Below are 57,671 nucleotides of genomic sequence, written 5' to 3' on the forward strand. Positions count from 1 at the left end.
CGTTTAGAGAAGTGTGTACAAACGACATCTGTAGACAATCTGCACTTTTTAGCTTGTGGCCCAATCCCACCAAATCCGGCCGAATTGTTAGGTTCGAAATCAATGAAAGAGCTTCTTGGACAAGCATACAGCATGTATGATCTAGTTATTTTTGATATGCCACCAATTTTAGCTGTTACCGACGCACAAATTATGGCAAATGTATGTGATGCTTCTATTCTTGTTGTTCGTAGTGAATCAACAGAGAAAGAAACAGCGGTAAAAGCAAAAGGATTATTGGAGTCTGCAAAAGGTAAATTGTTAGGCGTCGTTCTAAACGACCGTGAACGTGAACAAGGCCTATACTACTACTACGGTGCAAACTAATTTTAAAGTGAGATATGGTAAAAACATATCTCCTTTTTTCCTTTGAATATGAGATATATCTCATATTCAAAGGAAAAAAGATCTTTATAGGAGAGAGGGAGGATGAAACAAATGATAGATTTACATTGTCACATTTTACCTGGTATTGATGACGGTGCACAGACAGTAACAGATAGTTTAGCGATGGCACAAAAAGCTGTTTCAGAAGGAATACATACAATTGTCGCAACGCCGCACCATCAAAATGGAAAATATGTAAATGAACGTACCTCAATTATTCATCACGTAAAACAATTAAATGATGAACTACAACAACATAATATTCCACTTACTATTTTACCTGGGCAAGAGGTCAGGTTATATGGCGATTTATTAGAAGACTATGAAGCTGGTAAAATCGTTACTTTAAATGAAACAAATAAATATATATTCATTGAATTTCCATCGAATCATGTACCTCGTTATGCCGAACAATTATTATACGAATTACGTGTAAAGGGAATGATTCCAATTATTGTTCATCCAGAACGTAATGCCGAGTTAATCGAGCGGCCAGATAAGCTATATAACCTTGTAAATAAAGGTGTATTAACACAAGTGACAGCAGGTAGTTTGCTTGGGAAATTTGGCAAGAAAATTAAAAAATTCTCACTACAGCTTGTAGAACATAATTTAACACATATGGTCGCTTCAGATGCACATAACACAACGTCAAGAGGATTTCATTTAGCGGAAAGCTATGAACTAATTGAGAAAGAATTCGGAATGAATGTTATGAGTGATTTGAAAGAAAATCCGTACTTATTAATTAGCGGGAAGGCAATTTACAAAGAAGATCCAGAACACATTCGTCGTAAAAAATTGTTCGGTATTTTTTAAATAAAAATTGGTGATGTCTCCTAACCGTTATCAATGGGGGCACTCGGTCGTGCTGTGGGTAGAAATTTTTATTTCGAACCTACCTTAGACGCTTGTCGTCGGGAGTATGACGTGAGGGTGGGTTAGATGCCCATAATTTATTTGTAATAGAAACTCTACCTATGGAGTTATAACTATGACTTTATAGGTAGGGTTTTTGTTATTGTTACATATAGATATAATAATTTATTTTTGGGGGTACTAGATTTGAAAAAAGTAAGGAAAGCAATTATTCCAGCTGCTGGACTGGGGACAAGGTTTTTACCAGCAACGAAAGCAATGCCGAAAGAAATGTTACCTATCGTTGATAAACCGACAATTCAATACATAGTAGAAGAAGCGATAGAATCAGGAATTGAAGATATTATTATTGTTACTGGAAAAGGTAAACGTGCTATTGAAGATCATTTTGATCATTCCTTTGAATTAGAGCAAAGCTTACTAGAAAAAGGGAAGTATGAGATGCTAGAAAAAGTACAAGCTTCTTCAAAAATTAATATTCATTACATAAGACAAAAGGAACCAAAAGGACTGGGACACGCAGTATGGTGTGCACGTAAGTTTATTGGAAATGAACCATTTGCAGTATTACTTGGTGATGATATTGTTCAAGCAGAAACGCCATGTTTGCGTCAATTAATGGATCAATATGAAGGTATACAGTCGTCGGTTATTGGTGTACAAACAGTGCCAGAAAAAGAAACACATCGTTATGGTATTATCGATCCGATTGAACAAAGCGATCGCCGTTATCAAGTACGTCAATTTGTAGAGAAGCCAACTCAAGGAACTGCACCGTCAAATTTAGCGATTATGGGACGTTACGTATTAACGCCAGAAATCTTTATGTTTCTTGAAAATCAACAGACAGGTGCTGGTGGGGAAATTCAGTTAACAGATGCAATTCAACGATTAAATGAAGTTCAACGTGTATTTGCTTATGACTTTGAGGGTACGCGTTACGATGTTGGGGAGAAGTTTGGATTTATTAAGACGACGATTGAAATGGCACTAAAAAATGAAGAATTAAAAATAGAATTAATTAAATATATGCATGAAATTATAAAGAAAGAGAATGTACATATATAAGGGCGAGGTGAAGAGACTTGGATTCGGCAAAAATATATAATGGAAATCTGGTGGAAGAAAAATTTCAAGAAATCAATCCAGATCAAGTAAATTCTAAAAGAGGATATTTAATAATTAAAAGATTTATGGATATTATTGGTTCACTTATAGGATTGATAATATTAGCTCCAATTTTTTGTATTGTAGCAATAATCATGAAGATTGAGGATCCTAAAGGCCCTATAATATTTAAACAGGTTAGAGTAGGTAAAGACGGGCAAGAATTCCAGATGTATAAATTTAGATCTATGGTAGTTAATGCAGAAGAAAAATTAAAAGACTTATTAAGTCAAAATGAAGTCTCTGGTGCAATGTTTAAAATGAAAGAAGATCCAAGAATTACAAAAATAGGTGGATTTATAAGAAAAACCAGTATAGATGAGCTTCCGCAACTTATTAATGTATTAAAGGGAGAGATGAGCCTTGTTGGCCCAAGACCACCTTTATTACGAGAGGTTAAAGAATACACTGTTTATGATAAACAACGACTTATGGTAACACCTGGATGTACAGGTTTATGGCAGGTAAGTGGAAGAAGTAATTTAAGTTTTAAACAAATGGTTGAACTAGACTTATATTATATTATAAACAGAAATTTTATTTTTGATGTTAAGATTTTGTTAAGAACTGTAAAGGTTTTATTAGGTTCAAAAGATGCATTTTAAAAGATTGCTATTTTAGTAAGAACAAGTTTTTAAAATTATGGAATAAAGGAGTTTTGTTTAAAAGATGAAAAGAAAAGTGATTACCTATGGTACCTTTGATTTATTGCACTATGGGCATATAAATATACTTAGAAGAGCAAAAGCGCTAGGGGATTACCTAATTGTAGCGATATCTACAGATCAGTTTAATGAGTTAAAAGGTAAGAAATCTTATTTCTCATATGATAAAAGAAGATTAATGCTGGAATCAATTAAATATGTAGATGAAGTAATACCAGAAGAGAATTGGGAGCAGAAAAAAATAGATGTAATGAATCATAATATAGATACATTTGTTATGGGTGATGATTGGAAGGGCGAATTTGATTTTTTAAAAGAATACTGTGAAGTTGTGTATTTACCAAGGACTGAAGGGGTATCGACTACAAAAATCAAAGTAGAATTACAATCTATAAATTAATAATGCGAGAGTATGGTAAAATATGAAAAATAAATTAACTAAGAATTTTATTTTCTTATTCTTAATGCAAATGGCTAATTTACTTTTGCCATTAATTAGTCTTCCTTACTTAAGTAGAGTACTACAACCAGAGGGTTTTGGCCTAATTGTATTTGCTCAGTCTCTTATACAATATTTTGTTATTCTTACGGATTTTGGTTTTAATTTATCCGCAACAAGACAGGTATCTATAAACAGAGAAAATCCAGAGAAGTTAAAGCAAATATTTAATTCGGTTTTAATTATAAAGCTAATATTGGTTATAATTTCTTTTGTTATATTGGTCAGCATAGTAATGTTAAACCATAGTTTTAGTGAATACTGGTATGTTTATCTATATAACTTTGGTATTGTAATTGGTAATGCACTATTTCCGCTATGGTTATTCCAAGGTTTAGAGGTAATGCAGTACTCTACTTTATTAAATGTTATTTCAAAATTAATTTTTACTTTGTGTACTTTTATCCTTGTTAAGGATTCAGAGGATTTATATATTGTTCCAATTCTAAATTCAATAGGCTTTATAATTTCGGGGGTATTAGGTATATCTGTGGCACTAAGGAAGTTTAATATGCGTCTTCAATTACCCCAAAAAGATGAATTGATATTGGCATTGAAAGATAGTGCTCAATTCTTTGTATCAAGGGCATCAGTAAGTCTTTATACGACAACAAATACATTTTTGATAGGGATCTTTTTAGGGAAAACAGCTGCTGGTTATTATGCAATTGCAGAAAAATTAATTAATGTTATTTCTATTATCATATCGACAGTAGTGGATGCTATTTATCCTTTTATGGCAAAAACTAGGGATTTAAAATTATTTAATAAAATATTTAAAATTGTAATGATTCTAGGTATTGTAGGATGCTTAGTGGCCTTCATAATTAGTGAGCAAGCTATTGGTGTTATTTTCGGAGCAAATTATCAGGTTAGTGTAACATTATTTAATATTATGTTAGTAAGTTGTTTTATTTCTATTCCTAGCATGCTGATTGGTTATCCATTATTGGCGGCATTTGGGAATTCTACATACCCCAATTATAGTGTATTAGCCGGATCAATAGTTCATATTGTATTACTATTATTATTAATACAGTTAGGAAATATTTATGTAGTTGCAAGCATTTTAATAGTAACACAGCTAGTTATATTATCAATTAGGTATTATGGAGTTAGAAAAATAATACTTAAAAATCACAAAAGTAAAAGAATTGGGGTATAACATGCAAACTAAACTACTGACGTTAGTATATATATTACTATCTCCTATATATTTATTATCAATGATTTTTCCAAAAAAGAAGGATTTAGTTGTAATAGGCGGATCCCTAGGGAAGCATTTTGCAGATAATCCTAAATATCTATTCTTGTACCTTGACCAAAATAAACCTAAATTTCAATATTATTGGTTGACTAAAAACAAGGAATTATGCAAGGAAAAGAATGCTAATAATTTTTTGTATCTGTATACGTTTAAGGGGCTATATATTTTATTACGAGCTAAATATTTAATTTTATCACATCAAATTAATGATATGTTCCCACCATTACATGGTGGAAAAGAAATAATTCAGTTATGGCATGGAACACCATTGAAAAAATTAGGGTTTGATAGAGATGCAGAATTGAATTCGCCTCTGAAAAATGGATTAAAATCAATATTTTATTTCATTTTTCCATATTTATTTTATATGCGAACGGATTATATAGTCGTATCTGCGGAATGTTTAATTAATAATTTTAGTACGGCATTTAAGTTAGAAAAGAGTAAGGTTATACCTTTAGGACAACCTAGAAATGATATATTATTACATCCAGAGTTACTTAACGAGAAGTATACAAATAATAAAGTTTTTTTACATGAATTATCCAATTATGAAAAAGTGATTAGTTGGTTGCCTACACATAGACATGGAACTAACAAAAATATAGTCAATTTATTGGATGATTATGGGTTTGATGCATTTAAGGTTAATCAACGATTGCGGCAGGAGAATAGCATATTAATTATCAAACCACATTTTATAGAACTGGGTATTATAAAAGATAAATTAATAGGATATGATAATATAGTTGTCTACGAAGAGGCTGATCCATATCCACTATTAACATTTACTGATATTTTAATAACGGATTATTCGAGTGTATTCTTTGATTTTTATTTAACAAAAAGGGATATAATTTTTGCGCCTTTTGATTATCATGAATATAAAAGAAACTTTAAAGATTTTTATTATGATTACGATGATTTACTTTCTGAATATCCAAAAGTTAATAATTGGGATGAACTATTAAAACTTGCTTTGAGTCAAGAATATTTTAATAGGAATAACGAATATAAAAAATTACAAGATTTTAATAAATACACTGATGAAAATTGTAAGAGGGTCACTGAATTCATTGAGAAGTTGTGTAAATAAGTTCTATTTAAAAGGCTGGGATTATGTTGATCTTAAGATTTTTTAGTTTTATATATCTAACATTACTATTATTTTTAGTAACGTATCAGGATTTTTTCTTAGTTAATAAGATAGGGGAGATAGGTCGCTCCCCTATCTTTTTATTATTGCCTTTCTTTATTATAGGAGAAATATTAAATATTAAGTGTAAGAAAATAAATATAACTAAACTGCAAAAATATTTGTTTATGTATATTATCTATGTATTTTGTGTTGGGCTTATATATGTTTTTATATACTCTTTAAAAGGGGTATATGTATACTTAAATGAAGACATTTTCTTGAAATTTGTAAAAGGGCAAATGTATTTCATAATAATATTTCTTTTTTATAGGCATTGTTATTTGTTGTTTTCGATAATTAAGACTAAGGTTATTTTTAGAGCATTTTTTGTTAATTTAATGATATTAAATATTATTATGGCCTTAGAGTATTTTAGTATGCCAAGTGCGTGGATGTGGCTTCATTCATCAGATGAGCCATACTATAGAATTAGATTATTAACAGTGGAGAGTAGTTGGACTGGAACAATTTATCTTATATATAGTATTCTTACTTTATATTTAGCGAAAAAACTTTTTAATAATTTTAAAGTTAGATTGTATACGATAACTATAATAATTTCATTACTTGCTTATGTATTCCTCACTGGTTCAAAAGGCTTTTTTATCGTTTTTGTAGTAAGTCTAATCTTTTTTGCATTTAACTTTATTAATATATTTAGAATTAGTGTAAAAAATATTATTTTCAGCTTCTTGTTACTATGCTGTACCGCTTTAGTTTTTATGATTTTAAAGGATGATTTTTATTCTTCTCTTATGAGTGATATTGAGAAATATACATCAGTTTCTACAAGACTAGGTTTATTTATGGTAGCAATAAAAGTATTTGTTACAAACCCTTTTGGTGTGGGTACAGGTGTTTATATTGTTTTATTAGTAGAGAGTATTCAGGGGATAATTGAATTATTAAGAGAGATATTTGTTACACTATTTAATGTTTCACCTAATTTAGATGAATTGCAAAGATTAACGGGTACAACCAAAGGATTAGCTATTAAATCTAGCTTTTTTAACTGGTTAGTACAGGGGGGAATAGGAGCTTTACTGTACTTCTTCTATTCTTCTAAAGTGGCTAATCAAATAACAAAAAATGATAAAATGCTGAGATTTTGCTTAATTTTTGTTCTTATATCAGTATTTAGTTTTATAAATTTAGAAATTAAGTATGAGATTTGGTTATTCTTTGCTTTTATAGATTGGAATTACCAAAATAACAAACCTCATTTAAATGGTATGCCTTAGTATAGTTTCAAAAGGAGTGGAATATCTTAAATGTTATCTGTAAGTATTGTGATACCGGTTTTTAATTCTGAGAGTATAATTGGACAAGTGCTTAATTCTTTAATTGAGCAAGATTATGATAAAAATAAGTATGAGATTATTTTAGTTGACGATGCATCTACTGATGAAAGTGTTAGTGTAATTCAGGGGTTTGTTGATAACTACGAAAATATAAAATTATTTGTCAATAATAAAAATAGCGGTCGAAGTAAGACTAGAAATAAGGCAATTGAGAATAGTTCAAATGAATTAGTTATAATGTTGGATTCAGATTGTGTACCTATTACCAATCAATTTATTAATAGACATGTTGAATTTCATATGAGTAATAAGAAGGGATTAGGAATAGGGGCAATTTATTTCCCTAGTAAATCTAATAATTCATTTGATCAATTTAGAGAACAAAGAGAAAATATTAGATTAAGATATGGAGAAAATACAACAAAGTTGGAATTTGTATATGTAACTACGGCTAATTTAAGTATCCGTATGGAAAATTTAAGAGAATCGCAAGGATTTGATGAAGATTTTAAGTATTGGGGATCGGAAGATATCGAGTTTGGTTATAGATTATTTAAAAATGATTATGAGATTAGTTTAATAGAGCAGGATGGGGATGTACATCACTTTGATGAGAGGATAAGTTTAAAAGTATATTGTAAACGAATAAAAAATTTAGCCCAATATAATATGCCTATATTATTAGAAAAACATCCCGAAATAATTAACTTCTTTGGCAACTTTAAATATTTAGAGCCATTAAAAGCTAGAGATACTGTTCCAAAGTATAAAAAATATTGTATACAATTTTTAGTTAAAAATTGTAATTTTGTTTTTAAGCGTATTATAAAGAATGAAGCTAAGTTTAGTTTGAAACTACTATTCTTTGTATATAAATTATATATTGCTAACTTTTATATGGAGGGTGTACAAGAAAGGGTTTTAAAGTAGCTTCTAGATTTAATAATTTTAGGAGTGGATTAAATGAAAGTTTTACATATAGCTGAATATGTAAAGGGAGGAATTGCTACATATCTTCAGGAGGTAATAGAATATCAAGAACAGTGTGAAAACATTGATGACGTTTTTTTACTCTATGGGGATTTACACTCGGGGGAATTGAAGAATATTAATTCTGAGAATATATACGGCTATTCTTATAAAAGGAGCCCAAAATATATAATAAAAGCTATAAAGGAAATTAATGCGTATATAAATTTGATAAAACCAGATATTATTCACGTGCATAGTTCATTTGCGGGCCTATATGTTAGATTACTTTATTTTATTAAGAGAAAAAATGTGAAAATTGTTTATTGTTCGCATGGCTGGTCATTTTTAATGGACACCTCTCAGCTAAAAAAAAGAGTATACTCCTTAATAGAGAGAGTGTTAGCTCTTAAAACCGATACTATAGTTAATATTTCTCTAGATGAGTACACAAACTCACTTAAATATCATTTGCCTAAAAATAAATCTACAATTATATATAATGGGATTTCTGATAGGAGTAATGATAAAAGGGTATCATTAGAAATAGAAAAAGATTGTATAAATTTACTCTTTGTTGGAAGATTCGATAAGCAAAAAGGTCTAGATATTTTAATAGATATTTTTAAAAATAATAATTTACCAAAGATTAAATTATATATTATTGGTGAACCTGTTGTAAGTCAGGCTGAATTTCAATTTCCTCAAAATGTTATAAATTTAGGCTGGATCGACAATAAATTATTAGATAGTTATTATTCTGATATGGATGCGGTTATAATGCCTTCACGTTGGGAGGGTTTTGGTTTGGTTGCGATTGAAGCAATGAAAAATAGAAAACCTGTTATAGTAAGTAATAGGGGGGCATTACCGGAATTGATTAACCAAGAAGTTAATGGATACATATTTGATTTAGAAAAACCCAATGATTTAGTAGATATATTATTAAACCTTGATAAAATAGAATTGAAAGAAATGGGAAAACGGGGCAGGAATATATATGAAGAAAAGTTTACTAGTAATATTATGAATAGAAAAATTATTGAAGAATATCAAAAACTAGTGGATGGTTTAACTCATTAAGTACTATATTAAATAGGAAATACATTTAAAGGAAGAGGCGAATATCTTGAAGAAAAAAATATTTCTTTGGGCTTTAAGTATTATAGGCGTTATCCTAGTTGGCACAGGGATCTATGCATATACTGTTTATTCAAATGTATCTAATACATTAAATGCAGTGCATAAACCATTGGACCGTGAAAAATCAGATAAAAGGGATGGAAAGGTAGATATTGCTGATAGAAAACCTATTTCAATTTTATTAATGGGTGTCGATCAACGTGGGGAAGATCAAGGTCGCTCAGATTCTCTAATGTTATTTACATTAAATCCTAAATCTAATTCAATGAAAATTATTAGTATTCCGCGTGATTCTTATACAGAAATTGTTGGAAAGGGCAAGAAAGATAAAATAAATCATGCCTATGCATTCGGCGGAATCGATATGGCAGTGAAAACAGTCGAGAATTTCCTCGATATTCCAGTTGATCATTATATTGAGGTAAATATGGAAGGATTCAGGGATATTGTAGATGCTGTTGGTGGTGTGGATATTAATAACGATATGAGCTTTAAAATGGACGGTTTTGATTATCCAAAAGGGGATTTACATTTAGATGGGAAAAAAGCTTTAGTATATTCTCGTATGCGTTATGCGGATCCACGCGGTGACTTTGGCCGTCAAATGCGCCAACGTCAAGTTATTCAGGCTGTAATTAAGAAGGGTGCAAGCGTATCTTCTCTGGCAAGTTACGGTGATGTATTAAAAGCAATTGAGAAAAACGTTAAAACAAGTTTAACACAAGACCAAATGTTTGATATTCAAAAGAACTATAAAGATTGTATGCAAAACAGTGAAGAAATCCAAATCCCAGGCGACGGCCACAAAGCCGCTGATGGTATTTGGTATTACTATGTTCCGGATGCAGCGAAACAAGATATAACGAATAAGTTAAGAGCACATCTTGAAGTGACTAAATAATATGTAATAACCCAACTCCTTTGGAAGGAGTTGGGTTTATTTTTGCTTGGATTTATATTAGTATTATATATTGTGAGATTAATAGATGAGGTGAATCGATGAATAAGAAAGCAGTACTTGTCCTTGTTGTTTTTGTATTGTTTGTTGCTTCGATTGTGAGCGGTAAATTGTACTGGAATAAGAAGATTGCAAATGCAACAGGACAAACGAGTGAAGTAACGAAAACAAAGGCTGAAGTGAAAGATAGCGGAGCAAAGAAAGAAGAGAAAAAAGAAGAGAAAAAACAAGATGCGAAGTCATCTTTTAACGAAGCATATGCGAAGAACTTGCCAGATGCAGTGAAAGAGAAGTTAAAGAAAGCTGCCCAGGATAAAAAGGCAGTAAACCTTATTATTGTTGGTGATGAAGCTTCTTCATCTGAAAAAGGTGCTTGGGCAGCTAAGTTAACGGCTAATTTAGAAAATGCTTACGGTAAAGGTTTATGGAATGTGACTGTAAAGGAATATAAGGGTGAAAGCACAGAAGAGTTAATCGCGAATAAGCGTGATAAAGAGATTGCGAAAGAGAATCCAGATGTGATTTTATTTGAGCCACCATTTATTACTGATAACGGTAAAACTGGTAATGGAAACTCTGTAGTAAATACACAGAAGTTCGTTCAAGCACTTTCTACTAGTGCAAAGGGTGCTACAATTATGATTCAACCATCAAATCCAGTGTATGGTGCGAAAAATTATCCGAAAGCGATTGAAGCATTAAAACAATTTGCAACGCAAAATAATTATACATATATTGATCATTGGGGAGCATGGCCTGATGCATCAACAAAGGCTATCCTACCATATTTAAAAGAAGAGTTTGGTTTCCCAACTGCTAAAGGTCATGAAGTTTGGGCACAATATGTAACGGATTATTTTGTAGCTAAATAATAAAAGGGGAGAGGGTATCGTCGACAAAATATGTTCGACAATACCCTCTCTTTTTTTATAGGATTTTTGCTATACTAAACTGTACTATAATACGTGGTGGAAGGAGGAGAATGATGAAAATACTTGTGGTTGATGATGAATCGAGTATTCGTAATTTGATTCGGATGCAGTTGGAGATGGAAGGTTATGAAGTGTTGGCAGCGGCTGATGGGAGAGAAGCTTTAGAGAGATGGAATGAAGGGCCGGATGTATTGATTTTGGATGTTATGCTTCCGGATACGGATGGGTATGAGTTGCTTCGTTTGTTCCGTGAGAGGGATAGGGATATTCCGGTGCTTATGTTAACGGCAAAGAGTCAGATGAATGATAAGTTGCTTGGCTTGCAGCTTGGTGCTGATGATTATGTGACGAAGCCATTTAATTATGCGGAGCTTATTCTTCGGGTTAAGAATATGGCGCGGCGTGTAAAGAAGACGGAGGTCGCTGTAAGTCATGAAGTAATTGAGGCTGGAGAGATAGTGATTTGTCCTAAGGAAAGAAAGGTACATGTGAGTGGACAAGAGATTCAGTTAACGTACCGAGAGTTTAATTTATGTCAGTTGTTTGTTTCAAATCCGCAGCGTGTGTTTATGAGGGATGAGTTGCTTGAGAAAGTATGGGGGTTTGAGTATATCGGAAATACGAGAGCAGTTGATATTATGGTGCAGAGACTTCGCAAGAAGCTTGGGACGAGCGGAGAATATATTAAGACAATTTATGGCGTTGGCTATAAACTGGATTGTTAAGTGGTGATGGTATGTCTTTAAAGCGAAATATGGTGTTCGGAATAGTTGGGCTGTTAATTCCGATTTTTGTTCTTTTATATGCAGTTGTTTATATTACGTTAGAAAAGAATATGTATCATAATGCAGCAGATTCTTTAGAAAAGTTAAGTGTAGAAGCACAAATTTATACGATGAATTATTTAGAGATGGAAGCAGAAGTGGATACGCTTGGTCCGAATTCACTTTTAATTGCGTCGTATTTAGCGAAGCGTATGGATGTCCGTGTGCAGATGATCGGGAAGAATGGCGATGTTGTTGCAGATACACAAAAAGGAGCATTGCTTCACCGTAACATCGACATTGAGAGTTCCTTGAAGGGGAAGAAGTCTTATGTTTTCGAGGAGGCGGATCCCGCTCCCATTCTTTTGTTTTCAAGCCCGGTTTATTATGGAAACGATGTCATTGGAAGTATTCGTTTTATAAATGAGTTAACGGGTGAGAAGGAAGTTTTAACAAATGTGAGCTGGACTTTCTTAATGACGTCTCTTTGTTTAGTAGCTACCGGTATTTTCTTTGCGATTCGTTTGGCGAAGTCTCTTCATAAACCAATTGATCAGTTGAGACAAATGGCACAGAGGCTCGCGAATGGTGATTATAAGAGTAAGATTGAGTTAAATGAGTACGTGGAAATCGCTCAGCTTTCAGCATCTTTTAACGCGATGGCCGATGGAATTGAGCTGCATATTAAGCAATTGCAGGAGGAGAAAGAGAAGCAGAAAGATTTCCTAGACCGCATTACGCATGAGCTAAAAACACCGCTAACGGCAATTATCGGTTATGTTGATTTAATTCCGAAGTTACAATCGAAAGAAGATGTACAGGAAAGTCTCCGTTATGTGGCTGTGGAAAGTGAGCGTTTATTATCACTTGTAGAGGAATTGCTTAAGTCCTCGAAATATGGAACGAGTACGTTTGAAGTGTCACCTACAGTTGTGAACATAAAGGAATTGGCAGAGGAAGCAGTTTCAATTGTGAAACCTCGCCTAAATCAGTTTGAAATTGAAGTGATAAATGAGTTAACGGATGTACATGTTGTTGCGGATTTTGATAAGACGAAGCAAATTTTCTTAAATGTGCTTGATAATGCAATTAAGTATAGTGATGCTTCGCACATTCGTATGAATGTAATTGTAAATGAGCATGAGGCGAAGGTCTTTGTTCATGATGATGGGATCGGTATAGATGAAGTGGTGCTTGCGGAGTGGAATGAGTCTCCGAAAGGAAAGGCACTTCCTTCTAGTTACGGGAATGGTTATGGTTTGTATATTTGTCAGGAGATTATGAGTAAGCAGGGCGGAAGCATGCGGATTGAGAGTAGTGAAGAAATAGGTACTATAATATTCATTACATTTTTGCTTCCGAGAAGGATGGAAGACATAAAAAACTTGAAAGCGGTTAAATGATACATTTATGAAACAATTATGCGGTATTTTCGAAACAACGTTTTTTTATCTTGGAGGTAGGCAGAAATGAAAAGGCTATCATTTCAAATTCTTATGTTTGTCATTTGTATGATTGTTTCTCTTGTTTTGTTTTATGTTATGGAGAAGCAAATCTATAATCGAATCAACATTGTAAATGATAAACAAGCCGTTTTACAAAGGGTGAATGAATCTCTTCCAATTGAAGTGAAAGTAAGACATGAAAAGTGGGGAGAAATTGTTGTAACGGATGAAGTTCGTTTGCATACGATTGTTTCATTCTTTGACCGAATTCGAATAGAGCCTGAGGGCGTTAAGAGCCAAGAACAAGTATTTACTGGAGAAGTAACGTACTTGAATGGACATAAGCGTACTTTTGCAGTAGGTGACTTGTTCCAGTATGGGGAAAATGTATACGGAAAGAATGGCATGGATCCGATGATTTCAGCACTTCAAACGTATTTATTAAGCCTGTATTACACGCCAGAGCGTATTAGTGATTTCTTTGCTTCAGCAAAGGATGTCGTAGTACGTCAAGGTGATGTGGTACGTACTATCAATCTTACGCACATACTTGATTCTATTCGGTACGCAAAGCAAATTACAGATTACGGAGAAATTCAGAAGTTATTACAATCGCAGAATGAACCGATTGCTTATATTACAGCTTATAAAACAGGTAAGCGTGTAAAGAATGATCGTGAAGATATTCTTACGATTTCTGTGTATCCATCGTACTTTGTTGTGCAATATCTCGGTGATAATAACGGAAATGTCATGTATATGAAAAGCTCTCTAGCAGAGTTATTCGTAAAGGAGAATGCGTCATGAGAAAGATAGCCTTTTTCTTCTTTTTGCTAGTAATTGGAGGAGCGATGTCTAGTTGCTCTCGAGATACAACCTCTATTAAATATAGTAAAAATGGTCTCCCTATTTTGGATGATCGTCATATTGTTGCGTATGTAGCGGCTCGTGAGGAAGTTGGTGAAGCGTTACTTTCATCATTTTGTAAGCCGCTCGGATGTACGTATGAATTTATTCGTCTTTCAACAGAAGAACTTCTTCGTAGAGTGGAAGAAGAAGCTGGAAATCCGAAGGCGGATATTATTATTGGCGGTACAGTAGATGCGCATCAAATGATGAAGCAAAAAAATCTTTCTATTCCTGTGATAAGCCAACATGCAAATCGTATTTCAAAAACTGTTAAAGATAAAGATGGTTATTGGTACGGTTATGAAGTGGAGAAGCTGGCAATTGCGATTAATAAAGAGCGGTGGAACGAGGAAATAGCGCCGCTCGGTCTCTCGTATCCGTTAAGATGGAAAGATTTATTGAATCCAGTATATAAGGGAAAGATTGTCATGCCCGATCCAAATGTTTCAGGTACAGCATATACGTTTTTCCAGTCACTTATTGATACGTTAGGTGAAGAGGAAGCGAAGGAATATGTGAAGAGTCTGGCAGAACAAGTTGGAGAAGTAACAGTGAATGGTTACATTCCAGCAGAACTTGTTGCGAGCGGTGAATATATGATAGGCATCAACTTTATGGGAGATCAGAGAATGCTTCAAAAACAAGGTTTTCCGATTTTAAGTAACGAACCTGAGCAAACAGGGTTATCTGTTAATGCGATTTCTAAACTAAAACGTGCACCGAGTGGTATTATTGCGGATTTATTTATTGATTATTGTTTATCAGAAGAAGCGGGGCATATTTTAGAAAAAGTGTCGTTTGGCGTACCAACGATGTTTGCGAAGAATGAGAAAGAAATAGAAGGACAGCCGGTTAGAAGGACGAACCAAAATATATCAAATAGCGGAATAATCGAGATATGGAATAGACAGCGTCTCTCTCTGAAGTGAGAAAAGGAGACGGAAATATATGTTTAAATGGCTCAAGCCAGCACCTGCAATTGAAAGATTGCCAGCGGATATGATCGACCGTGTATATCGATTACTACGTATTCGTGTGTTAATCGGGATTTCAGTTGGATATGCTGCTTATTATTTAGTTCGTAGTAACTTTAATTTATCTACTACGTATTTAGTAGACGAGTTCGGATTTAGCACTACACAAATCGGATTATTAGGTGCAGTAATGGCTGTTGTTTACGGACTTAGTAAATTCTTTATGGGTAATTTATCGGATAAGGCATTTGCTCAACGATTTATTGCAGTAGGTTTATTTTTATCTGGGCTTGTTAATATTTGTTTCGGTTATGCATCTTCCTTTGGGATGATTTTAACATTACTTGTTCTAAACGGTATTGTACAAGGTATGGGAGCACCACCTTGTAGTATTGTTATGACGAAATGGTTTTCAAAGAAAGAACGTGGTACGAAAACAGGTCTTTGGAATATTTCACATAACGTTGGTGCACTACTTGTTCCACCATTCATTGGGATTGGGGTAGGGATTTTCGGTGAAAGCCATTGGCAAGGCGGCGTGTTTATTTTCCCAGCGATTATCGCAATGGTAATTGCAGTACTTGTTTGGATCAATGCGAAGGATACACCAGAATCTGAAGGTCTTCCACCAATTGATGAATATCGTAATGACTATGAAGAACTTGAAAAAGTAGATAATGCTAACAAAATGTCACCAAAAGAAATTTTAATGAAATATGTAGTGAAAAATAAATTTGTATGGTTCTTATGTATTGCGAATGCTTTTGTTTATTTAATTCGTTTCGGTGTTATTAACTGGGTACCAATTTACTTAACAACAGTGAAAGGTTTTACAAAAACAGAAGCGCATTTTGCGTATTCAATATTTGAAACGGCAGCGATTCCAAGTTCTTTAATTGTCGGCCTTTTAAGCGATAAATTATTCAAAGGAAAACGTATGCCATTATGTGTTATGAGTATGGCTGGGGTTGTTGTTGGAACAATCGTCTATTGGCAAGCAACTAATATTATTGTTGTGAGTGTTGCAGTTTCTATTATCGGTTGTTTAATTTATGTACCACAGTTCTTAATCGGTTTAAGTGCAATGGAATTAGTACCGAAATTTGCAGTAGGTACGACAGTTGGTATGTGTGGTCTGTTCGGTTATGTTGGAGGAAGTTTCATAGCAAACGCAGCAATTGGTATCATTGTTGATCGTTCTGGCTGGGATGGTTGCTTCATGTTACTGTTAGCGGGTGGCATATTAGCAACGATATTCTTACTGATTGTTCAAATGGGACATGAGAGAAAAGCTTCTAAAGTAGTATAATATTTTATTTGAAAAAGCTATCCAATTGTTATATTGGATAGCTTTTATATTTTTATTTAGAAAAAACAAATAGTATGTAAAATTGGAGTTTAATGTGTAAAAGGTTTTTGTTACTTAATATAATTTTTTTAGATTTAATAAACCAATCACGTACATAGTTAGACCGAAAAATCCACCGCCACAGATGAAAATTACAACCTTAAATAAAGAAATAGAGATTTCTTCTGAACCTACATAGGGAAGGATATAATTCATAAAAACAAACATTTGAAAGCCCCAAAGCACACCTGCTTTTAAGCCAGCTTTTCTTAATTTTTTCTTGTGTTGTAAATATTCTTCTTTTGTTGCACATTCAGTATCACTTAAACCTTTTTTCTTGAATTTAAAGGCTAAGTAATTAGCATAAATCATATTAGATAGAAAAATGAATATTGTCCCTATAGATATTGTGTGGTTCATAGTATCAACAAGTAACATAATAAGCATTACCAACATATTTAGCCACCATAAACCAATTCCAGCTACAGATAATTCTTTATTGATTTCTTGTTTTTGATATTCATCTCTCTCACTCAGTGTTCCAACAAAACTATTATAAACTCTTTCTTTCCATTCAATTTTCATCATTTAATCTCCCTCCCAAAATAGACTGTTTAAATCTGTTTTTAGTGCTTTTGCTAATTCGATACATAAGGCTAAAGAAGGGTTATATTTATTATTTTCAATTAAATTTATTGTCTGTCTCGCCACGTTAACTTTTTTAGCTAACTCTAGCTGCGATAGCCCTTCAGATTTTCGATATTGTTTGACGTTATTCAAATATAACCCTCCCATTTATGGTTGTAGACCTCGTGTACCGAAATGTCATTTATATGTGACATTTTATAATTGAATAAATGAAATGTCAAATATATATGACAAAAATGATAGTAGTACAATTAGGAAAATGATTTTAATAATTTATCTTGGTAAGAAGTTTATTAATAAAAGATGGCTTATATTCATATAAAAAGTACTTGAAAATTCAATTTAAATTATCCTTTTTCCTTTCCTTAAATCTATCTTAAAAGATATAATGTCATATTTCTAATCATTGGAATTTTTGTTACAATATAAATGGATGTGTAAAACTTTGTAAAAATAATGTAATAATATGTAATATATTTTCAGAAAGTTTTATACAATTTTTATATTAAACTATTAAGTTATAAAAAAGGAGCGGTAATATGTTACCAAATACGGTTCGTACTCCAAACAAGAAGAAGAAATGGATTATTATTGGGGTTATTGCACTAATTGTTATTGTAGCGGCAATTAATATTTTTGTTATGCAAGGTAAGAAGAAGGGCGCATCAACAAATGCTGATGCTGTAAGTTTTGAGAAAGTGACAGAGCGTAAGCTGAATAATACGAAGTTAATTTCTGGTCAGGTGAAGCCTGGTAATATTGAAAGCTTCTATGCAGATCCGGCCAAAGGGAAAGTGAAAGATATTGAGGTAAAAGAAGGGCAAGAGGTAGAGAAAGGCACGAAGTTATTCTCTTATGATAATGAAGAGATTAACCTTCAAATGAAGCAAGCTGAGCTTGATCAGAAGATGGCGGATATGCGTTATGATCAAGGAAAAAAGAAGATTGATTCGTTGAAGAAAGAAATTAAGAAGGCGAAAGATAGCGGAGCTGGGAAAGAAGTAACAGATCCGATGGACGAGCAAGTAAACGAGTTAGAGATAGGACAAAAAACAATTGACCTTGAGAAAGAAAAAGGAAAGTTGCAGAAAGAAGAGTTAAGTAAGAAGCAGAAAGAACTTACGATTTATAGCAATTTTGCTGGTGTTGTTCAAAAGTTAGATAAAGATGCGGCACAAAGTTCATCTCAAGCGTTAGGTGGTCAAGGAAAAGCGTTTTTACAAGTAGCTTCTAAAGATCCATTCCAAGTTCAAGGTACGTTAACTGAGCTTCAAAAGTCACAAATTCAAAAAGATCAAACATTCACTGTAACTGCGAAAGCAAATAATAAGAAGAAGTGGACAGGTAAGATTACAGAGGTAAGCGAATTCCCAACGAGCGCAGAGATGGCGCAAGCTGGCGGCGTGGGTGAAGCAACTCAAAATATGTCTCAGTATACATATAAAGCAAGTCTTGATAGTCAAGATGGTTTATCTCCAGGTTATCATGTTTCATTGCAAGTAAACTTAGAGAATAAGAAGATGATTGCTGTCCCAAGTAAGAGCATTGTAGCAAAAGGCGATGATGCATTTGTTTATGTTGAGGATAAAGGGAAGCTTCGTAAACAAAATGTGAAAAAAGGTTCTACTGATGGAGATTGGACAGAGGTTGTAGAAGGCGTAACAGTGGGGCAAAAGGTGGTTAAAAATCCTTCCGACGATGTGTATGACGGAATGGAAGTGAAAGAGAAATGATTACGTTAAATAATATTGCTAAAACGTATTATCAAGGAAAATTGGCGGTGCCGATTTTGCATGGTATTAGTTTAACAATTCAGAGCGGTGAGTTCGTTTCGATTATGGGACCGTCTGGTTCTGGTAAGTCGACGCTTATGAATATTATCGGTTGTTTAGATCGTCCAACAGAAGGCGAATATATGCTGAATGACGTGAATATCTTAACAGCAGACGAGTCAAAGCTTGCTTTAATTCGTAATGAATATATTGGCTTTGTATTCCAGCATTTTAATTTACTACCTCGTCTTTCCGCAGTGGAAAATGTTGAGCTTCCGCTCGTATATGGTGGCGTGAAGAAAGCGGAGCGTCGCAAGCGTGCTTTGGAGGCGTTAGGTAAAGTTGGATTGGCAGATCGCGTGCATCATTTACCAAATGAGTTATCAGGTGGACAGAAGCAGCGTGTAGCGATTGCAAGAGCGATTGCGAATAATCCAACGTTCATTATGGCCGATGAACCGACTGGTGCACTTGATACGAAGTCTGGTGAGCAAGTTATGAATATTTTCACGAAGCTTAATGCAGAAGGTACGACAATTGTTATGGTTACGCATGAAGAGGAAGTAGCAGCGTATTCTTCCCGCCGAATTGTACTGCGAGACGGGAAAGTTACAGAAGATAGAAGGTGTGCGGTATGAGTTTACTAGATAGTATAAAAATTGCCCTGTCTTCTATTTTAGCTCATAAACTGCGTTCAGCTCTTACGATGCTCGGTATTATTATTGGGGTAGGTTCGATTATTACTGTCGTTGCAATTGGGCAAGGCGGGGAAGCGATGCTGAAGTCGAAATTCGCGGGTTCTGGTGGTAATAACCTTATGCCAATTCAATTTAAAGCAGATATTAATGATGAATTTGCTATAGGTGGATTTGAGATACCGAAGTTAACGGAAGAGGATATTTTGGAAGTAAAACAAGTGAAAGATGTTTCACACGTTATTACAACAAATTCGACGACAGAGACACTTGATGTAAATGATAAAAAAGCAAGGCTGAATGTTATTGGTCTTGATAATGAATATTTTGCGGTTAATAAAGTAAAGGTCGTAAAGGGACGTACTTTAAACGAATCAGATATTTCTCATGCAAATAACGTTGTGATGATTAGTACAAAAACAGAGGAGACGTTATTTAAGGATGTAAACCCAGTTGGACAAATTATTGAGATGAAGGGACAGCCAATGCAAATTATTGGTGTGTATACATCTGATAATGAGTTTATGGGATTTGAAATGGAAGAAGCGTTAATCCCTCTTACATTATGGCCTGTTTTATACGGAACAGATGATATTCAAAATATCGCCATTCAAGCTAAAAATGTAGACAATTTAGAAGCAGCAGGGAAACGAGCTGTTGATGTATTAAATAGTCGTAAGCCAAGTGAAATCCCAGGTAAATATGAACTGGTGAATTTAAAAGAACTCCAAGAAAATGTTTCTAAAGTAACTAGCATCATGACGATGATTATCGGTGGTATCGCTGGTATTTCATTAGTCGTTGGTGGTATTGGTGTTATGAATATCATGCTTGTATCTGTAACGGAGCGTACGCGCGAAATTGGGATACGTAAAGCGCTTGGAGCAACGCGTAGTAAAATTTTATTACAGTTTTTAATTGAAGCCGTTATGTTAACACTTCTAGGTGGTTTAATCGGAATTGGTCTTGGGTATGGCGGAGCATATATCGTTTCTACATTCGCAAAATGGCCACCACTCGTTTCATGGGAAGTTGTCGTTGGAGGCGTACTGTTCTCGATGACACTCGGTATTATTTTCGGATTAATTCCAGCAAATAAAGCTGCGAAATTAGATCCAATTGAAGCATTACGTTATGAGTAATTAATAGTGTAGTAGAACTACACATTACCGTTCTAGTGGGCGGTTCGTAGCCTCTATATGAGGAAGTGAACCGCCCGTTAGAACGGGTTATATAAATAGAAGGAGGCGTTATAATGGAAGCTAATATTAATACGCAAGATGTAGGTGCGAAGAAGCCATCATTATTAGGAATGATTACTTCTCCAGGTGAGCAGTTTGAGAGAATGAAGACGAAAAGTCCGGTATGGGGGGCATTTTTCCTTTTCATTATATTAACAGCTGTAATTGCAGGGATTAGCATGTATCAAGTAATGAATCATCCTGATGTCATGAGTGAGGTGCCTGATGCTGAAACGGCTAAAGTTGTTGGTTACTTCGGAATAGGAGCAGGTATTGTTGGAGGGCTATTTGGTACTGCGATTTGGTTCTTCATTGCGGCAGCTATTTATAAAGTGATTATGATGTTTATGAGTAATGATACTTCATACATGAAATTATTATCTATTTATGTCTACACATATACGATTTCAATTTTAGGTGCAATTGTGAACTTTATTATTAGAATGATTCTTGGTGGAGATATTGAAACTTCTTATACAAGTTTAGCAACTTTATTTGAGCCAGGTACAGTTGCTCATGGTGCTGCTTCATCATTCGAAGTTTTCAATATTTGGACATTAGTTGTAATGGGATTAGGATTACATATTACGGCTGGATTAAGTAAAAAACAAGCAACGATTTTAATTGTTATTTTCTTTATTCTTTCAGTTGGATTTACTAGTTTAAGTGGTCTAGCTCCAAAATTTGGTGCATAATTTATTCTTTTAGAAAAAGGTGGCTCTTCCAAGAGTCACCTTTTTTATTTTTACCCCTATTTCAAATACCACCAACAAAATTTCAAATACTATCTAGTGTAATTTCAAATTCCGTCGGTAGTATTTGAAATTACTCACAGTGAAATCTTTTCTTTATTTTTATATTGTGAAGGTACCGCGGAATACTAGAAAGGTATACCTTTTAGAAACGGGTACTGTGTGAAGCCAGCGACTTTTAAAGAGGCAGTTGTTTTGTATGAAGGGATGATTGTAAATCAAATAAAGAAATTAGGTATTCGTAAAGATTATGAAGAGTATTATCAATGTGGTTTAATCGGTCTTTGGCATGCGTATGAAAGATTTAATGAAAAGAAGGGGTATTTCCCTGCATATGCAGTTGTCACGGTGCGAGGTTATATATTAGAGAGATTGAAGAAAGAGTTCGCAGTGCAGGAGAGATGTGTATGTGTAGGAGAGTATGAGGATATCTTTCATTTTGAGGATGTTGAAATAAGAGTGAAGGATTTTATGAGCGTGTTAGATGAGAAGGAGAAGTATATTATTTTTGAACGTTTTTTTGTAGGGAAGACGATGGGAGAAATCGCTTTAGAGGCGGAAATGACATATTATCAAGTAAGATGGATGTATCGGCAAGCACTCGAGAAAATGCGAGATAGTGTAAAAGGATAAAAATAGAAAATAGAATGGAAGGTAAGGAAATACTACCTTCCATTCCATTTGTTATTAAGGTGATGAATCTTGCATGTTCATTTGGGATAATACATATCCAGCTTTCCATAATTGCTGGCTTAACTTATGGGGACTAATTTGTATCGTTACGGTAGCTCCATTTGAAAAATGAATTTTAGCTCGTTTAGCTTTTTTGAAAAACTCTATTGTATGAACATGTTTGAAGAAAAGCCAAATGCAATTTGGAGAAGCAGGAGATTCTGTTGGGAAAGCACAAATATATTCTCTATGATTGATTGGAATTGGAACGTTTTGTTTGAATTTAAATTTTGTTTTTACGGCATTACGTCTCCCTTGATAAGTAGAATGAATATTTGTTAGACAAGATTTCTGTATAAGTTGGAGAGCAGTTTGACAGGAGTAAAGATGGTTTCCGCTACTGTCGATAATTTTTGTACGGTAATAAGGGTGTTTACATGGTTCAAGCATCATTGTAGAACTAGAAATAAAAATGTTGTTTTCATTATCCATAATTCTATATCCTCCCTTATAATTTTCATTCCGAATATAATTATATATAAATTAAGTAAATTCACTGTTAATATTCTATTTCATATTGTAAATTTTGGCTATTCGTTTACAATCAATAGGTGATAGTCTTTCTAATTTGCATCGCTTGTACATATATATGAAAATAGAAAAGAGTAGGCGGTGATATAGTATGAAGAAAAAGTATATTATTATGGCTTTAGTTGTCGTTCTCCTAGTATATTTAGCAAACAGTAATCCGAGTAAGGGCGAATATACAGAATGGGCAGCGAAGCAGTTTATGAAGCGTAATGATGTGAGTAAGAAGCTAGATGAAGTTCAAAAAGAGAATGAAGAGGGTCTCCTTGGCGACTTGGCATCGGCCGGTAAAAAGTTAGCGAAAAAGTATGTTGAGCCACAAGTTGGGTTATTAATTGATCATTATACGAAGCGAAATGATTATATATTCTTCTCAACATATACGACTGAGTTTGATATAGGTGAAGAACATTATAAGTACGTATGCGTCGGTTTCTCAAAGATTTTTATTCCGATTGAAATGCCGAAGAAAAAAGACGAATCTGCAAAATGATGCAGATTCGCCTTTTTCATTTTATAGAGTAATTGGAACTTCAGATACATTTTTTTCTAAAAGGCGAGCTCCCTTTTTTCGTGTATTTTCATCAATGGATGAAAATACAGATGAGGCGAGGATTGTATCCATTACTTGATTTACGACTTGTGCATCGATTGGTGTGATGGGCGTATCGATAGAAAAAACGACTGTTTTTCCATCTTCTTTTGCGAAAATCAACTCTAGTACTTGCATGTGTTATTCCCTCCTTTGTATTTATCAAGCTATTTATGGGATTCGGGTCTGCCGGTTAAATTGCGGTCTAATAATCAGCGGGGATGAATAAAATCCCCACTGATCCGAGTTTTACTTTATAGTTTAGAAAGATCTGATGTGCTTACAAGTTGTACAGCGTGAAGTGGTGATGCTTGTAAGGAAGCTAGAGCATGAGCTACATTGTGTACTTGATCTAAGCTCGCATTTGTTTTAACACGTTTAAATTGTTTGCTCTTGAAAACTGTTTTTCCGTTCTTATCTAATCCGTTGTTTAAGACAAGACGTAAAGTTAAATCCATTACGATTGTTTCAATTGCCATGTGTATCACCTCCTTTCACTTTATAAATAGGGTACAAATGTCATGTTTTGGCGTGAAATTTTTTCTTTTTTTTGGTACCCTTAAAAGATTAAGAGAGGAGAATTCTGGATAATGAATCGTAAATGGTTATTTTGGATTCCTGTATTACTATGGATGGGGCTGATTTTCTATTCTTCGGCACAACCATATAAAAAGCAGGATATGCGTTCAGATATTGAACAATATGTAAATGTTGAATTTGTGAAAGAGCATTTTTCATGGGTATCTATCGATTATGGTGGAGGAACCCCTGTTAGTATTGCGAATAAAGGTGTAGGCGGATTTATTGAGTTTTTCCTTCGTAAAGGTGCTCATTTTATGGTGTTCTTTATGCTAGGTTCATTGATTTATTACGCTTTTCATCGATCAGGTTATTCGAGGAAAAGATGTTTTATATATGCCCTTCTTTTCGTTGCGGGTTATGCAACATTTGATGAAATTCACCAATGGTATACGGGAGACCGCACACCAATGTGGCAAGATTCATTGCTTGATACGTGCGGCGGATTAACGGGAATTATAATAAGTAATTGGTTTTGGAATAGAAAAAAGCGCTAATCTCAAATGAGATTAGCGCTTTTTTTGCGGGGAGTAAAACCTCCACTGATTAAAGTTTCACTTTATACACCAAGTAATTCTTTTAGTTCGTCTGTTGATAGTTCAGTCATCCAGCTATCGCTTGTGATGACCGCATTGTTTAGAGATTGTTTTCTTTCTAGCATTTCATCAATTTTTTCTTCTAATGTTCCTGTTGTAATAAGTTTGTGAACATGAACAAATCGTTTTTGACCAATGCGATATGCGCGGTCTGTTGCTTGATTTTCCACAGCTGGATTCCACCAACGGTCGTAGTGAATGACATGGTTGGCAGCGGTTAAGTTTAATCCTGTTCCGCCAGCTTTTAAGGATAAGATGAAAATGTCATACGTTCCGTTTTGGAACTCCTCAATCATCTTGTCGCGATCTTTTTTCGGCACACTACCGTTTAAGAAGAGGACACGCTGGCCGAATTTTTCTTCTAGCACACGTTTTAGCATGTTCCCCATGCCGATGTATTGAGTGAAGATGAGGCAACTTTCATTTTGATCTTTTATATTTTCGATGAGCTCCATTAACGTTTTTGTTTTCATAGAGCGTTCAACGACATTTTGTGGCTCTTCTTCTTTTAAATAAAGAGCTGGATGATTACAAATTTGTTTTAGCTTGTTCAGCATAAGTAATATAAAGCCGCGTCTTTCAATTCCACTTAATCCTTCGACATTTTGCAGTGTATCTTGAACAAGTTGTTCATATAAGGAAGCTTGTTCACCAGTAAGAGGACAGTAAGCTTTTTGTTCTTGTTTATCTGGTAAATTTAATGCGACCGTTTGATCTTTCTTCGTTCGGCGCAGTAAAAATGGTGAGATAAACCGTTGAACTTGCTGGATTTTTCCTTCATCACGATCTTTTTCAATCGGTGTGACGAAGCGACGTTGGAATTGCCCTAAGCTTCCGAGATATCCATGATTAATAAAGTCGAAAATGGACCAAAGTTCAGCAAGGCGATTTTCCATCGGCGTACCAGTTAAAGCGATTTTGTGATTTGCTTGTAAGTTTCGTACTGCTTTCGACTGTTTCGTATGTGGGTTCTTAATATTTTGTGCTTCATCCAAAATAACAGCATCCCAGCATAATGAAGTTAGTTCTTCCTCATCGAGTTGAGCCAATGCATAAGATGTTAATACAACATCTGCTGATTGAAGGAAATCTTCAAAAGAATTGCCCTTATCTCTATTACTTCCGTAATGTAATTGAACACGTAAATTCGGTGCGAAACGCTCAAATTCTTTTTGCCAATTTCCAAGAACAGATGTCGGCGCTACGATTAATGCAGGGCCTGTTTTGAGATTGTTTTCTTTTATATATAGTAAGTAAGAGATTGTTTGAATACTTTTCCCGAGTCCCATATCGTCAGCTAGCAATGCTCCAAATCCAAGCTTTCGTAAATATAATAACCATTCAATGCCGTGTTGTTGATATGGACGAAGTGTTGCGTTTAGTGAAGTAGGGACATCTACTTTTGGAATATCTCCAATATGAAGCAGCTTTTGGAATAGTTCCTCATAATATCCATCTAGTTCAATTTCAATATCAGTAAACGGACTATCATCTTCTACAATTTCTGTTTCAGCCGTATTTGATAAATGTTGCTGCAGGACATCTTTCATCTCTAGTCCGTATTTATCGGCACGGTTCATGAGTTTCCTTACTTCTTCGATAAAGGCTGGATCTAGTCGCATCCATTGACCGTTTATATTAAATAGACGTTTGTTTTGTTCAACGAGTTCAAAAAATTCGCTTTCTGATAAATCAATGCCGTTCGTCGAAATTCGCCAGTCAAAATTAACGAGCGTATTCATACCGAAGAACGATTGTGTTTGTACTGTATTTTGCTTCAGCTGGACACGTAATTTCGGTTTTGTTGCTTTTAAATTTTGCCACCATGATGGTAGTAAAATTGTAATGCCGGCTGCAAGTAATTCATTGCTTGCTTCTGTTAAGAAGTTCCAAGCTTCTGTTTCAAAGAGCTCATTTCGGAACGTATCTCCTTCTTTTAACCACGGTATGAGCTTACTAAAACCTTCTTGTGTTTCTGTAATCCGTTCTTCGTAATCGTGCCATCTTTTCGGTAAGGAATCGATGTTTTCATATACATATATGCGATGCGCCCCGCGCTTTGGTGTCACGATTGTTTCAAGTTTCCACATTTCAAATTCTTCTTGTGGTTCTTGCAGTCTTAGTCCGATTGTAAACGGAAGATCATCTTCAATATAACCAATTTTTCGAAGCCAATCTTCTTCATGTAGTGCTGTTTCCAATTGTCTTTTCGTAAAGTCGTAATGTTCATATAGTCTTTTAGCATCTTCCCAGCCGTCATTTGAGCGATTGTCTTGTAATATGCTTTCATTAACTGCTGCTGAGAAAAGAGATGCTAATGTGTCATCTTCAATTGGCGTATTTTGAACTTTCCAAGATGGTTGCTTGGGCCAGTGCTCCATATCTGGTACGAAGCTACCGCTCGTAAAGGCATCCCATAATTCATTTGCATCTTTTGTAAGTGCTGTAATAGGGCCGTTCAGTTGAATATGTGCAAAGGAATTCATCGGTTTGTTTGCAATGTATTCAAAGGCTTGTGCATTTGTTAGTAGCACACCTTGTTTTCCTTCGAAGGTTGCTTCTTTTAGAAACGTACCGTAGAAAGAAGTGGAGTGCCATGTGAATGCATTTCGTTTCCAACTTGTTACGGATAATGGAGTACCGCTGTCATCTTCTCCCCAAAGGAACCAACCTTGACTAACATGCTGGAGCCTAATTGTTACTTCAGTTTGATTGATCATCGATTAATTTTCCTTTCCGTAATTCCTCTTGTAGTGCACGCAGACGTGAATGGAGATTGGCGATGTGAATAATGAAAGCATCCCATTCATCGGTGCGTTTTAATCGTTTATATAATGTACGTAATTTCTTTAAGTAACGAACTGCGCGTCTATATGATTTACGATTTCGTTCTTCAATTGCTTCTACAGCAGCAAGATGATAAAGAGGAAGTGCTGCTTCTGGTGCTTCTTTCTCAATATCTTTCAGTGGTTCTTTTAACAGTTCAATTGCTTCAAACCCATATAAGAGATGAAGCTCTGCCCATGTGTGATACTGTTTTTTCGCGAGTACGTACTGTTCATAGTTTGTGAAACTATACGGTAATAGTTCTTGTAAAATCATTTCAAAACCAGCTTGTTCATTTGTATGTGTTGCGTATGTTTCATACATGATTACAAATAGCCGAACGATATCTTTTATAAAAATCGTATTTTCGTGATCTTGGAGCGTTTTCTTTACTTGTTTATACGTAAAGGAAAGCCAGTTTTTTGCACGATCCCACTGCATGGCACTTAATAGTTCTTCTAACCAATAGAAGTATAGACTCACAACAGAAGCAGGCTGTTTTTTTAGTAAGTCCATCGCTAGTAGATCTTCTTCATTTAAAAAGAGAAGGTGAGAAGACGCTAATGCTTTAGATAGTGGATTGATTTTCGTATCGATTCGTTTTTCTTCCTCTTGTATTTTCTCTTTATTGTTTAAAAGTTCACTCCATATGTGGCGATAAATGAAAAATCGCTCTTGTGTATAAGCGTCGGTAGAGAAGAATACTTCATGAACAAGACGAGCTGTTTCTTGCAAAATTATTTCAGACTCTGAAGGAATCGCTTCTGATTGTAAGTCCCGAACGATGGATTCCACTTTGTCTACAAATAGGCGAACGACATTAACAGGTTGGTGATAAGAATACGTTTTGTTTGCTTCGAATGCCTGGATTTCTTCTAATAATTTTTGAAAGCAGTAAAGTGCTGCATGTAACCTGAATAATTCATGTATGGCGATAACGCGCGGAGCTTTCCGCTCAAGCTTCGTATAGAAATCTGTAAAGATACTCATAAGAAAATACATTTGTTTATAAGTAAGGCGAGCTTGTTCTTTTTTAAATGATTCATATTCTTTTTCAAAATATGATTCCCAACTTTTATAATCCGTTTCTTCAAAAGCTGATGATTGCAATACTTGTCTTGCAGTTCGAATAGGAGGAAGGGAAGGTTTCGTATTATTTTTAAATAAAGTTAATACATCTCCTACTTGCCCGAAACTAGACGCTGCAGATAGTAATACAGCGAGCATATGCTCACATTGTGTTGGTGCGAAGCAATCACAATAACTTTCAGCGACATTACGAATCGGAATATGAACGCTATATACGTTGCCTTCCGCATCTACAGTTCCTGATAGTGTATAACCATCAAAGTCAACGTTGTAGACAACACCACTACGATATAGGTGCCGAGCTGTAGCGACATGTTCCTGATCAGCTGTTTGCTGTGGATCTAGTCCTTGAACGAACTCATTCGCAATCATCATAATTTCATCTTTCGTAATTGAGTGTTGCAGCATAATATTCCTCCGTACACATATTTCTTTCCTTTACCATTATAAACAAAAAATGCTCAAAACAGAAAAAATGAAATTTGGATTACATAACTTGAAAATCATGGTAATATATAAAATGTTAATTTCATATATGAATATATATGTATAGGAGGAGAAATGATTTGTCAGATTTACAGACGAAGTTAGGTAGTGGAATGAATAAGTTACAAGAAGGAATAGAACAAGGGAAAATGAAGTTGCAAGTTGCACAAGAAATTGCTCAATTGAAAAAGGGAATGCAAGTGCAAATGCAGAAAAAAGCAGAGGTTCTATTAGAGGTTGGACAGCAAGTGTATGTTCAATTAAGAGGAAGTGGAGTAAATGAAGCGAGCTTAAAAGAAATGATTGCTCCAGTTCAAGAATTTGATGTAGCTATTTATCAAGCAAGAAAGCGCATTGTTGAATTGCAAAAACAACAAGGTGAAAAAGCTACATGTGAATGTGGTGGACCTTTATCAATAAATGATAAGTTTTGTGGTTCGTGTGGAAAGCCTAACCCGATGTTAGCAGTAGAAAATGAAGGTGAAACGGTAAATTGTATTTCATGTAATGAGCATATCGATAAAAACTCTACTTACTGTCCAGTTTGTGGAATTAAGCAAAGTGGGGAGTGAATTAAATGTATTGTCGCACATGTGGAAAACAACATGGTGAAGAAGTAAATTATTGCCCAAATGAAGGTAGTATGGAGATTGCAGGAGCTATAGATGCAGTAACATTAGAAAAAGATACTGCAAAATACTGCAGAGGTTGTGGCAGTGAAAATGCTCAAAAAAATTTATATTGTCAAAAGTGTGGGTATTCTTTATCTGTTGTGAAGAAAAAAGAACAAACTGTAAAATTACCTACAATGGATGGTGCTCCTAAAGTTGAATTTAAAGCAGATAAAGCCGTTTTACAAAAAGGTTTTATTGGTGGGGCTGTTGCAAGTATTCTCATGTTAATTGCTGGTTGGATTGGTAGTTTATTATTTGCCTCTATGTTAAGTGAGATGTTTAGCAAATTTGCGAAAGAATTAGAAATGTTGCCAAGTTTTTATTCGAGTGCAACTTCTACGATGTTAAGTTACCATTTACTTGGTTTTACAGCTAACGATGATAGTGGATTGATATTTTCTTTATCTTGGCATACTCCATTTACATTATTATTAATCATTCCATTTATTATTTTCGCTGGTACAGGAATTTGGTTAGGGAAACAGCATGTTGCGAAAACGATTAAAGATCAAATCTTTATGGCAGCAACAGTTGGTATTATTTATGGAGTCTTTTTATTCATTATAAGTTTTATAGCATCACAATCTTTTGCAATCCCATTCTCAGAAGCAGGTAAGATTACGGTTGGCTATTCAGCGATGAAGAGTTTATTGAGTGGTTTTGTATGTGGGACATTATTTACCTTATTAGGATTTATTGCTCATACAAGCAAAAACAATATGGCAGCAGCATTTCAAGAGTTAATGCCATATGGAGCGTCTGTTTATTACGGTGTTTCGGCTATGATAAAAGGACTTTTAGTAACAGCAGTAGCGGTTTGTATTATGGCGTTAGTAAGTAAGGAAGACGGTATTGAACCATTAAAAGAAATAACAACTTTAAAATCTGAAAGTACATTATTAGCATTAGAGTTAACACCTCAATTATGGAGTATGGCTCATTTTGCGCCGTTAGAAGTATCAAGTCCAGCACTTAGTAAGGAATTTACTAGAATTGGTAAGAAATCAAATGCATATGAGAGCACACTATCGTTTTCATTTATATCAGGCGTCTCTGTAAATGGCGTAGAGCTTAGAGAGATATTGATTTCAAAAGGAGCAAATGAGGGAAGCCTTGCAGAATTTGATAAAGTGAATAACGTATTCCATTACGGTTTATTACTGCTTATTATTCCATTGTTCTTTATGTTTAGAGCGGGAAGAAAGTTAGCTAAATTACCGACTGCCAATATATATATTACATTAGCGGTATGCAGTGGTTCTTACACAATTATGATGATTGTAATGAATATGATTTCTAAGTTCCAAATTAATGTTTCAGGAACTGTAACAAGTTTATTTGGAACAAGCGGAACAGTACTATCTATGCAAAATTCATTTACATATTTAATTTTGTTTAGTTTTATTGTGACATATGTAGCGGCATTTGCTGGAATGAAATTAGCTAAAAAATAGGAGGAGAGCACGTTGAAGTTTTGTGGAACATGTAAAAAGAATGTTGCAGACCATTTGAACTTTTGTCCTGAGTGTGGGAGTAAAGTAGAAGTAATCGTTGATAACAATGCTGCTTCATATACAGAATTACAAAGCGAGACAAAACCAGTGAAAAGTAAGAAAAATTTATTTTTAATCATTGGTTTTGCCATTATTGCTGCATTATTATTTGGGGCATATAAATTTGGAGCATATAAGTTTTCAAAAGAAAAGCAAGTAAATGTAATGATTGAAGCATTCCAAAAGAAAGATATTAATGCAATTGATGAGTTTGTAAAAGCAAATGATTCAAGCTTAAAGATTAAGACAGAGGATCTTAAAGCGTACATGCGTTATTTAAAAGAGAATCCTTCTTACAACAAACAATTACTGTCTTATTTACAGAAAGAGACAGTAGATCAAAAGTTAACAAAAGATAAATCTTCATTTAAGGACGGGGAAATAGTAGAAGAGGGAAAAGAGTGGTTCTTATATCCAAAGTATAAGTTCAGCATGAAATCTTATTATATGAGCGTTAGTACAACTGCAAAAAATGCAGAAATATATGTGAATGACAAAAAAGAAGCAGAGCTTTCTAGTGATAAAACTTCGAAAGAGTTGGGGCCATACTTCCCAGGTACATATGTTGTAAAGGCAACGGCGAAGACAGAACTTACTGAATTAGAAACAGAGAAAGAAGTAGATTTAGCGGATGAACAGAGCGAGAAGGTGAAAGTGGATTTATCGCTTGAAGGCAAGTATGTAAGCATTTCTTCTGATGAAAGTGATGCAACTGTATTTGTGAATGGGAAAAAACGTGGAAAATTAAATTATGGAAGTTATAAGCTTGGCCCTGTATCCACAGATGAAACAGTAGAAGTACATTTAGAGAAAACTACTGATCTTGGTGTGATGAAATCTGAAAGTGTTAAAATTGGAGACCAAAGCACATATTACTTAAAATTCCCGAAAGAAACATCAAGTTCAGCAGTGGGCGAATTTGTAAGAAATCATATTTATGATAACGTACGTGCAATTTCATTAAATGATTTTAGTTTAATTGAAAATAATTATGATAAGAGCGGGAAATCGTATAAGGAAGACCGTGATTATATACAGTATTTACACAAAAAAGGAATTACAGAAGACTTATTAACGATGGAAGTTCGTAATGTAGAGCGTCAAAGTGCTACGAAATATAAAGTAACGACATATGAAGAGTACCATATTCGTTACGGTGATGGATCTGTGAAGTTCAAAAGTTTTAATAACGAACATATTATAACTGTGAATGGAAATGGAAAGATGTTGTATCATTCTCTTGGTGCAAATAATACGTTGAAATCAGAAGATGTATCTGGTCCAACTCGTTAATATGAGAGAAGCTGTTCAATATTTGAACAGCTTCTTTTTTGTAGCTAAATCGATATTTCGTGTCGAACCGTTGATATATTGCGATTTATGATAGATATAATTGAAAAATCGTTGATATATTTTTTTACAATTATGAGTGTGTTTCCTTTAGTATCGCTTGTACATATGGATCATGTAATATTTGCTCTATAATTGGTAACATGTTTTGTTCAAATGGAATGTCGATAGGAAATGGCTTTTGAGAGCCTGGTTTTATTCCATATTGCACAATTTTGTAATGTGTATTGTTTTCAGACTTGAGCACAATTAACTTATAGCGGTTATCATCGCCAGCGAGTGAGAAATCAATAGAAGTAGCGTTATATGTTACTTCATCTTTATATATGTACGGTTTTGGCGTACCAATCCAGTCTACTTTTGCTTGTACATTCATGGGCGTAGCCTCCTTATATGTATTATAAATAAATAAAAGCCAGCCCTCAATAAAGAGAACCGGCTTGTAATTTAGCAGTCATTGGTTATTTTAAAATTTTCACTTTAACAGTTTTGCGTCCCCATTTTTGAGCAGCGCTATCTGATCCAAGTAAGATATCAATACGGTTACCTTTAATTGCACCACCAGTATCTCCAGCGATAGCTTCTCCGTAACCTTCTACCCATACTTTAGATCCTAATGGGATTACTTTCGGGTCAACAGCGATCATTTTCATATTTGGATTCGCAGTTAAATCATGACCCATTGCAGTTAATACACGGCCGCCATATGTGCCACCGTTTTCGCTCGGGTGAGCTGTATATGCTGTAGCTACAACTGTTAACTCACGACCACCAGAAGGTGTGTTAGTTTCAGCAGCTTTTACAGCAGGCTTAGCAGCTGGTTTTGCTTGTGCTGCAGGTGCTTGAGCCTTAGCTGGTGCTTCAGCTTTAGCAGGAGCTGTTGTTTCTTGTTTCTCAATTACAGGTGCTGTACCTGTTAAGAAAGGAACATGAACATAAGCTGTTTTTCCGTTATATTCAAATTGTAACCACTCATTTTGTACTTGGTTCGTTGTTTCGATTACATCGTCTTTCTTCAACTTTCCAAGAACCTCTGAGTTTGTGTTCGCTTCAGCACGTACGTTTAATACGTTAGCTGTTACGTAGTAGATGCTTTTTGTGAACTCTGCACTTACGAATGCGTCTTTACCGTCTAAAGTAATTTTTGACCATCCGTTCTCTGTATTTTGAACATCTATTTTATTACCGTTTAGTAATTTACCGACAACTTTTGATTCAGTAGTAGGGTTTTCGCGTACGTTTAGTACGTCTGTTGTTACAACAGTTTCTGCATTAGCAGATGATGTGAAAATCCCAAGACCAAAAACTGCTGCTGTTGCTATACCAATTAATTTTTTCATGATAGCCTCCATTGCGTTTGTTTTCGTGTCCTCATTATAGCAACAGATTTTTTCGGATTTGGGGAAAACACACAATTACAAACCATTCGTAATAAGTCGTTAACATCCTGTAATATAACAAAAAATATAGGAAAGCGTTTTTCATTCTATATGACTCATAGGTTTCTAGTTATATTCAAAATATTTAATACAACATGTTTTTTTCGACGTAAATAAAAATATTACAAGAATGTTACATGATGTTTACTAAATGATTACATTCCTTGAGTATTTTACCGTTTTATGGGTAATATAGTTATATAAACATAAACATTTTGTTTGTGAAGCTATAAACACGTGCTATATACTAGCAAAAAAACCGCATAATTGTTACAAAACGAAAGGGTTGCAAGGAAGAACTTTGCCCTTTTTTACATATGTAACACATCCTTTTTTAGGAAAATACATTCCTATCCGCGTTTTTCTCACACAATTTGACAGCAGTATTTCTAACTTGTAGCTCTTGCAGAGTGAAAAGGTTATACGAAAGGTAAGGCTGTCCATAAGAATTCGAATTGGTGAAGGTGAAAGTAAGAAAATCACCGCAAAATTATAGTTTTCTATCCGATTTTACATATCGGAATTTATGTTATTTACAAAAGCGAAACCTACGAAGGGGGATTTGATGAGGAAACTGACAAAAACATTCATCGTTTCATTAACATTATGTATTGCATTTACAATTTGGGGGATTATTCCCGAATCTATTATTGGAAAAGGTAGCTTAGGAAATGTAACAACCGCAATTCAAACTGCATTAGTTAGTAAGTTCGGGTGGTTTTATATTATTTCCGTGTCTATTATTTTAGGTGTGTCTATCTTTTTAATTGTTTCGAAATACGGTTCTATTCGTTTAGGTAAAGATGATGATGAACCTGATTATAGTTATATGACATGGTTTGCTATGTTATTTAGTGCTGGTATGGGTATTGGCTTAGTTTTCTGGGGCGTTGCCGAACCATTAAACCATTTATACGCACCTCCGTTTGGAGATAGTGCAACTGAGGAAAGTGCGCGCCTTGCACTGCGTTTTTCGTTTTTCCATTGGGGATTACATCCTTGGGGACTATATGCGTTTGTAGCGTTATGTATTGCTTACTTTACTTTTAGAAAAGGAAAAGCAAGTACGATTAGTGCGACAGTAGGTCCGTTATTTAAGGGCGGGGAACACGGGCGTATTGCTCATTCATTTGATGTGTTAGCTGTTTTCGCAACTGTATTTGGTGTTGCAACGTCATTAGGTCTTGGTGCGAAACAAATTGCAGGTGGTGTTAGTTATTTAACATCTATCCCGAACTCATTAACGACTCAGTTAGTTATTATTGCAATCGTAACAGTATTATTTATGTTATCTGCGCAAACAGGTCTTGATAAAGGAATTAAATATTTAAGTAATACGAATATTATTTTTGCATTTGCACTTATGATCATTGTATTATTTGCAGGTCCAACAAACTTTATTATGAATTACTTCACTTCAACAATCGGTTCTTATATTCAGGAATTGCCAAGTATGAGTTTCCGTTTAAGTCCATTAGACGAAGGTGGGAATCAATGGATTCAGTCATGGACAATTTTCTATTGGGCATGGTGGATTGCGTGGTCACCGTTCGTAGGTACGTTTATTGCTCGTGTTTCACGAGGTCGTACGATTCGTGAGTTTGTTATCGGTGTGTTACTTGTGCCGACCGTAATTGGTGCACTTTGGTTCTCTGTGTTCGGCGGTACTGGTATTCATATGGAGCTGTTTGGTGATGCACATATCTTCGACAAAGTGAAAGAAATGGGAACAGAAGTAGGATTATTCGCTATGTTCGATCAGATGGGCAGTTTTGGATCAGCTTTATCAGTTTTAGGTATTTTACTTATTGCAACATTTTTTATTACATCTGCAGACTCTGCAACATTCGTTTTAGGGATGTTAACGACACATGGTAGTTTAAACCCACCAAATCGTATTAAAATGATTTGGGGTATCGTTCTAGCCGCGATAGCTTCTACGCTATTATATATTGGCGGATTAGAAGCCTTACAAACGGCAGCTATCATTGCAGCATTCCCGTTCGTCTTTGTTATTTTCTTTATGATGGCAGCATTATTTAAAGAGTTACAAAAAGAAGGACGTATGAAGCGTCATTAATAATAGAAGGAAAAGAGCTGATTTCATATCAGCTCTTTTTTATTTCTCTATTTGCCTGTAAAAGTACGATTGGTGATGGCTAATGAAAGTTTCACTTTATATAGAAGGAATTTGAAATGCGGGTAGGGGAAATAAAATACTTTACCATATAAGTAGTATGCCTTTTATATGAAGAAAAAACGATAGGTTTCGACAATATTCGATACCTTACGAATTCTATTCGTATTTTTGTCAAAAATATGTCGGAAATGTGTTGTCACGTTTATATATATGTGCTATATTATTTCCTGTAAGCGATTTCAAATAGTTTTAAAGCGCATTCAAGGGGGACATCTAGAATAATGAAACGTTACGAAAGAAAGTGGAAGCATATTTGTTTGAAACGTGTGGCACATCGTAGTGTCCAAGAAAGCACGGAACCTAAGACTGAAACGCGCAAAGAACAGCAAGAGAAGCAATTGGTTCTACAAAAATAGCAATCACTTTTTCGTATATAAATGAAGGTCGATCGTTCGTTGGGGGATGGACGTGAAATTACTTTCAGCTAAGGGGTATTGTCTGATATATAATTTATACGGCAATAAATAAGCACAGAGCATACGGCGCTCTGTGCTTATTTTTATTATTTATCTTTTTTGAATCGAACTGTCTTATCCCAGCCGATGACTTGTTTCTTACTCTTTGCACGTAAGTATAAGATTAAGCTACGAATAAATAAGTACGTAAAGAGCTGTGCGTACGTAAAGTACATAATAACGCTAATAAAAATATTAGTCGGTGTAAAGGTTCGTTCGACACTCTGGGCACTAAATAATTGAGAAACATATGTAATATATGCGACATACCACATAAATAGTAGCGGAATGCTATATTGAATTTGGAATATCCCGAGTAGCCCAATTACAAACCAAACGTTCGAAATGATTAGGAATAGCCAAAATACAACATACACTAGAACTTGTTGTAAGGAATGAACGAGCAGTTTTCCTTTAAAGAAGCTTAATGACGAGAACATTTTCTCTAAAATGTATAAATTCCCTTGGAGCCAACGTGTACGTTGTTTAATAAGGATTTTTAAATGCTCTGGTTCTTGTTCCCAAGTAACTGATTCTGGGACGATTGGTAAGAGATAACCTTTTTGTGTAATTCGTAATGTTAATTCGGCATCTTCTGCAATTGCATAAGGGTCATAGCCACCAAGCTCTTCTAGTGCAGAGCGACGAAGAAGCATATTTGTTCCTGTCAGTGAGCCTGTTTGGAATAGTAACCAGCGTCCAGATTGCATAAGGAGCTGGAAGATTTGAAATTCTAGCGAAATCATTCGCGTCAGCCAGTTTCTTTTTTCATTTACTGTACGAACATGTCCAACAGCCCCAACAGCATCTTCAGTTGTTTCAGCGTGCTCTACAAGCATTCGCAGTGCGTGTGGCTCAGGCTGGTTATCTGCATCGTAAACACAGAAGTATTCACCATCTGAAATACTAAGGCCGTAGTTTAGTACACGTGATTTACCCTTCGGTTCACCGGGTGGAACACGAATGTGACGAATGTGGGCATAAGCTTTGTCGAAATCATCGCCGATTTCAGGTGTTTCATCTTGAGAGTTATCATTTAATAAATAAATGGTTAGCTTTCCTGGATATTCAATCTTCGCCATTGCCTCTAAAGTATCTTTAATAACGACGCCTTCATTATGGGCAGGTATGAAAATATCGACACTCGGATAATGTTCTAGCGTACGATCTTTTCGTTTACTATTTCGGTGAATTAAGCCCGCAATTGTTAAGAAAGAGTAGTAAACGAGTAAGCCAGAGAATAGAAAGGCCGTAAAAATAAGAACATATTTAATTGAAAATGTGATACTGATCCAAAAAACGAGTACGCAAAACAGAAGAAATAAAAGAAGTATAACGAGAGTCATCATAACAATGTCTGTCCTTTGTTTCCAATTTGCTCGCGTGAAATTTTTATATCTCGGATTGCTTCAGCTGCAAGCCATTGCTCCATTTTGGGCTTTAGGCGGTTCATTACAATATCAGCACCAGCTTCATTTGTGTTTTGTAATAAAATAACTAGCGTATTATTATCATATTCAGCAGCAAGGTCAAAATCATTCCTTACCGTTTCAACTAATAAGGAAGCTACACGGTCCATAACACTTTCCTTCGTATATTTACTAAAGGAAGTGAAATCAAAGTAAACAATAATGCCTGTTTCATTACGACGATTCATTGCAGTCGTTAATAAAGCTTGGCGTCTCTCGAATTCTTGTCTTGTTAGTAATTTTGATTCTCCAATATATTGTTCCAACGTTCTCACACGCTCAGTCAAAGTTTTATTTTCATGAATCACTTTTTTCAATAGGTGAGTTGTTATGTATACAATGAAGAAGTTAGCTGCCATCAGGAAGTGGGTAATCATATATTGCCATTGATCTGATGTACTCCATAAATGAAGCCATGCTTCATAAAACAAATAAAATACGGAAATAATGGTTCCTAGTATGAAGAAAATAAATGCTGTTTTGTCAGCTAAAAATAAGAATAGTACATTTACGATTACGTATATTATTGTAAAAATGAGCGCATGCTCATAATTCGTCACATGTACAGTAGTAAAATAAAATACAATTTGTAGAATCCACATAGAGAGGATTTTATAGAACTTATCTTTCACAAAACTTTCCTCCTTAAAGCTATTTCATCAATAGATACTTGTAGTATGCACAATTATTAAGAAATTGACCATGTCGTTACATTCTTTTGAAGGGCAACGATAAGTAGTATCGCTATTTTCATTAGAAAAATAAAAAGACTTAAACATTATTGTATCATAATGTTCTTATATTTGGCATAAAGTGATTAATAGATGCACAAAAGACGCTTGGATTGCATGAAAAAAGTCTCCTCTTGTAGAAAGAGAAGACTCTATATAAGTTTATAGGAACATCATACCTGCAACTGCTGCATTTAAGAAGTTCGCTAATGTACCAGCGATAACTGCTTTAATCCCTAATTGTGCAATTTGTTTACGGCGAGTAGGAGCTAACGTTCCTGTTACACCTAATTGAATTGCGATAGAAGAGAAGTTTGCGAATCCACAGATTGCAAATGTTAAAATTAGATTTGTTTTGTCAGAGAACTCTGCCATGTGTGGTCCTAAGTTTGCGTATGCAACGAATTCGTTGATTGCAAGTTTTTGACCGATAAAGCTTGCTGCTTGTACAGCTTCACCAGGAGAAACCCCGATTAAGATTGCAAATGGTGATAATAAGTAACCGAAGATTAAATCAAGGCTAAGTTTAATATCGAACAGAGAACCAACCCATCCTAATAATCCATTTAATAAAGCGATTAATGCGATGAAAGCCATTAACATTGCTGCTACGTTAATAACAAGTTGCATACCTTCAGATGCACCGCGTGCAGCTGCATCGATAACGTTTGCGTCTTCACGTTCTGTAGAAAGTTCAACGTTATTATCTACTTTTTCTGTCTCTGGCATAATGAGTTTCGCAATTAATAAGCTTGATGGAGCTGCCATTATTGCAGCTGCTAATAAGTGCTCTAACGGAATACCCATTGCTGCATAGCCGACAAGAACTGATCCAGCAACAGCTGTCATACCGCTTACCATAATAGTGAAGAATTCACTATTTGTTAAGCGTGCTAAGTAAGGTTTAATTAAGATTGGAGCTTCAGTTTGTCCTAAAAATACAGTCGTTACTGAGTTTAAGCTTTCTGCTTTAGAAGTTCCAAGAAGTTTACTTAATGCACCACCAACGACGCTAACAAATTTCTGCATAATACCAAAATGATATAAGATTGCTACTAATGAACTAATAAATACGATTGGAAGTAGTGCTTGAATAAAGAATACAAATCCCCAAGGTCCTTTTGCGTTGACTAAATCCCCAGCAACGAACTTAATTCCCTCGTAAGAAAAATTAATTAATCCTTGAACACCGTCAGCAGCGTGTTTTAAACCTGCTTTACCAGCATCCCATCGTAATACGATAAATGAAAATGACATTTGTAATGCTAGCGCGATTAAAATTGTGCGCCAATTAATAGCTTTGCGGTTGGAAGATAGTAAGAATGCAATTGCTAATACTCCAATCACGCCGCCAATTCCCCATAAAAGATTCATGCAGTGTATGCTCCTTCCTCATAGTAAAAACAGTGTATAAACCAGTTGTCTATACGTTTACGAATATAACATCTTAAGTAACTTATCATAATGGACATCGGAGGTCAAACGTCTAATGAAAAGTTTAAATAAAAAGAAAATTCTTCAAAAAAACACATATGAAATAAATAGACATGAAATAGGTTATGTTTTTTATGGGAATATATACATTATGATAACGTTATGCATTGTTTTTGCAGAATAAAGTGTATGAAATGGAAGAATGGATACATTATTTTTGTAGAGAGAAGGTAGGAGAAAGGGAGTAATATGTTGAACTCATAGCAAAAAAGCCTTCTAGTAAACTAGAAGGCTTTGAAACTATTAATTAAGGTGCTTTCGTGTATCCTAAGAAGTGGCTCTTCCAATAAGAGTTACTTAATGAAGCGATTGCTACACCTTTATCTCCAGCTTGGATAAATGATCCGCCCCCAAGGTAGATACCCATGTGAGAAGGACCAGATTTATAAGTGTTTTGGAAATAAATTAAGTCACCAGGTTGTGGACTTGAAGTTTTTGGTAGGCTACTCCAATATCCTGCAACACTTTGGCGGCTAATGTTATGACCAAATTTCTTAAATACGTGGTAGATGTAACCACTGCAGTCAACACCGTTAGCAGAAGTTCCGCCCCAAACGTATGGTACACCTTGCATTGATTTTGCATATGCAAGTACGGAAGAACTGTCGCCGCTATTATTGCCCGTATTATTATTGTTATTGTTTTGATTGTTATTTTGGTTATTGTTAGGCTTATTATCTACTGCGCCTCCAACTGGTGTTTTAGATAGGTAACGTGTTCCGATATAACCAGTTTGACCGTTGTAGTTAATTTTGCTCCATCCAGAGTTTTCAGAGATTACTTGAACCTTCTGACCTTGTGGAAGTGCGCCTATGATTCTATAATTTGTACCTTCGCCGCTACGTACATTTAGTGCAGAAGCATTAATGTAATAGTCGCCAATTGCACCTTGGTTAGGTTTTTCAGGTTGTTTTGGTTGCTCAGGAGTAGTAGTGCCACCTTTAACGAATTTTACAAATTCGCTACTAACAAAGCCTGTTTTTCCTTGGTAATTTACCTTAAACCAACCGTTTTCAGATCCAACTACGTTTAATGTTGTACCGTTTAAAACGCCACCAATTACACTATGGTAAGCGGCAGGGCCTGTACGAACACGTAAAGATGTAGCGTTAACTACGTAAGAACCACCAGTTTGAATAGTTCCATTATTGTTTTGCTCTTGTTTGTTGCCTTCTGTAACGTTTTCGTTAGAACCGCCTTTTGTTACGTAGTCTTTGCTTATATAAGCAGTTTGTCCTGCGTAATTGATTTTGAACCAATCTTGAACTTCGCCAACAACTTGTACTACTTGCCCTTTTGTAACAGAACCTACAGTTGTGTGAGAAGTGCTAGGACCTGTACGAACACGAAGGGAAGATACATTTACTGTATAGTTTCCGCTTGCTGGTTTTACTTCTTGGTTGTTATTATTCGTATTGTTGTTTGAAGAACCCCCAGTAGAAGAAACGCCAGATACGAATTCGCCACTTACATAACCTACTTGTCCATTATGGTTAATTTTCACCCAACCATTTTCTTGTCCAATTACGTTTAATGTTTGTCCTGCATATACACGTCCAGAAACAGAACTAGAAGTGTTAGGAGCTGTACGTACACGTAATACATCAGCGGTAACTTTATTGTTTCCACCTGTGCTTACATTGTTGTTTGCTGCTCCACTTTTTGATACAAATTCGCCACTAACAAAGCCTGTTTTTCCGTTAATGTTAATTTTGAACCAACCATTTTCTTCGCCAATCACGTTTAGTGATTGACCGTTATAAACGCGTGAGATGATGTCGTGAGAAGTGCTTGATCCCGCACGAACATGTAAGACGCTCGCGTTTACCGTATAAGATGAGTTGTTTGACGCAGAAGCTTGGACAGTTGTAGCAGCTTTTTGTGTATTTTGTTCAGGTGCAGCTTGAACACTATCAAGTGTAGGTGCTGCTCCTCCTGCTACAGACACTGCCGCAAGACCGGCAAGATACTTTTTCATAATTTGTCGATTCCTTTCTGTCTGTAATGTAGTGAAGAAATATTTACCAACTGTTAAAAATTCTAAAGAGCATGTCGATTACTGTCAAGGCTTATGTGGGAATCTGAATATGACAAAAAGATTACAAGAAAAAATCAAGGCATAAATTTACACCTTGATTTCCATTTAAATGCATATATTGAATGTGAAAGGACAGAAATTATTCGGGTTTAAGAAGATGCCATATTGGATTGTAACAAGATTTGATTAAATGATTTTTGCAGTTTTTTGGTGATAGGCCCAACTTGCCCATCTTGAATCGCGGTTCCATCAAGGTGGGTCATTGGTAAAATTTCAATCGTTGTGCCTGTAAAAAAGCATTCATCTGCTTGATAAACGTCACGAACGCTGAAAAGTTCTTCCTGTACAGGTATGTGAAGAGTATTCGCTAAAGAAAGGACATATTGACGAATAATGCCATTTAAAATAAGGTGATTGGCTGGATGTGTGTAAAGAGTTCCGTTTTTAATTAAAAAGAAGTTGGAATGGCTTCCTTCCGTTACAATACCATTCCTTACGAGAAGTGCCTCTTTACAGCCTTTTCGTTCAGCTTTCGTAGCAGCTAGTACGTTTGGTAATAAATTTAATGATTTAATGTCACAGCGTAGCCATCGAGTATCGGGTTCTGATATAGCGCGTATACCATATTCAATCCATAAGGCTGGTCTTTCTTTTTTTGTAATATAGGCATAAATTGTCGGAGGGGTGTCATATGAAAATACATGTGTGCGAGCTTGTACACCACGAGATACTTGCAAATAAATTGTGCCATCTTCATGGAAATGATTTCGTTCAATTAATTTGTAAAGTAAAGTGATGAGCTCAGCTTTTGAGAAAGGGAGCGATAATTCTACTTCTTCCATGGATCGATATAATCTCGTTATGTGCGGATCTAATAAGTGAAAGTTCCCTTTATATAGGCGAATAACCTCGTAGACACCATCTCCGAACTGCGAACCTCTCTCTTCAAGTTCTATGTACGTTTGTTGTTTTGTTGTATCAATAACTTCATCATTCCAAAGTACAAATTTTTCGTATGCCAATTTCCGTCCCATCCTTTCGTAAGTACGTAAGTAACGTGAAACTTTCATTCATGCGAGATAAAAATCACTATAGTAATTTTTATGTAAGCAATTCTCTACATATGACCGTATATGTATTTGTAAATCATAGAGAAGTAAGGATGGTTTACCCCGCATTAACGGGCAGTAAAACTCCTACTTAAAAATTCGGGTGGAGCAAAGAAGTGAATTGGGCGAATAACTGCCCGTAGCTGCCCGATTGGTGAGGGCTGATTAAAGTTTCACTTTACAGCATTTTGTATATACAAATTCGAAAATAAGAATGAGAATCCTGCTTTTAAATAAAAAAAAAGCAACATTCTTATGGAATGCTGCACAAGGAGGGTAGCTATCTTTCATAGGGACATTGTCTCGTTGAATGTTTTGTGTATGGAAACAAAACATGTTGAAAGACAATTATAAGAAAGTAGAAACAAAAGATTTACACACTTCTTTAAGGGATCTTACGAAAGATGAGAGATAAGAAATATGTAGAACCTCGTTTACATATTTTATTATAGAGATTCTTCATTAACACTATGTGAATATTTGGTAAAGGTTATGTAATTTTAAAGTTAATGAATATAAGTAGTTGTATGGAAGAAAATAAAAAAAAGAGGCTGAGATTACTCAGCACTCTTCTTTTCTTCTTTAATAACTGTTTTTACTTCACCAGTTTTGATCTTATTACTTTCAGAGAAGCGAAGTAAGTCACCTTCAATGATTTTATCAGACATGTTCAATTCATTTTGGGCGCGATCAATTAGTGGTTGAGATTCTTCTTTCGGTAATTGTACAACTTCGCCAGTAGCACGGTCATAGAATGTACTGTTTGTGTACATGTATTTATCTGTAACGAAGCTACCGTCACGAAGAACAACGAATCCTTTATTATCAGGTGAGAATACATCATGACCGAATCGAACGTCATTTGTAGAATCTACACCAAGTAAGTTTAGAATAGTTGGTTTAATGTCAATTTCACCAGTTGGTTTCGAAATTGTTTTACCTTCTTTTTGACCTGGAACGTGAATAAACATCGGTGTTTTTTGTAAGTTCATATGGTCAAATGCAGTGATTTCTTCTTTTCCTAAGAACTGTGCCATTGCACGGTTATGGTTTTCAGAAATACCGTAGTGGTCACCGTAGAATACGATTACTGAGTTGTCGTAAATACCTTCTGCTTTTAGACGCTCAATAAAGTGTTTCATTGCTTCGTCTAAGTAACGAGCAGTTACCATGTAACGGTCAAATACGCCATCACCAGAATTGTATTCGTCGATTAATTTTGTACTGTCATCGTAAGTGAATGGGTAATGATTCGTTAAAGTAAGGAAGCGAGTATAGAATGGTTGCTTCACTTGTTTTAACATATCAATAGATTGATCGAAGTACTCGATATCTTTTAATCCCCAGTTTAATTTTGTTTCTGGCGTAATCTTGTAGTCAAGTTCGTTGTAGTAACGATCATAACCAAGTGCTGGATACATAATGTTACGGTTCCAGAATGTTGCGTTGTTTGCGTGGAATACCGACGTGTGATACCCTTGCTGACGTAAAATTTCTGGAGTTGCTGTATATTCATTGTTACCGTGTGTGAAGAATACAGCACCGCGGTCTAGTGGATATAACGAAGTATCTACTAGGAATTCAGCATCAGATGTTTTACCTTGACCAGTTTGATGGAAGAAGTTATCAAAGTAATAACTTTCTTTCGTAAATTGGTTTAAGAATGGTGTAACTTCTTGTCCGTTAACTGTTGCACCAATTAAGAATGTTTGTAATGACTCAAGAGAGACAACAATTACGTTTTTCCCTTTTGCAGTACCGAACATATTTGGATCTGGTTTACTTTGTGTTGTTTTTACGTAGTTTTCTGTTTCTTGTAATTTACTACCGTCAGCGAACGCTTTTTGTGAACTTGATTTTGCTTGTAAGCCAAGATCGTATACTTGGTGTACATATAATCCTAAGTTTTTAACAAGCATAACGCGGTCGAATGAACGTGTTAATAGTTCTGGGCGTTCAGCTTCTGCAAGTCCTAAGTTTGCGAAGAAAATAGCAACTGTTGATACGAAGTATAGAGAACGCATCGGGCGTGCTACACGCTCTGTAGGTGCAAAGTTCTTCATTTTCTTTAATAGAACGAAGAAAACGATAATGTCTGCAAATGCAAGGATAATTTTGTAGTTAAATAATTCTTTCACACTAGAACCTAAACTTCCGAAGTTAGATGTTTGTCCTAGCACCGGTAATGTAACGAAGTCATTGTAGAATCCGTAGAACATTACGTTACCAACAAGAACGATTGTTAAGACAAAATTAATTCCAAGTGCTATATAGTTACGTTTTTTCCCTTTTGCAAATAATGCAAGACCAACAAGCAGTAATGATGCTGCTAATGGGCTAAGGAATAAAATGAATTCTTGCATGAAAGATTCAAGTTTTAAATCAAAGCTTGTGCGTGTAATAAGGTAAGTTTTCAGCCATAAGGCTAAAGCTACGAATAAAGTGAAACGCACATTTTGAAATTGTGATTTCAAGGTTTCTTTCATTCATTTCCACCCTTTCTCTATCAGGCTTGGTCGATTTTGGAGCGAAAAATGCTAAAATAAAAAATACATAGTTTTCTTGGCCATAATTAAAGGTTCTATATTCACCCATATACGACTATAACTATGCATACCCTTTTGGTTTCTTTTGTTGCTCATAAGCATAACGTCATTTCTGTATTATACAACAAAATTCATTTCTGAGAAACACTATAACATTTTACATTTTTTGTATAAGATTTGTCACTACCAGAGAAAACTTTAACATTCGTTTATATGTCCGTCAACTAGAAAATATAACAAAGGTAGAGCAGAATGTTAAGTGGAAGTGAAAATTTTCTTTGTTGAGAAATAAGAAACGAAGATGGGTAAGGGTTATCTAGAAATCTATTATATGAAGGAAATCGTGTGAAAATTAACGAACACTTGTTCTTTTTTGGTTTGTTTGTTACAATGGAAGTTCATTGATAGGTTTTGTGTAATTTCCATGAACTTTTACTGATAACATATTGTAGCTTATTTCTTTTTAAAAATAGGGAGGCTTTTTACATGAAACAAAAATTTTCAGTTGAAGCGTTTTGGAAGAAAGTAAAACATGTTGCAAAGCAAGCAGGGCAGTCGGTCATTTATGCAAGTTTATTACTGTTTTACGTTTTGCAAAGACCCGATGTTCCAAAACGAGTGAAAATTATTGTAATTGGAGCACTTGCTTATTTTATTGCACCGATTGATGCGATTCCAGATTTCATTGCTGGAATTGGCTATACGGATGATTTAGGGGCGTTAACGGCCGCACTAATACAGGTGTCGTTATACGTCAATGAAGATGTGAAAGATAAGGCACGAGTGAAGTTGGCAGAATGGTTTGGTTCGGATATAGACACAACATTTATCGATCAGAAATTAGGTCAATAGGTGAAATCTGTCATGAGGTGACAGGACGAACGTAAGCGAGGAAGTGCATTATGCCATCAGGAAGAACGCATACGAAAATAAACTTAATATCCCTTCCGGTTGTTTTGTTTTTGCTCTTTTCGTATGGATTAACAAATTTTGATTTTTTATTAACTTTTGCAATTGGTTTTTTAGTAGGTACTTCATTTTTAACACCAGATTTAGATACGTACAGTAATGCTTATAACAAATGGGGTTTCTTACGTATATTTTGGTATCCTTATAAGAAAGTAATGCCACATCGATCTTTCTTTACGCATACGATTATACTTGGTGATGTGATTCGTATTGCGTACATGTTAATTGTCTTTTCTCCATTTTTATTACTATTAAATGTAATCGCATTGGATGGTAATTTAATAGAAATTGCGCAGAAACATGAGGTTGAAATTGTAACATTCTTAATGGGAATTGTTGTGGCAAGTACGCTCCACATTATAGCGGATAAAGTGAATACACGCCGAAAGAAAATGATGAGAAAAAAGAAGAAACGCAGAAGATAAAGTGAACGAATTAGGAAAAGGGCCCCTTACAATTTGCAAGGGGCCCTTTTTAAACAAACATTTGTTTAAAATTAAGCTTTCAGCACTTTAATTCCTTTTACAATGTTCCAGATGAAGTAGTATAAGCTGATGATTCCGCAAATAGCTAAGACAATCATTGATCCAATTCCAAGTGTTACATCTGGTTGATCAGATCCAAGACCCATAATTCCTAAAATAGTTACGCCAATGAATGTAGCGATACTTGGAATGATGTGTGTCCATAGAGCACGTTTTGCATGTGGTTTTGTTTCAGCGTCTCCTACAATCCAAACGATAATAGGGAATAAGATAGGGGCAAATAGTACACTAAAGTATGATAACGCAGCTAATATTTTATTTCCGTTCATATATATCACCTCATAAATAATTTCTGTTGTTATACTATTATTATGCAATAATTTTGGCAAACTTCCTATCGATGAACATTACAAGAACGTGACGATTTTGTAAGATTTTCTGTTAAATAATAAAATTTTCAAAAAAATCTTTTTTAATAGAAATTGTTATGGTACAGTATAAATGAAAGTTGTTGAAAACGTTTTCTTAAACGTTTTTTTATTTTAGACTTAAAGGTATGATGACCTGATAGTCTATTGATGGGGTTATTCTATTCAAAAGGGGATTCTTTAGGGGGAGAGAACAATGAACACATGGACACAAGTTTATGATCCATTCGGAAACATTTGGATTTCGGCAGCGGTCGCACTTATTCCGATTATCTTTTTTTTCTTAGCTTTAGCAGTTTTCCGCATGAAAGGGTATGTGGCAGGGTTTATTACAGTTGTACTTACAGTTTTAGTAGCGTTATTCGCTTATAAAATGCCGTTCACGATGGCAATGGCAGCGACCGGATATGGTTTCTTATACGGATTATGGCCAATTGCTTGGATTATCATTATGTCGGTATTTTTATATAAAATTTCTGTGAAAACAGGTCAATTCGATGTGATTCGTGCATCGGTATTATCGATTACGAACGATCATCGTCTACTCGTTATTTTAATTGGATTTTCATTTGGAGCATTTTTAGAAGGAGCGGCAGGATTTGGGGCACCAGTAGCGATTACAGCAGCGCTTCTTGCGGGTCTTGGGTTAAATCCTTTATACGCAGCAGGTCTTTGTTTGATTGCAAATACTGCACCAGTGGCGTTCGGAGCGATGGGAATTCCGATTACAGTTGCTGGACAAGTAACAGGTATTGATCCACATAAAATTGGACAAATGGCTGGGCATCAATTACCGTTCCTATCATTATTTGTTCCATTCTTTATCGTATTTTTAATGGATGGGTTTAAAGGGATAAGACAAACGTGGCCTGCGTTACTTGTAGCGGGTAGTTCATTTGCGATTACGCAGTTCATTACAGCGACATTTTTAGGGCCGGAACTTCCGGATATTACATCGGCACTTGTAAGTTTAATTAGTTTAGCGCTGTTCTTAAAAGTTTGGCAGCCGAAAGAAACTTATCAATCCGGGCAAGTAAATAGTGAAGTAGCAGCAACAACGACAGTAGCATCGATGCCGAAATTAACGTTTGGAAAAGTAGTGAAGGCATGGTCCCCATTTATCGTATTAACGGTTATGGTAGTCATTTGGAGCCAAAGTTTCTTTAAGGCATTATTCACTCCAGGAGGGGCTTTAGAAAGTCTTGTATTTAAGTTTGAAATTCCAGGTCTGCATAATCTAGTAATGAAAGCAGAGCCAATTGTAAATAAACCAACGCCTTACGAGGCAATTCTGAAGTTTGATGTATTATCGGCAACCGGAACAGCGATTTTAATTGCTTGTATCATTTCCATGTTTATTTTGAAAATGAATGTAAAAGATGCAGTAGTGACATTTAAAGAAACGTTAAGCGAATTAAAAATGCCAATTCTATCTATCGGATTCGTACTAGGGTTTGCATTTATCGCAAACTATTCTGGTCTATCTTCCACGTTAGCGTTAGCATTAGCTGGAACTGGCGGACTATTCCCGTTCTTCTCACCATTCTTAGGCTGGATTGGCGTATTCCTAACAGGGTCTGATACGTCTGCGAATGCACTGTTCTCAAATTTACAAGCCATTACAGCGCAGCAAGTCGGCGTATCTGAAGTGCTTCTCGTTGCAGCAAATACAACAGGCGGTGTAACAGGTAAAATGATTTCCCCACAGTCCATTGCGATTGCTTGTGCAGCGGTTGGTCTTGCTGGAAAAGAATCGGATTTGTTCCGTTTTACAGTGAAGCATAGTTTGTTCTTCGTAATTATTGTTGGTATTATGACTTATGTTCAGGCTTATTATTTAACGTGGATGATTCCATAAACAACAAAAGAAATAAACTTTGCATTTTTCAGATTATGGTGTATGATGGGAAAGTATTGAAAATTAAATCAGTGATAAACTAGGGGTGCCTAACGTATGCGTAGGCTGAGAGAGAAGCGCGTGAACTTCTTAACCCTTTGGACCTGATCTGGCTCGTACCAGCGTAGGGAAGTTAACGGCTTTACATAATGATGTCTTTATGAGCCAGGTCCTTATTTTTTTATGGACCTGGCTCTTTTTATTTTGGCATGCGCTGGCCATATCTCGTCCTTGTCACGAACAGGGGGGAATAAAATTTATGAAACAATCTGTTTCAGCTGAGCAAATTGAATTGAAATCGAGTTTACCAGGGAGTAAGAAAGTATATGTGGATGGACCACGAGAAGGCATGAAAGTACCGATGCGTGAGATTGAACAAAGCGAAACGAATGGCGTTCCAAATCCGCCAATTCGTGTGTATGATACGAGCGGCCCTTATACGGATCCTGAGTATAAAGTGGAGTTAGAAAAGGGGATTCCAACGCCGCGCCACTCTTGGATTATGGGGCGTGGTGATGTAGAAGCATACGAAGGGCGTGAAGTGAAACCAGAGGATGACGGTGTGAAAGTGGCTTCGAAACATACACCTGTTTTCCCGCAGATGGATCGCAAGCCACTTAGAGCAAAGCAAGGTGCAAATGTTACGCAAATGCATTATGCGCGTAATGGCATTATTACGTCTGAGATGGAATACGTTGCAATTCGTGAAGGAGTAGAGCCGGAGTTTGTTCGTAAGGAAATCGCAGAAGGCCGCGCTATTTTACCAGCGAATATTAATCATCCAGAAGCAGAACCGATGATTATCGGGCGTAATTTCCACGTGAAGGTAAATGCAAATATCGGAAACTCTGCTGTATCTTCTTCTATTGCAGAAGAAGTAGAGAAGATGACGTGGGCAACGCGCTGGGGTGCAGATACGATTATGGATTTATCTACAGGTAAAAACATTCATACGACGCGTGAGTGGATTATTCGTAATGCGCCTGTACCAGTTGGAACTGTACCGATCTATCAAGCGCTGGAAAAAGTAAACGGAATTGCAGAAGATTTAACATGGGAAGTGTACCGTGATACGTTAATTGAGCAAGCGGAGCAAGGGGTTGATTACTTTACGATTCACGCTGGTGTATTGCTTCGTTACATTCCAATTACTGCAAAGCGTACGACAGGTATCGTTTCGCGTGGTGGTTCGATTATGGCGCAGTGGTGTTTATTCCATCATAAAGAAAACTTCCTATATACTCATTTTGAAGAGATTTGTGAAATTATGAAGCAGTACGATGTTTCGTTCTCTCTTGGAGATGGATTACGTCCAGGATCGATTGCAGATGCAAATGACGAAGCACAGTTTTCTGAGCTTGAAACACTTGGTGAATTAACGAAAATTGCTTGGAAACATGATGTGCAAGTTATGATTGAAGGACCTGGACACGTACCGATGCACTTAATTAAAGAGAATATGGAGAAAGAGCTTGATATTTGTCAGGGCGCGCCGTTTTATACACTTGGGCCACTAACGACAGATATTGCACCAGGTTATGACCATATTACATCGGCAATTGGAGCTGCGATGATCGGTTGGTTTGGAACGGCGATGCTTTGTTATGTAACGCCGAAAGAACATTTAGGTTTGCCAAACAAAGATGATGTACGCACGGGTGTTATTACGTACAAAATTGCAGCGCATGCGGCTGATCTTGCGAAAGGACATAAAACGGCTCATCAGCGTGATGATGCACTTTCAAAAGCACGTTTCGAATTCCGTTGGCGCGATCAATTTAATTTATCTTTAGATCCTGAACGTGCGATGGAATATCACGATGAAACGTTGCCTGCAGAAGGGGCAAAGACAGCTCACTTCTGTTCAATGTGTGGACCGAAGTTTTGTAGTATGAGAATTTCACATGATATTCGTGAATATGCAAAAGAAAATGATTTAGAAACGACAGAAGCAATTGAAAAAGGAATGAAAGAGAAAGCAGAAGAATTTAAAGAAGCTGGTAGTCATTTATATCAATAACACGTTACACCTCTTTACTTGATTGATCACACTGTAGTACCTAACTTTATTATAGAAGAATCCCCATTTGCTAAGACGGTAGCAAATGGGGATTCTGTTGTTTATAAGGCAAAGAAGAGATGTACCCAGTAGAATAAGAGGAATAGTGTGACGACTGTTGTGAGCGGGATAACGATAAGGGATACACTTAAATAGTCTTTCCATTTTACTTTAATTTTGTTTTGTTTCAGAATATACATCCAAATGAGTGAAGCTAGTGTACCAATTGGTAGTAATAGTGAACCGATGTCACTACCAATGATGTTTGCAAGATAGATTGTTTTTAATGTGACTGGATCTAGTCCCATTTCTGTTAATGTGATTGTACCAATCATAAGGGCAGGATGGTTATTGAAGACGTTAGAGAGGATGGATACAAGTCCGCCCATTGCAAAGCTAGCATAGAGTAGATGCTGATTCACAATTGGCTCGAGCCATTGTACAAGTGCAGCTGTTAATCCTGCGTTGTGGAGTCCGTAAATAATGACGTACATAGAGAAGGCGAAAATTAAAATGTGCCACGGTGTCTTTTTCAAAATGTCGACAGGGTTTGTTCGTAAGTAGTACCATCTCCAAATGAGAAGAACGAGTGAACCAAGTACTGCAACGATTTCAATTGGGATGGATAAGAAGGATGCAACGAATAGAAGACAGCGCATCAGGAAGACGAAACCTAATACTTTTAACATGAATCTTGTCCGTTTTTGTTTCGTATCAACAGAATTATTTCCTTTTAGTGGATGGAAGTTTTTCGTGAAGAAAATTTCTTCAATATCATATGAAGAAACAGGTAATTTTTTCGGAAGTTTTTTCTTCAAAACTGTATACATGAGCCATGACATAAATAATAAGCCTAATGTTGCAGGTACAAACATCATAGCAGTATGCATATAAAGAGTCATATTAACGATATTTAATGCAATTAAGTTTACGATATTACTTACACCAATTGGTGCACTAGATGCGGTAGCGATTAAAGCTCCGCTTAATAAATAAGGAATTTGTTGATGTGGTTTTAATTGAAGGTTTTTTAGAAGAAGAATTAAAATGGGAGTTGTAATTAAAATACTACCGTCGTTATTAAATAAAAGAGTCATAAGAAAACATAATAATTGAATATACCAGTATAGACGGCGTCCAGAACCTTTCGCTAGATTTGCCAGTTTCGCTGCGGACCAATGGAAGAAGCCGAAGCTTTCTAATATAACTGCCATGACGATGGTCGCTAATATTGTTATGGAAGCACCGCCAATTTTACTTATAATATCCATGACGTCTGGTTTTGATACAAGTCCAGTAATTATGATGATACCAGCTCCGATTGCTGCTGGCCACGCCTCATTCAAACCTCGAGGCCGCCAAAAGATAACGATCATCGTTAAGAAGAATACAATAATAGTAATCCATATTTCAATGCTCATATTTTGCCTACCTTTCTATTTTCCCTTGAACAGATGTAGCTTGTCTCAAGTTTATATTGGTAGTATATTCAGCAAAAAATAAGAAGAACTAGACGTATAACGAGATGAAGCGAATATGTGTTTTTCAAGCTAAAGGACAAGTGTCACGAATAGTGAAATAACTATTATGAGAGGAGTCTATAAATTATTGGGGCAGTAAAATAGTAAATGAAATTTATATGGGCAATTATGGAGATATATTGACGCAACTTAAAATATATCAGCGATTATTGAAATATATCGGCGCAACTTAAAATATATCAGCGATTATTGAAATATATCGGCGCAACTTAAAATATATCAGCGATTTTTAAAATATATCGACTTATCGACAAAACATGACAAAAGGAGTCTATTCCAAAATGCCTTTTGGGACAGACTCCAAGACTATATTATTTTTCCTTCAAAAAAGTACGATCCTTCAAGAATAAATTCCAGAAGAAAATAAATCCTGGTAATAAAATTGCAATCCCAATTGCGTATAGAATGAGCAGTGCATAGAACGTTTCTGTCGTTGTGAAGCTTGTAAATACAGTTACGTCAGGATAAATAATATACGGTAAATGCGCGACGCCGTAAGCGTAGCTTGCAAATGCATATTGAGCGACGACAGCTAAAACGGCAATGCGAGGGTATCCTAGTGTATTGTATTTTTTGTTTGTCCACCAAAGGGACGAGTATCCGATAACGAATAAAACAATAGAAACTGTAAACCACGGGAATTGCTTTATTAATCCTTGCATAAGCCAATGTGTTTCTGGGTCCATTACAACGAGGGCGATGATTGCTGTAACGAGCGTTGCAGGACCAAGAATGATAGCATTTCTTCTATAAATTCTATACGTATCTTCTGAACTTTGTTCTCTCGCAAAATCAGCAAGAAAGAGAGAGGAGAGAAATAGTTCAGACGTTAGTCCGAAAAGCATATAACAGTAGATAACCGGGCTAGAAAGAAGTTTTCCATACAGGAGTACTTCTTTTCCTTCAGACATTGTAATATAGGCTCCCTCTGTAACGGGTAAAACGGTAATTAATAGTGCTGGAATTAAGAGACCAGTAATACCTGAAATAACCCGAAGAAGGTACTGATATTTTGGCAAGGAGTAAGCAAATACCATAAACGTACTACGTACTGCAACGAGCACTAAAATTAACATAACTGGTACGAACATTACTGTCGCAAGAGTAAAGGCCGCTTTCGGAAAGAAGCCGAGAAATGCGACAACGACGAAGACGAGAAACGTATTTGTTACCTCCCAAGTTGGTGATAAGTACCGATTCGCAAGTTTAGCAGCGAGCGTCGGATGTTTTGCGTATACCATGCCCCAAAAACCAGCTCCAAAATCGATGGACCCTAGTATACTGTATACGAAAATAAGGGCCCATAAGATGATGATTGCAATACTTTCCTCATGCATGAGAATCGCCTCCTTGGTGTTGTAAATCATTCTTTAATGGATGTCTTCTAAAGAATGTCCGTAGAACAATGACTGTTAAAATAGCGAGTCCAATATATAAAATGATGAACAAAACAAATAAAGGACCGACGAAATCGGCGCGTGTAGATGCATCGACGGTACGTTGCATACCATAAATTGTCCATGGTTGACGACCGCTACAACTGAAAATCCATCCGAATTCAATACCGAGCATCATAATTGGTCCGCATGCGGCAGTCCCCCAAAGTAGCCACTTCGGTAGTTCTGTTCCCTTTTTTCGGTAAACGAAGTACCAATATAAGAGCGCAATTGCTGCAACTGCAAAGGTAAACGCAGCGGTGCCGACCATTAAGTTGAATAGTGTATGTGTATAAAATGGTGGCCATGTTTCTTGGGGAAATTCCTTTAGACCTTTTACGACAGTGCTAGGGTCTAGTCCCACTAATAAGCTAAGCATGTTGGGAATTTCAAGTGCATAGTTTAGTTCAAGTGTATTGGGATCCACAACTCCGCCAATGGATAGCGGTGCGTGTGATGTCGTTTCAAATAAAGCTTCAGCAGATGCAAGTTTTTCAGGTGAGTGTTTATGTAAGGCGATCGCTGATTCATGTCCTGAAAGCCACATCGTAGCGCCTGTAATAAATGTAACGACAAGCCCTAATAGCAGCCCTTTTTTATGATAAGCAATTTCACGTGTACTTAAATTTTTCTTCAATAATTTAAATCCAGCGATAGAAGCAATGACAGCCGCACCAGTTGCATAAGCCGTAATAACGACGTGGAATGCACTTGTACCAAAACTCGGATTAAAGAAAGCTTTCCAAGGATCAACGTTAAAAACAGATCCATCTGGATTCATTGAAAAGCCTGCTGGTGTATTCATCCATGTATTTGCTGATGTAATAAGCACGGCGGATGCCGTGGCACCAAGCATGACGAAAAATAGCGAGATTAATCTCATAAATGGAGGAAGTTTATCGGCTGCATATACGTAAATCGACATGAATAAAGCCTCCAAAAAGAAGGCGAAAATCTCAATTTGGAAGGGAACAGAAATAACTTGCCCAACAATTTTGGCGAAACCAGGCCAAAGAAGTGAGATTTGCACACCAACGATTGTTCCAGTTGGAATTGCTACACCGAGAAGAATAGCAAACGCCTTTGTCCATCTTTTCGCCATAATGGCATAGTCGGAGTCTTTCTTCCAGTGATAGAGTATTTCGCTTATAAAAATCATCAATGAAAGTCCGACCCCAAGTGTTGCAAAGATAATGTGGAATGCTAATGAAGAACCGAAAAATGCTCTTGCTAATGTTACCGTATCCATATGTAAACTCCTCTTCTTTTTTGCCATTATTTTCTGATTGAATTGGAAGATTTATTCAAAAAAACTACCAAAAATATATATGTATTTAAAAAGTGAATATGATAATATAATGTTGTAATATTTTGAATAGAAAGAAATAAATAGTTGGTCATGTTTTGTTTGTTTTTTGCTCAGGAATCTTTTATAATCTTTTATGCGAACATAAGTTCTATTTTTGGAATGAAGAAGTTTATGTGAAATGGAGAGGGTGTTTTATGTATCCTGAAGTCATTAAAAAGATGGCATTTTCAAAAGAGCATAGAGATTTATTATTGAAGCTATATAATAAAGAAATTACACGTCGTGAATATGATCGACTTGTACAATCGCTATATAAACCTTCTAAAGAGGTTTGCGAGGGATAGAAATGGGGGGAGACAATCTAATAGATTGTCTTTTTTAAATTTATGTATGTTCTGATAAAATTAAGGTTAGCCTTACTAGGGAGGTGAAAAGATTGCGGAAACGTTTATATATAGGGATTGGAGTTATCTTCTTAATCGCTTTAGGTGGAATTGTATTTTGGTCAGCTTTACAAGGAAACCGTACAGAAAATTTTATTTTAAGACATATGGTGAATGACAATGGAACACTTGCCACGTATCGTTTAGTAGATACTAAGGCAGGTACGGGTGAAGCTAAGGGACGTGAAGCTTTATCAGAATCGGCGGGATTATGGTTACAGTATACACTTGATAAAGATGATCAGGCGTTATTTGATGAGCAAGTAAAGGTTATTCAAGATAATTTCATATATAAGAATCATATCGTTTTATGGAAACTCTCTGAAAAGGGAGAGAGGCAGTCAGCTACAAATGCACTTATAGATGATCTTCGTATTATAGAACAATTATATCGTGCTTATGAAATTTATAAGGAAGAGCGTTATAAAAACCTTGCCGATCAATTAAGTGATGCTGTACTTCGTTATAATAAAAAAGATAATTATTATGTTGATTATTATGATGCAGATGCAGGGAAACAAAATAATTTTGTAACAACATCATACATAAATCCGCGTGCATTCTCCTATATGAAGAAGTACGGCAAAGTTTCTGCTCAGCAATATCAGGAAGTCGTTCAATTTTTAGCAGATTATCCAAGGCATGGCTGGGCATTCCCAAAAGAGT

Annotated in this window: 53 protein-coding genes and 1 riboswitch (2 of these 54 only partly in view); of the genes, 34 read left to right on the top strand and 19 right to left on the bottom strand. The window is 35.5% G+C overall.

Annotated elements, in window-relative coordinates:
• The 17 genes from ACTFRU_RS18770 to ACTFRU_RS18850 all read left to right on the top strand — a co-directional run.
• Positions 1 to 366 carry the 3' portion of a CpsD/CapB family tyrosine-protein kinase gene (locus tag ACTFRU_RS18770; RefSeq protein ID WP_001207150.1) on the top strand. The gene continues 336 nt to the left of window position 1, outside the view, so only the last 366 of its 702 coding nucleotides appear in the window; its start codon lies beyond the left edge, outside the window; it ends in the stop codon at positions 364 to 366.
• A gap of 111 nt (positions 367 to 477) precedes the next feature.
• Positions 478 to 1,245 (top strand): tyrosine-protein phosphatase, encoded by a 768-nt coding sequence (locus ACTFRU_RS18775; RefSeq protein WP_002184075.1) that lies wholly within the window; start codon positions 478 to 480, stop codon positions 1,243 to 1,245.
• A 246-nt stretch (positions 1,246 to 1,491) separates the two neighbouring features.
• Complete coding sequence (gene galU / locus ACTFRU_RS18780; RefSeq protein WP_440037748.1) at positions 1,492 to 2,373, top strand: UTP--glucose-1-phosphate uridylyltransferase GalU; 882 nt, start codon at positions 1,492 to 1,494, stop codon at positions 2,371 to 2,373.
• 17 nt (positions 2,374 to 2,390) lie between these two features.
• Positions 2,391 to 3,077 (top strand): sugar transferase, encoded by a 687-nt coding sequence (locus tag ACTFRU_RS18785; protein WP_000376470.1) that lies wholly within the window; start codon positions 2,391 to 2,393, stop codon positions 3,075 to 3,077.
• 64 nt (positions 3,078 to 3,141) lie between these two features.
• On the top strand, positions 3,142 to 3,537 hold the full coding sequence (gene tagD, locus ACTFRU_RS18790) for a glycerol-3-phosphate cytidylyltransferase (protein ID WP_000824290.1): 396 nt from the start codon (positions 3,142 to 3,144) through the stop codon (positions 3,535 to 3,537).
• A gap of 22 nt (positions 3,538 to 3,559) precedes the next feature.
• On the top strand, positions 3,560 to 4,801 hold the full coding sequence (locus tag ACTFRU_RS18795) for a flippase (protein WP_000791788.1): 1,242 nt from the start codon (positions 3,560 to 3,562) through the stop codon (positions 4,799 to 4,801).
• A gap of 1 nt (position 4,802) precedes the next feature.
• Positions 4,803 to 5,999 (top strand): CDP-glycerol glycerophosphotransferase family protein, encoded by a 1,197-nt coding sequence (locus tag ACTFRU_RS18800; protein ID WP_001193615.1) that lies wholly within the window; start codon positions 4,803 to 4,805, stop codon positions 5,997 to 5,999.
• Positions 6,000 to 6,022: 23 nt separating this feature from the next.
• Positions 6,023 to 7,342, top strand: coding sequence for an O-antigen ligase family protein (locus tag ACTFRU_RS18805; RefSeq protein ID WP_000906381.1), 1,320 nt, complete (start codon positions 6,023 to 6,025; stop codon positions 7,340 to 7,342).
• A 30-nt stretch (positions 7,343 to 7,372) separates the two neighbouring features.
• On the top strand, positions 7,373 to 8,332 hold the full coding sequence (locus tag ACTFRU_RS18810; RefSeq protein ID WP_000953928.1) for a glycosyltransferase: 960 nt from the start codon (positions 7,373 to 7,375) through the stop codon (positions 8,330 to 8,332).
• Positions 8,333 to 8,365: 33 nt separating this feature from the next.
• A complete protein-coding gene (locus tag ACTFRU_RS18815) occupies positions 8,366 to 9,454 on the top strand; it encodes a glycosyltransferase (RefSeq protein ID WP_000865923.1) in 1,089 nt (362 codons plus the stop codon).
• 46 nt (positions 9,455 to 9,500) lie between these two features.
• Positions 9,501 to 10,415: a polyisoprenyl-teichoic acid--peptidoglycan teichoic acid transferase TagU gene (gene tagU / locus ACTFRU_RS18820; protein ID WP_000726750.1), complete on the top strand. Its 915-nt coding sequence runs from the start codon at positions 9,501 to 9,503 to the stop codon at positions 10,413 to 10,415.
• 98 nt (positions 10,416 to 10,513) lie between these two features.
• Positions 10,514 to 11,344, top strand: coding sequence for an SGNH/GDSL hydrolase family protein (locus ACTFRU_RS18825; protein WP_061113499.1), 831 nt, complete (start codon positions 10,514 to 10,516; stop codon positions 11,342 to 11,344).
• A 113-nt stretch (positions 11,345 to 11,457) separates the two neighbouring features.
• A complete protein-coding gene (locus ACTFRU_RS18830; RefSeq protein ID WP_000699557.1) occupies positions 11,458 to 12,129 on the top strand; it encodes a response regulator transcription factor in 672 nt (223 codons plus the stop codon).
• 11 nt (positions 12,130 to 12,140) lie between these two features.
• Positions 12,141 to 13,571, top strand: a complete 1,431-nt coding sequence (locus ACTFRU_RS18835) for a sensor histidine kinase (RefSeq protein WP_061113498.1) — start codon at positions 12,141 to 12,143, stop codon at positions 13,569 to 13,571.
• A gap of 66 nt (positions 13,572 to 13,637) precedes the next feature.
• Entirely contained in the window at positions 13,638 to 14,420 is a 783-nt protein-coding gene (locus ACTFRU_RS18840) for a DUF3919 family protein (RefSeq protein ID WP_006925814.1), read from the top strand.
• Positions 14,417 to 15,451, top strand: coding sequence for an ABC transporter substrate-binding protein (locus tag ACTFRU_RS18845; RefSeq protein ID WP_440037749.1), 1,035 nt, complete (start codon positions 14,417 to 14,419; stop codon positions 15,449 to 15,451). Before ACTFRU_RS18840 ends, ACTFRU_RS18845 begins: the two co-directional genes overlap by 4 nt.
• Before the next feature lie 19 nt (positions 15,452 to 15,470).
• Positions 15,471 to 16,805, top strand: a complete 1,335-nt coding sequence (locus tag ACTFRU_RS18850) for an MFS transporter (protein WP_061113497.1) — start codon at positions 15,471 to 15,473, stop codon at positions 16,803 to 16,805.
• Between the two features lie 114 nt (positions 16,806 to 16,919).
• Here ACTFRU_RS18850 and ACTFRU_RS18855 read toward each other — a convergent pair whose 3' ends face one another.
• Together ACTFRU_RS18855 and ACTFRU_RS18860 are read right to left on the bottom strand one after the other, a co-directional pair.
• Positions 16,920 to 17,432: a DUF3278 domain-containing protein gene (locus ACTFRU_RS18855; protein ID WP_000975591.1), complete on the bottom strand. Its 513-nt coding sequence runs from the start codon at positions 17,430 to 17,432 to the stop codon at positions 16,920 to 16,922.
• Positions 17,433 to 17,624, bottom strand: coding sequence for a helix-turn-helix transcriptional regulator (locus ACTFRU_RS18860; protein WP_001067016.1), 192 nt, complete (start codon positions 17,622 to 17,624; stop codon positions 17,433 to 17,435).
• A gap of 407 nt (positions 17,625 to 18,031) precedes the next feature.
• Between ACTFRU_RS18860 and ACTFRU_RS18865 the strand changes: the two genes are divergently transcribed.
• The 5 genes from ACTFRU_RS18865 (at position 18,032) to ACTFRU_RS18885 (ending at position 22,585) form a co-directional block, all read left to right on the top strand.
• Positions 18,032 to 19,225: an efflux RND transporter periplasmic adaptor subunit gene (locus ACTFRU_RS18865; protein ID WP_044306710.1), complete on the top strand. Its 1,194-nt coding sequence runs from the start codon at positions 18,032 to 18,034 to the stop codon at positions 19,223 to 19,225.
• Positions 19,222 to 19,902 carry an ABC transporter ATP-binding protein gene (locus tag ACTFRU_RS18870; RefSeq protein WP_000631626.1) on the top strand — a complete coding sequence of 227 codons (681 nt, stop codon included), beginning with the start codon at positions 19,222 to 19,224 and terminating at the stop codon, positions 19,900 to 19,902. Before ACTFRU_RS18865 ends, ACTFRU_RS18870 begins: the two co-directional genes overlap by 4 nt.
• A complete protein-coding gene (locus ACTFRU_RS18875; protein ID WP_061113496.1) occupies positions 19,899 to 21,101 on the top strand; it encodes an ABC transporter permease in 1,203 nt (400 codons plus the stop codon). Before ACTFRU_RS18870 ends, ACTFRU_RS18875 begins: the two co-directional genes overlap by 4 nt.
• 113 nt (positions 21,102 to 21,214) lie before the next feature.
• A complete protein-coding gene (locus ACTFRU_RS18880) occupies positions 21,215 to 21,895 on the top strand; it encodes a Yip1 family protein (RefSeq protein WP_000387922.1) in 681 nt (226 codons plus the stop codon).
• Between the two features lie 219 nt (positions 21,896 to 22,114).
• Positions 22,115 to 22,585 (top strand): sigma-70 family RNA polymerase sigma factor, encoded by a 471-nt coding sequence (locus ACTFRU_RS18885; RefSeq protein ID WP_071732268.1) that lies wholly within the window; start codon positions 22,115 to 22,117, stop codon positions 22,583 to 22,585.
• A 54-nt stretch (positions 22,586 to 22,639) separates the two neighbouring features.
• Here the strand turns inward: ACTFRU_RS18885 and ACTFRU_RS18890 are convergent, their stop codons facing one another.
• Complete coding sequence (locus ACTFRU_RS18890) at positions 22,640 to 23,116, bottom strand: competence protein ComK (protein ID WP_000368312.1); 477 nt, start codon at positions 23,114 to 23,116, stop codon at positions 22,640 to 22,642.
• Positions 23,117 to 23,306: 190 nt separating this feature from the next.
• Between ACTFRU_RS18890 and ACTFRU_RS18895 the strand changes: the two genes are divergently transcribed.
• Positions 23,307 to 23,705: a DUF4359 domain-containing protein gene (locus ACTFRU_RS18895; RefSeq protein ID WP_000731405.1), complete on the top strand. Its 399-nt coding sequence runs from the start codon at positions 23,307 to 23,309 to the stop codon at positions 23,703 to 23,705.
• Between the two features lie 21 nt (positions 23,706 to 23,726).
• On the opposite strand, the gene ACTFRU_RS18900 is transcribed toward ACTFRU_RS18895, so the two are convergent.
• The gene (locus ACTFRU_RS18900; protein ID WP_088859674.1) at positions 23,727 to 23,942 is read right to left on the bottom strand and encodes a DUF2922 domain-containing protein; all 216 of its coding nucleotides are present in this window, start codon (positions 23,940 to 23,942) and stop codon (positions 23,727 to 23,729) included.
• 116 nt (positions 23,943 to 24,058) lie between these two features.
• Positions 24,059 to 24,283 carry a DUF1659 domain-containing protein gene (locus ACTFRU_RS18905; protein ID WP_000963861.1) on the bottom strand — a complete coding sequence of 75 codons (225 nt, stop codon included), beginning with the start codon at positions 24,281 to 24,283 and terminating at the stop codon, positions 24,059 to 24,061.
• Between the two features lie 111 nt (positions 24,284 to 24,394).
• Here ACTFRU_RS18905 and ACTFRU_RS18910 point away from each other — a divergent pair, with 111 nt between their 5' ends.
• Positions 24,395 to 24,880, top strand: coding sequence for a VanZ family protein (locus tag ACTFRU_RS18910; RefSeq protein ID WP_001080709.1), 486 nt, complete (start codon positions 24,395 to 24,397; stop codon positions 24,878 to 24,880).
• Positions 24,881 to 24,942: 62 nt separating this feature from the next.
• Here the strand turns inward: ACTFRU_RS18910 and ACTFRU_RS18915 are convergent, their stop codons facing one another.
• Complete coding sequence (locus ACTFRU_RS18915) at positions 24,943 to 27,699, bottom strand: DEAD/DEAH box helicase (protein WP_000610119.1); 2,757 nt, start codon at positions 27,697 to 27,699, stop codon at positions 24,943 to 24,945.
• Positions 27,683 to 29,302: an SWIM zinc finger family protein gene (locus ACTFRU_RS18920; RefSeq protein WP_016123792.1), complete on the bottom strand. Its 1,620-nt coding sequence runs from the start codon at positions 29,300 to 29,302 to the stop codon at positions 27,683 to 27,685. Before ACTFRU_RS18920 ends, ACTFRU_RS18915 begins: the two co-directional genes overlap by 17 nt.
• 158 nt (positions 29,303 to 29,460) lie before the next feature.
• Here ACTFRU_RS18920 and ACTFRU_RS18925 point away from each other — a divergent pair, with 158 nt between their 5' ends.
• Genes ACTFRU_RS18925 through ACTFRU_RS18935 form a run of 3 tightly spaced genes read left to right on the top strand, consistent with a single transcriptional unit; the run spans position 29,461 to position 32,900 of the window.
• On the top strand, positions 29,461 to 29,952 hold the full coding sequence (locus ACTFRU_RS18925) for a zinc ribbon domain-containing protein (RefSeq protein WP_001281753.1): 492 nt from the start codon (positions 29,461 to 29,463) through the stop codon (positions 29,950 to 29,952).
• 5 nt (positions 29,953 to 29,957) lie between these two features.
• Positions 29,958 to 31,508: a zinc ribbon domain-containing protein gene (locus ACTFRU_RS18930; RefSeq protein ID WP_000271649.1), complete on the top strand. Its 1,551-nt coding sequence runs from the start codon at positions 29,958 to 29,960 to the stop codon at positions 31,506 to 31,508.
• A 12-nt stretch (positions 31,509 to 31,520) separates the two neighbouring features.
• Complete coding sequence (locus ACTFRU_RS18935; RefSeq protein ID WP_440037750.1) at positions 31,521 to 32,900, top strand: zinc ribbon domain-containing protein; 1,380 nt, start codon at positions 31,521 to 31,523, stop codon at positions 32,898 to 32,900.
• A gap of 130 nt (positions 32,901 to 33,030) precedes the next feature.
• On the opposite strand, the gene ACTFRU_RS18940 is transcribed toward ACTFRU_RS18935, so the two are convergent.
• Together ACTFRU_RS18940 and ACTFRU_RS18945 are read right to left on the bottom strand one after the other, a co-directional pair.
• Positions 33,031 to 33,333: a DUF3910 family protein gene (locus tag ACTFRU_RS18940; protein WP_001102539.1), complete on the bottom strand. Its 303-nt coding sequence runs from the start codon at positions 33,331 to 33,333 to the stop codon at positions 33,031 to 33,033.
• Positions 33,334 to 33,418: 85 nt separating this feature from the next.
• Positions 33,419 to 34,297, bottom strand: a complete 879-nt coding sequence (locus ACTFRU_RS18945) for a cell wall-binding protein EntA (protein ID WP_000733331.1) — start codon at positions 34,295 to 34,297, stop codon at positions 33,419 to 33,421.
• A 664-nt stretch (positions 34,298 to 34,961) separates the two neighbouring features.
• Between ACTFRU_RS18945 and opuD the strand changes: the two genes are divergently transcribed.
• Positions 34,962 to 36,476 (top strand): glycine betaine transporter OpuD, encoded by a 1,515-nt coding sequence (opuD, locus tag ACTFRU_RS18950; RefSeq protein ID WP_001229103.1) that lies wholly within the window; start codon positions 34,962 to 34,964, stop codon positions 36,474 to 36,476.
• Positions 36,477 to 37,098: 622 nt separating this feature from the next.
• Here opuD and ACTFRU_RS18955 read toward each other — a convergent pair.
• The 6 genes from ACTFRU_RS18955 to ACTFRU_RS18980 form a co-directional block, all read right to left on the bottom strand.
• The gene (locus ACTFRU_RS18955; protein ID WP_000988751.1) at positions 37,099 to 38,400 is read right to left on the bottom strand and encodes a glycosyltransferase family 2 protein; all 1,302 of its coding nucleotides are present in this window, start codon (positions 38,398 to 38,400) and stop codon (positions 37,099 to 37,101) included.
• Positions 38,397 to 39,152: a diguanylate cyclase gene (locus ACTFRU_RS18960; RefSeq protein ID WP_016123788.1), complete on the bottom strand. Its 756-nt coding sequence runs from the start codon at positions 39,150 to 39,152 to the stop codon at positions 38,397 to 38,399. The genes ACTFRU_RS18955 and ACTFRU_RS18960 overlap by 4 nt, the downstream gene beginning before the upstream one ends.
• A gap of 261 nt (positions 39,153 to 39,413) precedes the next feature.
• Positions 39,414 to 40,625, bottom strand: a complete 1,212-nt coding sequence (locus ACTFRU_RS18965; RefSeq protein WP_001051019.1) for a NupC/NupG family nucleoside CNT transporter — start codon at positions 40,623 to 40,625, stop codon at positions 39,414 to 39,416.
• A 367-nt stretch (positions 40,626 to 40,992) separates the two neighbouring features.
• Positions 40,993 to 42,723 carry a C40 family peptidase gene (locus tag ACTFRU_RS18970; RefSeq protein WP_061113488.1) on the bottom strand — a complete coding sequence of 577 codons (1,731 nt, stop codon included), beginning with the start codon at positions 42,721 to 42,723 and terminating at the stop codon, positions 40,993 to 40,995.
• 209 nt (positions 42,724 to 42,932) lie between these two features.
• A complete protein-coding gene (locus ACTFRU_RS18975; protein ID WP_080120341.1) occupies positions 42,933 to 43,817 on the bottom strand; it encodes a D-amino-acid transaminase in 885 nt (294 codons plus the stop codon).
• Between the two features lie 632 nt (positions 43,818 to 44,449).
• The gene (locus ACTFRU_RS18980) at positions 44,450 to 46,378 is read right to left on the bottom strand and encodes an LTA synthase family protein (RefSeq protein ID WP_000665335.1); all 1,929 of its coding nucleotides are present in this window, start codon (positions 46,376 to 46,378) and stop codon (positions 44,450 to 44,452) included.
• A 546-nt stretch (positions 46,379 to 46,924) separates the two neighbouring features.
• Here ACTFRU_RS18980 and ACTFRU_RS18985 point away from each other — a divergent pair.
• Together ACTFRU_RS18985 and ACTFRU_RS18990 are read left to right on the top strand one after the other, a co-directional pair.
• A complete protein-coding gene (locus tag ACTFRU_RS18985; protein ID WP_000810369.1) occupies positions 46,925 to 47,290 on the top strand; it encodes a YkvA family protein in 366 nt (121 codons plus the stop codon).
• A 50-nt stretch (positions 47,291 to 47,340) separates the two neighbouring features.
• Positions 47,341 to 47,832: a metal-binding protein gene (locus tag ACTFRU_RS18990; RefSeq protein WP_001139061.1), complete on the top strand. Its 492-nt coding sequence runs from the start codon at positions 47,341 to 47,343 to the stop codon at positions 47,830 to 47,832.
• A 71-nt stretch (positions 47,833 to 47,903) separates the two neighbouring features.
• Here ACTFRU_RS18990 and ACTFRU_RS18995 read toward each other — a convergent pair whose 3' ends face one another.
• Positions 47,904 to 48,221 (bottom strand): DUF4870 domain-containing protein, encoded by a 318-nt coding sequence (locus ACTFRU_RS18995; protein WP_001014099.1) that lies wholly within the window; start codon positions 48,219 to 48,221, stop codon positions 47,904 to 47,906.
• 295 nt (positions 48,222 to 48,516) lie between these two features.
• Here ACTFRU_RS18995 and lldP point away from each other — a divergent pair, with 295 nt between their 5' ends.
• The gene (gene lldP / locus ACTFRU_RS19000) at positions 48,517 to 50,178 is read left to right on the top strand and encodes an L-lactate permease (protein ID WP_046393082.1); all 1,662 of its coding nucleotides are present in this window, start codon (positions 48,517 to 48,519) and stop codon (positions 50,176 to 50,178) included.
• Positions 50,179 to 50,249: 71 nt separating this feature from the next.
• Positions 50,250 to 50,365, top strand: a riboswitch (TPP riboswitch).
• A 111-nt stretch (positions 50,366 to 50,476) separates the two neighbouring features.
• Positions 50,477 to 52,237, top strand: coding sequence for a phosphomethylpyrimidine synthase ThiC (thiC, locus tag ACTFRU_RS19005; RefSeq protein WP_000814484.1), 1,761 nt, complete (start codon positions 50,477 to 50,479; stop codon positions 52,235 to 52,237).
• Positions 52,238 to 52,338: 101 nt separating this feature from the next.
• Here thiC and ACTFRU_RS19010 read toward each other — a convergent pair whose 3' ends face one another.
• The 3 genes from ACTFRU_RS19010 to cydA all read right to left on the bottom strand — a co-directional run bounded on the left by ACTFRU_RS19010 (position 52,339) and on the right by cydA (position 56,502).
• The gene (locus tag ACTFRU_RS19010) at positions 52,339 to 53,697 is read right to left on the bottom strand and encodes an arsenic transporter (protein ID WP_000021123.1); all 1,359 of its coding nucleotides are present in this window, start codon (positions 53,695 to 53,697) and stop codon (positions 52,339 to 52,341) included.
• Between the two features lie 431 nt (positions 53,698 to 54,128).
• The gene (locus ACTFRU_RS19015; RefSeq protein WP_000544187.1) at positions 54,129 to 55,154 is read right to left on the bottom strand and encodes a cytochrome d ubiquinol oxidase subunit II; all 1,026 of its coding nucleotides are present in this window, start codon (positions 55,152 to 55,154) and stop codon (positions 54,129 to 54,131) included.
• Positions 55,147 to 56,502, bottom strand: a complete 1,356-nt coding sequence (cydA, locus tag ACTFRU_RS19020) for a cytochrome ubiquinol oxidase subunit I (RefSeq protein ID WP_000381980.1) — start codon at positions 56,500 to 56,502, stop codon at positions 55,147 to 55,149. Before cydA ends, ACTFRU_RS19015 begins: the two co-directional genes overlap by 8 nt.
• 254 nt (positions 56,503 to 56,756) lie before the next feature.
• Here cydA and ACTFRU_RS19025 point away from each other — a divergent pair, with 254 nt between their 5' ends.
• Positions 56,757 to 56,906, top strand: a complete 150-nt coding sequence (locus ACTFRU_RS19025) for a hypothetical protein (protein WP_000283179.1) — start codon at positions 56,757 to 56,759, stop codon at positions 56,904 to 56,906.
• Between the two features lie 92 nt (positions 56,907 to 56,998).
• Positions 56,999 to 57,671, top strand: partial view of a transcriptional regulator gene (locus tag ACTFRU_RS19030; RefSeq protein ID WP_440037751.1) — the 5' portion only. 413 nt of this gene lie beyond the right edge of the window; the window shows 673 of its 1,086 coding nt (coding positions 1–673); its start codon is at positions 56,999 to 57,001; its stop codon lies off the right edge, out of view.

Source organism: Bacillus cereus group sp. MYBK220-1, from assembly GCF_051916445.1.
GTDB classification, from domain to species: Bacteria; Bacillota; Bacilli; order Bacillales; family Bacillaceae_G; genus Bacillus_A; species Bacillus_A cereus.

Bases quoted from the DNA above. Each gene is read 5' to 3' on its own strand.
- ACTFRU_RS18775 (WP_002184075.1), top strand. From the start codon at position 478: ATGATAGATTTACATTGTCACATTTTACCTGGTATTGATGACGGTGCA.
- tagD (WP_000824290.1), top strand. From the start codon at position 3,142: ATGAAAAGAAAAGTGATTACCTATGGTACCTTTGATTTATTGCACTAT.
- ACTFRU_RS18795 (WP_000791788.1), top strand. From the start codon at position 3,560: ATGAAAAATAAATTAACTAAGAATTTTATTTTCTTATTCTTAATGCAA.
- ACTFRU_RS18800 (WP_001193615.1), top strand. From the start codon at position 4,803: ATGCAAACTAAACTACTGACGTTAGTATATATATTACTATCTCCTATA.
- ACTFRU_RS18805 (WP_000906381.1), top strand. From the start codon at position 6,023: ATGTTGATCTTAAGATTTTTTAGTTTTATATATCTAACATTACTATTA.
- ACTFRU_RS18810 (WP_000953928.1), top strand. From the start codon at position 7,373: ATGTTATCTGTAAGTATTGTGATACCGGTTTTTAATTCTGAGAGTATA.
- ACTFRU_RS18815 (WP_000865923.1), top strand. From the start codon at position 8,366: ATGAAAGTTTTACATATAGCTGAATATGTAAAGGGAGGAATTGCTACA.
- ACTFRU_RS18825 (WP_061113499.1), top strand. From the start codon at position 10,514: ATGAATAAGAAAGCAGTACTTGTCCTTGTTGTTTTTGTATTGTTTGTT.
- ACTFRU_RS18830 (WP_000699557.1), top strand. From the start codon at position 11,458: ATGAAAATACTTGTGGTTGATGATGAATCGAGTATTCGTAATTTGATT.
- ACTFRU_RS18835 (WP_061113498.1), top strand. From the start codon at position 12,141: ATGTCTTTAAAGCGAAATATGGTGTTCGGAATAGTTGGGCTGTTAATT.
- ACTFRU_RS18840 (WP_006925814.1), top strand. From the start codon at position 13,638: ATGAAAAGGCTATCATTTCAAATTCTTATGTTTGTCATTTGTATGATT.
- ACTFRU_RS18845 (WP_440037749.1), top strand. From the start codon at position 14,417: ATGAGAAAGATAGCCTTTTTCTTCTTTTTGCTAGTAATTGGAGGAGCG.
- ACTFRU_RS18850 (WP_061113497.1), top strand. From the start codon at position 15,471: ATGTTTAAATGGCTCAAGCCAGCACCTGCAATTGAAAGATTGCCAGCG.
- ACTFRU_RS18855 (WP_000975591.1), bottom strand. From the start codon at position 17,432: ATGATGAAAATTGAATGGAAAGAAAGAGTTTATAATAGTTTTGTTGGA.
- ACTFRU_RS18865 (WP_044306710.1), top strand. From the start codon at position 18,032: ATGTTACCAAATACGGTTCGTACTCCAAACAAGAAGAAGAAATGGATT.
- ACTFRU_RS18870 (WP_000631626.1), top strand. From the start codon at position 19,222: ATGATTACGTTAAATAATATTGCTAAAACGTATTATCAAGGAAAATTG.
- ACTFRU_RS18875 (WP_061113496.1), top strand. From the start codon at position 19,899: ATGAGTTTACTAGATAGTATAAAAATTGCCCTGTCTTCTATTTTAGCT.
- ACTFRU_RS18880 (WP_000387922.1), top strand. From the start codon at position 21,215: ATGGAAGCTAATATTAATACGCAAGATGTAGGTGCGAAGAAGCCATCA.
- ACTFRU_RS18890 (WP_000368312.1), bottom strand. From the start codon at position 23,116: ATGGATAATGAAAACAACATTTTTATTTCTAGTTCTACAATGATGCTT.
- ACTFRU_RS18895 (WP_000731405.1), top strand. From the start codon at position 23,307: ATGAAGAAAAAGTATATTATTATGGCTTTAGTTGTCGTTCTCCTAGTA.
- ACTFRU_RS18900 (WP_088859674.1), bottom strand. From the start codon at position 23,942: ATGCAAGTACTAGAGTTGATTTTCGCAAAAGAAGATGGAAAAACAGTC.
- ACTFRU_RS18905 (WP_000963861.1), bottom strand. From the start codon at position 24,283: ATGGCAATTGAAACAATCGTAATGGATTTAACTTTACGTCTTGTCTTA.
- ACTFRU_RS18910 (WP_001080709.1), top strand. From the start codon at position 24,395: ATGAATCGTAAATGGTTATTTTGGATTCCTGTATTACTATGGATGGGG.
- ACTFRU_RS18915 (WP_000610119.1), bottom strand. From the start codon at position 27,699: ATGATCAATCAAACTGAAGTAACAATTAGGCTCCAGCATGTTAGTCAA.
- ACTFRU_RS18920 (WP_016123792.1), bottom strand. From the start codon at position 29,302: ATGCTGCAACACTCAATTACGAAAGATGAAATTATGATGATTGCGAAT.
- ACTFRU_RS18930 (WP_000271649.1), top strand. From the start codon at position 29,958: ATGTATTGTCGCACATGTGGAAAACAACATGGTGAAGAAGTAAATTAT.
- ACTFRU_RS18940 (WP_001102539.1), bottom strand. From the start codon at position 33,333: ATGAATGTACAAGCAAAAGTAGACTGGATTGGTACGCCAAAACCGTAC.
- ACTFRU_RS18945 (WP_000733331.1), bottom strand. From the start codon at position 34,297: ATGAAAAAATTAATTGGTATAGCAACAGCAGCAGTTTTTGGTCTTGGG.
- opuD (WP_001229103.1), top strand. From the start codon at position 34,962: ATGAGGAAACTGACAAAAACATTCATCGTTTCATTAACATTATGTATT.
- ACTFRU_RS18955 (WP_000988751.1), bottom strand. From the start codon at position 38,400: ATGATGACTCTCGTTATACTTCTTTTATTTCTTCTGTTTTGCGTACTC.
- ACTFRU_RS18965 (WP_001051019.1), bottom strand. From the start codon at position 40,625: ATGAATCTTTTATGGGGAATTGGCGGCGTGATTGGAGTATTAGCAATT.
- ACTFRU_RS18970 (WP_061113488.1), bottom strand. From the start codon at position 42,723: ATGAAAAAGTATCTTGCCGGTCTTGCGGCAGTGTCTGTAGCAGGAGGA.
- ACTFRU_RS18975 (WP_080120341.1), bottom strand. From the start codon at position 43,817: ATGGGACGGAAATTGGCATACGAAAAATTTGTACTTTGGAATGATGAA.
- ACTFRU_RS18980 (WP_000665335.1), bottom strand. From the start codon at position 46,378: ATGAAAGAAACCTTGAAATCACAATTTCAAAATGTGCGTTTCACTTTA.
- ACTFRU_RS18985 (WP_000810369.1), top strand. From the start codon at position 46,925: ATGAAACAAAAATTTTCAGTTGAAGCGTTTTGGAAGAAAGTAAAACAT.
- ACTFRU_RS18990 (WP_001139061.1), top strand. From the start codon at position 47,341: ATGCCATCAGGAAGAACGCATACGAAAATAAACTTAATATCCCTTCCG.
- ACTFRU_RS18995 (WP_001014099.1), bottom strand. From the start codon at position 48,221: ATGAACGGAAATAAAATATTAGCTGCGTTATCATACTTTAGTGTACTA.
- lldP (WP_046393082.1), top strand. From the start codon at position 48,517: ATGAACACATGGACACAAGTTTATGATCCATTCGGAAACATTTGGATT.
- thiC (WP_000814484.1), top strand. From the start codon at position 50,477: ATGAAACAATCTGTTTCAGCTGAGCAAATTGAATTGAAATCGAGTTTA.
- ACTFRU_RS19010 (WP_000021123.1), bottom strand. From the start codon at position 53,697: ATGAGCATTGAAATATGGATTACTATTATTGTATTCTTCTTAACGATG.
- ACTFRU_RS19015 (WP_000544187.1), bottom strand. From the start codon at position 55,154: ATGCATGAGGAAAGTATTGCAATCATCATCTTATGGGCCCTTATTTTC.
- cydA (WP_000381980.1), bottom strand. From the start codon at position 56,502: ATGGATACGGTAACATTAGCAAGAGCATTTTTCGGTTCTTCATTAGCA.
- ACTFRU_RS19025 (WP_000283179.1), top strand. From the start codon at position 56,757: ATGTATCCTGAAGTCATTAAAAAGATGGCATTTTCAAAAGAGCATAGA.